Source organism: Streptomyces sp. NPDC058683, assembly GCF_042716195.1.
Taxonomy (GTDB): Bacteria; Actinomycetota; Actinomycetes; order Streptomycetales; family Streptomycetaceae; genus Streptomyces.
Genome location: NZ_JBHXSK010000025.1, coordinates 1 through 57,671 on the forward strand (window position 1 = coordinate 1; position 57,671 = coordinate 57,671).

47 protein-coding genes and 6 pseudogenes (1 of these 53 running past the window's edge) are annotated in these 57,671 nt (G+C 69.0%); 31 read left to right on the plus strand and 22 right to left on the minus strand.

Going from position 1 to position 57,671, the window contains the following annotated elements:
- On the plus strand, positions 1–1,003 hold a 1,003-nt coding region (locus ACFWXC_RS26780; protein ID WP_384482683.1), incomplete at its 5' end, for a SpoIIE family protein phosphatase.
- Positions 1,004–1,548: 545 nt separating this feature from the next.
- Here ACFWXC_RS26780 and ACFWXC_RS26785 read toward each other — a convergent pair.
- Entirely contained in the window at positions 1,549–2,811 is a 1,263-nt protein-coding gene (locus ACFWXC_RS26785; protein WP_384482685.1) for a PucR family transcriptional regulator, read from the minus strand.
- 327 nt (positions 2,812–3,138) lie between these two features.
- Between ACFWXC_RS26785 and ACFWXC_RS26790 the strand changes: the two genes are divergently transcribed.
- Positions 3,139–5,517 carry a SpoIIE family protein phosphatase gene (locus tag ACFWXC_RS26790; RefSeq protein WP_384482686.1) on the plus strand — a complete coding sequence of 793 codons (2,379 nt, stop codon included), beginning with the start codon at positions 3,139–3,141 and terminating at the stop codon, positions 5,515–5,517.
- A 506-nt stretch (positions 5,518–6,023) separates the two neighbouring features.
- A pseudogene (locus ACFWXC_RS26795) lies at positions 6,024–6,123 on the plus strand (IS5/IS1182 family transposase); the annotation flags it as partial.
- 225 nt (positions 6,124–6,348) lie between these two features.
- On the opposite strand, the gene ACFWXC_RS26800 reads toward ACFWXC_RS26795, so the two are convergent.
- On the minus strand, positions 6,349–7,248 hold the full coding sequence (locus ACFWXC_RS26800) for an AraC family transcriptional regulator (RefSeq protein ID WP_384482687.1): 900 nt from the start codon (positions 7,246–7,248) through the stop codon (positions 6,349–6,351).
- Between the two features lie 94 nt (positions 7,249–7,342).
- On the opposite strand from ACFWXC_RS26800, the gene ACFWXC_RS26805 reads away from it, so the two are divergent.
- The 4 genes and pseudogenes from ACFWXC_RS26805 to ACFWXC_RS26820 form a co-directional block, all read left to right on the plus strand.
- A complete protein-coding gene (locus tag ACFWXC_RS26805) occupies positions 7,343–7,963 on the plus strand; it encodes a non-oxidative hydroxyarylic acid decarboxylases subunit B (RefSeq protein WP_384482689.1) in 621 nt (206 codons plus the stop codon).
- 28 nt (positions 7,964–7,991) lie between these two features.
- Entirely contained in the window at positions 7,992–9,413 is a 1,422-nt protein-coding gene (locus ACFWXC_RS26810) for a non-oxidative hydroxyarylic acid decarboxylases subunit C (RefSeq protein WP_384482691.1), read from the plus strand.
- Positions 9,414–9,447: 34 nt separating this feature from the next.
- Positions 9,448–9,708 carry a non-oxidative hydroxyarylic acid decarboxylases subunit D gene (locus ACFWXC_RS26815; RefSeq protein WP_384482693.1) on the plus strand — a complete coding sequence of 87 codons (261 nt, stop codon included), beginning with the start codon at positions 9,448–9,450 and terminating at the stop codon, positions 9,706–9,708.
- A 200-nt stretch (positions 9,709–9,908) separates the two neighbouring features.
- Positions 9,909–10,184 (plus strand): annotated as a pseudogene (locus ACFWXC_RS26820) (transposase family protein); the annotation flags it as partial.
- Here the strand turns inward: ACFWXC_RS26820 and ACFWXC_RS26825 are convergent.
- From ACFWXC_RS26825 to ACFWXC_RS26835, 3 genes and pseudogenes are all read right to left on the minus strand, one after another.
- The gene (locus ACFWXC_RS26825) at positions 10,143–12,176 is read right to left on the minus strand and encodes a SpoIIE family protein phosphatase (RefSeq protein WP_384482694.1); all 2,034 of its coding nucleotides are present in this window, start codon (positions 12,174–12,176) and stop codon (positions 10,143–10,145) included. The pseudogene ACFWXC_RS26820 and the gene ACFWXC_RS26825 overlap by 42 nt on opposite strands.
- A 360-nt stretch (positions 12,177–12,536) precedes the next feature.
- Positions 12,537–13,981: pseudogene (locus ACFWXC_RS26830) on the minus strand (NF041680 family putative transposase).
- 126 nt (positions 13,982–14,107) lie between these two features.
- Positions 14,108–14,704, minus strand: coding sequence for an HDIG domain-containing metalloprotein (locus ACFWXC_RS26835; protein ID WP_384482696.1), 597 nt, complete (start codon positions 14,702–14,704; stop codon positions 14,108–14,110).
- Positions 14,705–14,916: 212 nt separating this feature from the next.
- Between ACFWXC_RS26835 and ACFWXC_RS26840 the strand changes: the two are divergent.
- Positions 14,917–15,262: pseudogene (locus tag ACFWXC_RS26840) on the plus strand (hypothetical protein); the annotation flags it as partial.
- Here the strand turns inward: ACFWXC_RS26840 and ACFWXC_RS26845 are convergent.
- The 6 genes and pseudogenes from ACFWXC_RS26845 to ACFWXC_RS26870 all read right to left on the minus strand — a co-directional run.
- Positions 15,218–15,664, minus strand: a complete 447-nt coding sequence (locus ACFWXC_RS26845; protein WP_384482892.1) for a transposase — start codon at positions 15,662–15,664, stop codon at positions 15,218–15,220. The pseudogene ACFWXC_RS26840 and the gene ACFWXC_RS26845 sit on opposite strands and share 45 nt — an antisense overlap.
- Positions 15,618–15,797, minus strand: a pseudogene (locus ACFWXC_RS26850) (transposase); the annotation flags it as partial. The gene ACFWXC_RS26845 and the pseudogene ACFWXC_RS26850, both read right to left, overlap by 47 nt.
- Before the next feature lie 288 nt (positions 15,798–16,085).
- A complete protein-coding gene (locus ACFWXC_RS26855; RefSeq protein WP_384482697.1) occupies positions 16,086–16,856 on the minus strand; it encodes a phosphotransferase enzyme family protein in 771 nt (256 codons plus the stop codon).
- Between the two features lie 5 nt (positions 16,857–16,861).
- Positions 16,862–17,002, minus strand: a complete 141-nt coding sequence (locus tag ACFWXC_RS26860) for a TetR family transcriptional regulator (protein WP_384482699.1) — start codon at positions 17,000–17,002, stop codon at positions 16,862–16,864.
- Positions 17,003–17,185: 183 nt separating this feature from the next.
- Entirely contained in the window at positions 17,186–17,827 is a 642-nt protein-coding gene (locus ACFWXC_RS26865; protein ID WP_384482895.1) for an FMN reductase, read from the minus strand.
- A gap of 368 nt (positions 17,828–18,195) precedes the next feature.
- Positions 18,196–18,663, minus strand: a pseudogene (locus ACFWXC_RS26870) (MFS transporter); the annotation flags it as partial.
- A gap of 79 nt (positions 18,664–18,742) precedes the next feature.
- Between ACFWXC_RS26870 and ACFWXC_RS26875 the strand changes: the two are divergent.
- The 3 genes from ACFWXC_RS26875 (at position 18,743) to ACFWXC_RS26885 (ending at position 21,403) form a co-directional block, all read left to right on the plus strand.
- Positions 18,743–19,504 (plus strand): DeoR/GlpR family DNA-binding transcription regulator, encoded by a 762-nt coding sequence (locus ACFWXC_RS26875; protein WP_384482701.1) that lies wholly within the window; start codon positions 18,743–18,745, stop codon positions 19,502–19,504.
- Between the two features lie 7 nt (positions 19,505–19,511).
- Positions 19,512–19,679: a hypothetical protein gene (locus ACFWXC_RS26880; RefSeq protein WP_384482703.1), complete on the plus strand. Its 168-nt coding sequence runs from the start codon at positions 19,512–19,514 to the stop codon at positions 19,677–19,679.
- 392 nt (positions 19,680–20,071) lie between these two features.
- Positions 20,072–21,403 carry an MFS transporter gene (locus ACFWXC_RS26885; RefSeq protein ID WP_384482704.1) on the plus strand — a complete coding sequence of 444 codons (1,332 nt, stop codon included), beginning with the start codon at positions 20,072–20,074 and terminating at the stop codon, positions 21,401–21,403.
- A 312-nt stretch (positions 21,404–21,715) separates the two neighbouring features.
- Here the strand turns inward: ACFWXC_RS26885 and ACFWXC_RS26890 are convergent, their stop codons facing one another.
- The 4 genes from ACFWXC_RS26890 to ACFWXC_RS26905 form a co-directional block, all read right to left on the minus strand.
- On the minus strand, positions 21,716–22,405 hold the full coding sequence (locus tag ACFWXC_RS26890; protein WP_384482706.1) for an HAD family hydrolase: 690 nt from the start codon (positions 22,403–22,405) through the stop codon (positions 21,716–21,718).
- 896 nt (positions 22,406–23,301) lie between these two features.
- A complete protein-coding gene (locus ACFWXC_RS26895) occupies positions 23,302–23,940 on the minus strand; it encodes a LysE family translocator (protein WP_384482708.1) in 639 nt (212 codons plus the stop codon).
- A gap of 478 nt (positions 23,941–24,418) precedes the next feature.
- A complete protein-coding gene (locus ACFWXC_RS26900) occupies positions 24,419–25,339 on the minus strand; it encodes a sugar phosphate isomerase/epimerase family protein (protein ID WP_384482710.1) in 921 nt (306 codons plus the stop codon).
- Positions 25,340–25,370: 31 nt separating this feature from the next.
- On the minus strand, positions 25,371–26,567 hold the full coding sequence (locus tag ACFWXC_RS26905; protein WP_384482712.1) for a Gfo/Idh/MocA family protein: 1,197 nt from the start codon (positions 26,565–26,567) through the stop codon (positions 25,371–25,373).
- A 161-nt stretch (positions 26,568–26,728) separates the two neighbouring features.
- On the opposite strand from ACFWXC_RS26905, the gene ACFWXC_RS26910 reads away from it, so the two are divergent.
- The 6 genes from ACFWXC_RS26910 to ACFWXC_RS26935 all read left to right on the plus strand — a co-directional run bounded on the left by ACFWXC_RS26910 (position 26,729) and on the right by ACFWXC_RS26935 (position 33,308).
- Entirely contained in the window at positions 26,729–27,967 is a 1,239-nt protein-coding gene (locus ACFWXC_RS26910) for an ROK family protein (protein WP_384482714.1), read from the plus strand.
- 145 nt (positions 27,968–28,112) lie between these two features.
- Positions 28,113–29,231: a Gfo/Idh/MocA family protein gene (locus ACFWXC_RS26915; protein ID WP_384482716.1), complete on the plus strand. Its 1,119-nt coding sequence runs from the start codon at positions 28,113–28,115 to the stop codon at positions 29,229–29,231.
- A gap of 77 nt (positions 29,232–29,308) precedes the next feature.
- A complete protein-coding gene (locus tag ACFWXC_RS26920) occupies positions 29,309–30,640 on the plus strand; it encodes an ABC transporter substrate-binding protein (RefSeq protein ID WP_384482717.1) in 1,332 nt (443 codons plus the stop codon).
- Between the two features lie 10 nt (positions 30,641–30,650).
- Positions 30,651–31,637 carry a carbohydrate ABC transporter permease gene (locus ACFWXC_RS26925; protein WP_384482719.1) on the plus strand — a complete coding sequence of 329 codons (987 nt, stop codon included), beginning with the start codon at positions 30,651–30,653 and terminating at the stop codon, positions 31,635–31,637.
- Positions 31,627–32,469, plus strand: coding sequence for a carbohydrate ABC transporter permease (locus ACFWXC_RS26930; protein WP_384482721.1), 843 nt, complete (start codon positions 31,627–31,629; stop codon positions 32,467–32,469). The genes ACFWXC_RS26925 and ACFWXC_RS26930 overlap by 11 nt, the downstream gene beginning before the upstream one ends.
- A 38-nt stretch (positions 32,470–32,507) precedes the next feature.
- On the plus strand, positions 32,508–33,308 hold the full coding sequence (locus tag ACFWXC_RS26935) for a sugar phosphate isomerase/epimerase family protein (protein ID WP_384482722.1): 801 nt from the start codon (positions 32,508–32,510) through the stop codon (positions 33,306–33,308).
- A gap of 719 nt (positions 33,309–34,027) precedes the next feature.
- Here the strand turns inward: ACFWXC_RS26935 and ACFWXC_RS26940 are convergent.
- Positions 34,028–35,044: an alpha/beta fold hydrolase gene (locus ACFWXC_RS26940; RefSeq protein ID WP_384482724.1), complete on the minus strand. Its 1,017-nt coding sequence runs from the start codon at positions 35,042–35,044 to the stop codon at positions 34,028–34,030.
- Between the two features lie 303 nt (positions 35,045–35,347).
- Positions 35,348–35,740: a DNA-binding protein gene (locus tag ACFWXC_RS26945; protein WP_384482726.1), complete on the minus strand. Its 393-nt coding sequence runs from the start codon at positions 35,738–35,740 to the stop codon at positions 35,348–35,350.
- Here ACFWXC_RS26945 and ACFWXC_RS26950 point away from each other — a divergent pair.
- The 14 genes from ACFWXC_RS26950 to ACFWXC_RS27015 all read left to right on the plus strand — a co-directional run bounded on the left by ACFWXC_RS26950 (position 35,732) and on the right by ACFWXC_RS27015 (position 49,544).
- Positions 35,732–36,181: a carboxylesterase family protein gene (locus ACFWXC_RS26950; RefSeq protein WP_384482728.1), complete on the plus strand. Its 450-nt coding sequence runs from the start codon at positions 35,732–35,734 to the stop codon at positions 36,179–36,181. The genes ACFWXC_RS26945 and ACFWXC_RS26950 overlap by 9 nt on opposite strands.
- 14 nt (positions 36,182–36,195) lie before the next feature.
- Positions 36,196–37,155, plus strand: a complete 960-nt coding sequence (locus ACFWXC_RS26955) for an ABC transporter substrate-binding protein (RefSeq protein WP_384482730.1) — start codon at positions 36,196–36,198, stop codon at positions 37,153–37,155.
- 327 nt (positions 37,156–37,482) lie between these two features.
- Positions 37,483–38,148 (plus strand): ABC transporter permease, encoded by a 666-nt coding sequence (locus tag ACFWXC_RS26960; RefSeq protein WP_384482732.1) that lies wholly within the window; start codon positions 37,483–37,485, stop codon positions 38,146–38,148.
- The gene (locus ACFWXC_RS26965) at positions 38,145–39,353 is read left to right on the plus strand and encodes a lactonase family protein (RefSeq protein WP_384482734.1); all 1,209 of its coding nucleotides are present in this window, start codon (positions 38,145–38,147) and stop codon (positions 39,351–39,353) included. Before ACFWXC_RS26960 ends, ACFWXC_RS26965 begins: the two co-directional genes overlap by 4 nt.
- A gap of 556 nt (positions 39,354–39,909) precedes the next feature.
- A complete protein-coding gene (locus tag ACFWXC_RS26970; protein WP_384482897.1) occupies positions 39,910–40,812 on the plus strand; it encodes a LysR family transcriptional regulator in 903 nt (300 codons plus the stop codon).
- A 255-nt stretch (positions 40,813–41,067) separates the two neighbouring features.
- Complete coding sequence (locus ACFWXC_RS26975; protein WP_384482736.1) at positions 41,068–42,228, plus strand: CaiB/BaiF CoA transferase family protein; 1,161 nt, start codon at positions 41,068–41,070, stop codon at positions 42,226–42,228.
- Between the two features lie 31 nt (positions 42,229–42,259).
- Positions 42,260–43,027: a crotonase/enoyl-CoA hydratase family protein gene (locus tag ACFWXC_RS26980; protein WP_384482738.1), complete on the plus strand. Its 768-nt coding sequence runs from the start codon at positions 42,260–42,262 to the stop codon at positions 43,025–43,027.
- A 68-nt stretch (positions 43,028–43,095) separates the two neighbouring features.
- Entirely contained in the window at positions 43,096–43,395 is a 300-nt protein-coding gene (locus tag ACFWXC_RS26985; protein ID WP_384482899.1) for a 3-hydroxyacyl-CoA dehydrogenase NAD-binding domain-containing protein, read from the plus strand.
- A 1-nt stretch (position 43,396) separates the two neighbouring features.
- Positions 43,397–44,611 (plus strand): acyl-CoA dehydrogenase family protein, encoded by a 1,215-nt coding sequence (locus ACFWXC_RS26990; RefSeq protein WP_384482739.1) that lies wholly within the window; start codon positions 43,397–43,399, stop codon positions 44,609–44,611.
- A gap of 5 nt (positions 44,612–44,616) precedes the next feature.
- On the plus strand, positions 44,617–45,846 hold the full coding sequence (locus ACFWXC_RS26995) for a CaiB/BaiF CoA transferase family protein (RefSeq protein ID WP_384482741.1): 1,230 nt from the start codon (positions 44,617–44,619) through the stop codon (positions 45,844–45,846).
- Between the two features lie 323 nt (positions 45,847–46,169).
- Positions 46,170–46,841 carry an enoyl-CoA hydratase-related protein gene (locus ACFWXC_RS27000; protein ID WP_384482743.1) on the plus strand — a complete coding sequence of 224 codons (672 nt, stop codon included), beginning with the start codon at positions 46,170–46,172 and terminating at the stop codon, positions 46,839–46,841.
- 492 nt (positions 46,842–47,333) lie between these two features.
- Positions 47,334–48,170 (plus strand): SDR family oxidoreductase, encoded by an 837-nt coding sequence (locus ACFWXC_RS27005; protein WP_384482745.1) that lies wholly within the window; start codon positions 47,334–47,336, stop codon positions 48,168–48,170.
- A gap of 67 nt (positions 48,171–48,237) precedes the next feature.
- Positions 48,238–48,993, plus strand: a complete 756-nt coding sequence (locus tag ACFWXC_RS27010; protein WP_384482747.1) for an SDR family NAD(P)-dependent oxidoreductase — start codon at positions 48,238–48,240, stop codon at positions 48,991–48,993.
- 20 nt (positions 48,994–49,013) lie between these two features.
- Positions 49,014–49,544 carry a cupin domain-containing protein gene (locus tag ACFWXC_RS27015; RefSeq protein ID WP_384482749.1) on the plus strand — a complete coding sequence of 177 codons (531 nt, stop codon included), beginning with the start codon at positions 49,014–49,016 and terminating at the stop codon, positions 49,542–49,544.
- Between the two features lie 4 nt (positions 49,545–49,548).
- On the opposite strand, the gene ACFWXC_RS27020 is transcribed toward ACFWXC_RS27015, so the two are convergent.
- From ACFWXC_RS27020 to ACFWXC_RS27040, 5 genes are all read right to left on the minus strand, one after another.
- On the minus strand, positions 49,549–50,190 hold the full coding sequence (locus tag ACFWXC_RS27020; protein WP_384482751.1) for a TetR/AcrR family transcriptional regulator: 642 nt from the start codon (positions 50,188–50,190) through the stop codon (positions 49,549–49,551).
- A 228-nt stretch (positions 50,191–50,418) separates the two neighbouring features.
- On the minus strand, positions 50,419–52,641 hold the full coding sequence (locus ACFWXC_RS27025) for a bifunctional serine/threonine-protein kinase/ABC transporter substrate-binding protein (protein WP_384482753.1): 2,223 nt from the start codon (positions 52,639–52,641) through the stop codon (positions 50,419–50,421).
- Between the two features lie 18 nt (positions 52,642–52,659).
- Positions 52,660–54,816, minus strand: coding sequence for a bifunctional serine/threonine-protein kinase/ABC transporter substrate-binding protein (locus ACFWXC_RS27030; RefSeq protein ID WP_384482754.1), 2,157 nt, complete (start codon positions 54,814–54,816; stop codon positions 52,660–52,662).
- Positions 54,816–55,703 carry a hypothetical protein gene (locus ACFWXC_RS27035; protein WP_384482756.1) on the minus strand — a complete coding sequence of 296 codons (888 nt, stop codon included), beginning with the start codon at positions 55,701–55,703 and terminating at the stop codon, positions 54,816–54,818. Before ACFWXC_RS27035 ends, ACFWXC_RS27030 begins: the two co-directional genes overlap by 1 nt.
- Positions 55,704–56,264: 561 nt before the next feature.
- On the minus strand, positions 56,265–57,671 hold the 3' portion of the coding sequence (locus tag ACFWXC_RS27040; protein WP_384482758.1) for a DUF4331 domain-containing protein. Its footprint extends 129 nt past the window's final position; 1,407 of the gene's 1,536 nt are visible here — the last part of the coding sequence; its start codon lies beyond the right edge, outside the window; it ends in the stop codon at positions 56,265–56,267.

Consider the following 57,671-nt stretch of genomic DNA (forward strand, 5'->3'; position numbering starts at 1 on the left):
CGGCCGGCTGCGCGGCGCGGTCCGCGGCCTTGCCTCGGCCGGCCTGCCGCCCGACGAACTCCTGGGCCGCCTGGACGATCTCACGACCCGGTGGGGCCACGGCCCTGACGCATGGCAGGGCCGTTTCAGGGGAGCGACCTGTCTCTACGCGATCTACGACCCGGTCTCCCGGCACTGCGCGATGTCCCGTGCCGGGCATCGGCCACCCGCCGTGATAGGCCCCGATGGCCGGGTGGACTTTCCCGACGTGCCTGCCGGGGCGCCCCTCGGCCTGGGCAGCGGCTCCTTCGCCAGTGCGGAGTGGGAGGTGCCCGAGGGCAGCAGGCTGGTGCTCTACGGCCACGGCCTGATCCAACGCCGAGGACAGGGCGCCGATGCCGGCTTCGCTCTGTTGCGGAGGGCTCTGAGCCGAACTGCCGCCCGTAACGGTGTCGTGGGCCCGGAGGAGACCTGCGCGGCCCTGTTCGACGCACTGCTCCCCGCCCGCCCCGATGGAACCGTCGCGCTGATGGTCGCCCGAACCCGCGGCATGCGACCTGATCAGGTCGCCGACTGGGATGTTCCCGCAAAGCCGGAGGCGCTGACGGACCTGCGCGCCGCTGTTACCCGCCAGCTGGCGCACTGGGGCCTGGAGGACCTTGCCTTCACGACTGAGCTGATCATCAGCGAACTCGTCAACAACGCCATCCGCTACACCATCGGCCCGATCCACCTTCGGCTGTTCTGTGACCATGCTCTTACGTGTGAAGTGTTCGACTCCAGCACTGCCATTCCCCATCTGCATCAGGCGTCCACCATGGACGAGGGCGGACGCGGTCTGTTTCTTGTCGCCCGGCTCGCCGAGCGCTGGGGGGCGCGGCACACGCAGGAGGGAAAAGTGATTTGGACCGAGCAGCCCCTGCCGCAGACACCGCCAGCCAGCATGGAAGTGCGGCCAGTCGCCGCGACGAGCCACCTCTCACAAGTCAGCCGGACCGGTTATTACGATCCCTGCCCGGCTTGAGGAGGAGGCACAGAGGGGGACAGCAAGCCGAACGGGGACTGGGACGGACTTATGGTCGGCTCCGCCCCCGTTCGCTTGCAACGCTTCGGGCCGATCAGCCCCGGCAATGCGAGGGGATCGTCTGGTGCCTGAAGCCGTGGTTCTCGCGGCCCCTGCCGGAAGCCGATCTGGTCGTCAATTACTGGGCCCGTCGAAACGGGCAGATTCCCGGAATGCTCAGAGTCGAGTGGGCTGAATTCGATACCGTATCTCCACACCGTTCGCAGGAACTCGTTGGCGAACTCCGTAGTCAGTTGCGCTCCGCCGCAGAGCCGCTGGCAGAATCCGAACGGGGCATGATCGGCCGTATCGCAGACTGGGCCCCGAGACAGTGGAGAACCCGCGGCGCTACGCCGATACTCCGAGCCGCCGCGCCCACGCCGCGCCGAGATCGTCGGCTTGGCGATGGCCGCGCGGAACGAGACCTTTGGTCGGACCGAAATCTCCTACGGCGTCGTGCCGCCCGGAATAGGCATGGTGTGCCTCATGGTCGGCTTCGCCACATTTCAGGCGGGGTGGGTGCGAAGAAGCGTCGAGCCGAGGTACTCGACGGCGAGCAGTGCGACTTCCAGATCGATGTGCTCGTGCTGGACGGAGTATCCGAGGATTTCCTCGGCTTTCCGAATGCGGTACTGCACGGTGTTCTTGTGCAGAATTTGAGCACTGGCGGTGGCGGTGTAGCTACAGCCGGTGCCCAGGAAGATCCGCACCGTCTCCCGAAGTCGTGCGCTGTTCTCGTCATCGACGGCCAAAGACCCCAGGACGCCCCACACCCACGCACGCATGTCGCCGACGTTCGTAGCCATCAGGGCGAGGGGACCGACATGAGAGAAGTTTGTGAACTGGGGGACTGGTTTGGCCACTGCTGCGAGTTCCTGCGTGCGCACTGCCTGGCGGTGTGTGGAGCGGAATCCCTCGATACCGTAGCCCACGCGTCCGGCGCACATGTGCACGGAAGGATCGCTGTGCTCGACCACGTCTGACAGCTGTTTCCAGGAGATGTCGCTGTGGGAGCCGAGCGGCAGCCAGGCCCAGGACAGGACTGCGTCTCGGGGGACGAACAGCGGCCTGGCGGGGCAGTCGAGCTCCCGGCCGATCTCATTGGTGATCTGGTCGAGTCGAGCAAGCCCCTCGCCCCTGCCGGTCAGCGTGGGCAACCAGGCCACCAGCCCCAGGTGGTTCTGCCGGAGCCGGTAACCAAGGGCTGGTTCGGCCTGGTTGAGATCGACGTCCTTCTCGGTGAGGATGTCTCGCACGCGTGCGGCGCGCGCGGCGGTCTGGCTGAGTAGCCAGTGATCGCGTTCCTGTTGGTAGACGACGATGGCATGCTCCGTTACCCGGTCGTTGTAGCCGAAGGCCACCTGCAGCATGCGCCGGGTGGTTGCGGTAGAGAGAGCGCTGTCGGCGTCCTGCCTGTTGAGTTCGTCCAGGCACCACTGAAGAAAGCGCCAGTGGCCGAACCTGTGGGCCCTGATCAGTGTGCTGAGGGGAATGTCCCTCTGGGCCAGTCTCCTGGCGTACTCACGAGCGGCCGAAGGCCCCTCGATCTTGTCCAGAGGAATGTCGTTCTCGAAAACGTGCAGCAACGTGGCGGAATTTTCCGCGATGGTCGCCCGCATGATTTTGATGAGGGTTGCGTCGCCCCTGATCTCCGGGATCTCGGCAAGAACATACTCCTCCGTGTCGCGGCTGAGTTCCTCGAGGTGTGACCCTAGGTTCTCCGCGACTACAGACAGTTGCTTTGCGGCCTCTGGATGCTCCGCAGCCATACCCCGATGCTACAGGGCCGTCCGCGATCCGCTTCTTCGAGAGGCGATGGGGCGCACTCCGGCGAGACTTGCGCGAATATCGCCGACGGATTAGTGCATCGGCATCAATTCCCATCCGAAGGTCGTACGGTGCGCCCAGTGTTTGCCGTGGGTTCGACACCTAGCCTCTGGTTACTGACGGGACCTTTCGGCGCGATCCGGGGGATCGACTCGCCTTCAAGTCTTTCTTCGAAAATGTCCTAGGGGTGATCCGAGTTGACCAATATTCTCCGATACAGGCTCACGGAGCCGCTTGGTCCTCGAGAGGTGCCCGACTCTGCGATTGCGATGATCGACGGCCAGGGGACGGTGGTGGGCTGGACGAGTACCGCGCAGCAGCTTGTCGGTTATGCGGCCGGGGAGGTGGTGGGCCGGCCTGTCTGGTTCGTGCTGCCCTTTCTCCAGAACGCCCTGCAAGGATGGGCGGCCAGCGAGCAGTACCACGCCCGCGGCGGCTGGTCCGGCACAGCGACGATCCGTCACCGCGGCGGCCACACACTCCATGTGACCCTGCGTGTCTCGCTGTTGTGGGGCCGCGACGGAGCAGTCCACTGGCTCGTCTCCGGTACCGACATCGCCGCGCTGTCCGCTGTGGAGATCGCCGGATCGGTGCGTGAGTCGCTTCTCGTCCGCACACCGATCGGCATCGCGGTGCGTGACTTGGAACTGAGTTGCGCCTGGGTGAACGATGTCAGCGAACTCCAGGACGGCATCCCTCGTGACAAGCGGCTCGGACGGCGTCTCCCGGACTCGCTGCCCGGCCTCGAGTCCGAGGCGCTCGAAGCGGTGATGCGGCAGGTGCTGAGCAGCGGCCAGACCGCGGTCCACGAGTACCGTGCGTGGCCGCCGGCGGATCAGCGCCGGGAGCACGCCTTCGCGGCCTCTTTCTTCTGCCTGAGCGACGCTGACGGCCGGCCGCTGGGAGTGTGCTCCATGAGCGTGGATGTCACCGGCAACCGGCGGGCCCGTGAGCGCCTAGCCATCCTCAGCGAGGCCAGCACCCGGATAGGCAGCACCCTGGACGTGATGCAGACCAGCCAGGAACTGGCGGACCTCGCCGTGCCCCTGCTGGCCGACTACGCCGTCGTCGACCTGGCGGAGTTCGTCCCGCTCGGCCAGGAACCCGTGGACCGCATCAGCCCGACGGGGCGGCGCAGCACGGCCTTTCGCCGCGCCGGCCTGGCTTCGATCCACCCGGGGATTCCCGAGTCGCCCTGGGCGCGTGGCGAGTCCGTCTTCGTCCCGCCGAGCTCACCTTGGATCAGTGTGCTGTCCACCGGGGCCTCTCACCTGCAGCCCGTCCTGGATGCCTCTCCTGGCACATGGGTCGACCATGACCCAGCGCGGGCGCAGTCCATCCGTGACAACGGGATGCACTCCATGATGCTTGTCCCCATCCGCGCGCGGCACACCATGCTGGGTGTGGCCGTGTTCGTCCGTACCGAGGAACCGATGCCGTTCCAGGAGGATGACCTGCTCCTTGCCGAGGAACTGGTCACCCGGGCCGCACTGTCCCTGGACAACGCTCGCCAGTACACCCGCGAGCAGACGGCGGCTCTCGCTCTTCAACGCAAGCTGCTTCCGCACGGCTTGAAGGACAGTGTGGCGATCGAGGCGGCCTCACGCTACCTGCCGGCCGACGTGGAGAACGGTGTGGGAGGCGACTGGTTCGATGTGATCCCGCTGTCCGGCGCCCGGGTGGCGCTTGTCGTCGGAGATGTGGTCGGGCATGGCATCAACGCCGCAGCGACCATGGGCAGACTCCGAACGGCCGTACGCACGCTGGCGGACATGGATCTGCCCCCCGACGAACTGCTGTACCGACTCGATGACATGGTCCAGCGCCAGACAGAGGAAGACGACGACATCGGGGACGACAGTCCCATGGTCATCGGCGCCACCTGTCTCTACATCGTCTACGACCCGGTCACCCAGCGGTGCACGATGGCACGGGCAGGGCACCCTCCGCCCGCTGTCGTCGACCCGAGGGGCGAGGTCACGTTCGTCGACCTCCCGACCGGAGCCCCACTCGGCGTTGGTTCGGTCCCCTTCGAGGCCGTGGAGACGGAAGTACCCGAGGGGACCCTGCTCGCCCTCTACACCGACGGCCTGATCGAGACGCGCGACCGCGACATCGACATCGGAATGCGCCAACTGGGCGCCACCCTGGCCGCCCAGCCCCGTCGGCCCCTGGACGACATCTGCTCCTCGGTGATCGAGGCACTGCCCACCCAGTCACCGTCCGACGACGTCACCCTGCTCTTGGTCCGGACCCGTGCTTTGAATCCGTGCCAGACCGTGTCCTTGGACCTGCCCCGGGACCCGGCCGTCGTCAGCAGTGCCCGTCGCCTGGTGACCCGGCAACTGACCCGGTGGGGGCTGGAAAGTCTGGCCACCGACACGGCGTTGATCGCCGGCGAACTGGTCACCAACGCGATCCGCCATGGCGCCGGGCCCATTGCCCTACGGTTGATCAAGCACCGCCTGCTGACCTGCGAAGTATCCGACGCCGGCAGGTCCTTCCCGAGGCTTTGTCACACCCGCAGCACCGACGAGTACGGCCGCGGCATCCTCCTCGTCTCCCAGCTGGCGCGCAGTTGGGGCTGCCGCTGGACAACGGGCGGCAAGGTCGTCTGGGCTGAACAGGATCTGCCCGGGCACGATTGAACAGATCTCGTATCCCACGCGGTGAACAGCGCCGGGATTCATCCCGATCGCGTCGTGTTCCGTCGCGGAGACGCCGCCGTGTCCCATCGTGCGCTGGGCCACGACAGCGCCCGCATGGAAGGACTGGCTCCGCATGACTTCGCCGACGAGGCACAGACCGGTGCACAGCAGGCCTAGGCCGCCCTACCCGTCGAGTACCTGACCGAACGGCACCAGGACGACACCGCGGTCATTCTCTGCACCTCGGAGACAACGACCGGTCAACCGAAGGGCGCCGAACTGACCAACGCCGAACTCACCCGCAATGTGAGATCGTGGCCGAGAGTTGCTCCAGCTCTCCACCGGCTACGTGATATTCACGGGAAGGCACTGACGGCTGTGGGACTGGACCCAGGCCGGAGTCCGGCCACGTCCGCACGAGGTCCTGGTGGGCGAGTGCGCACGGCAGGACTCCTGGACATGGATGACGCGGCGATCGATGGCTCTCACGTACGGGTACTCAAAACCTGATCGTCGACCGTCACGGCAGCCCACTCGCCGTCCCGCTGACTGGCGGAGACCGGCGTCACCCAACTCGTTCCCCTGCTGGACGCCCTACCGCACATCAACGCAATTCTTGCGACCGAATGGCCTTCCTCGGGCTGGCTGCGGCCCTGTGCTGCGGCACATGACTCCTCCGGCTCACCACGTAGAACACGGTCCTGGCTTACGAGTGCCCTCATGTGCGTCGGACGACCAGCACGGCAAGGTCGTCGTTACGACAAGTTGGCCGTGCGTTATGAAGCAACGGTGCTGGTCGCAGCCATCAACGAGTGGCTGTGACCAGGACTTTCACAACAGACCCTGGCCTCGTCCCGACGCCCGCGAGCGGTAGTCGCTGGGGGTCTCCCCGGTGTGGTGCCGGAAGAACTTCGAGAACGCCGTGTGATGGGGAAAGCCGAGCCGCTCGGCGATCGCCGAGGTCGGCAACTCGGTGTGGAAAAGGAGGCGTCTGGCCTCCAGGACGATCCGCTCGTCCAGATACCGCTTGGCGGTGACCCCCGTGGCCGCGAGGCAGGCGCGGGTCAGCGTCCGCGAGCTGTATCCGAGCGCCCGGGCATAGTCGGCGACGGTGCGGCTCTCGGTGAAGTCGCGCTCGACCGCGGTGTGGAACGCACGGAACGCCTCACTGGCCTCGCGCGCCCCCCGCTCGCGTACGTACAGGTGCGAGAGCCGCAGCACCAGCGCCGCCAGCAGGTGCCGGACGAGCTCAATCTGCGCGTCCAGCCGCAGCGCGCCCGTCTCCCCGTACGCCTCCTTGAGCAGCCCGAGCGTCCGGTCGATCGGTTCGGCCTCCCGCGCGGTCGGCAGCAGCGGGCCCCGCGAATAGGGCGGATCGACGCTGGCCGCGGCGATGGTCGCCGGGTCGAGGAGGCCCGGCTGGAAGAGGATCAGGGTGCCCTGCGCATGCTCGAGACTCTCGTCGAAGCGGTACACCTGTTCGGGCCGGATCCACAGCCAGGCGCTGGGCGGCACCGGCAGCGGCTCTCCGTCCACGGTGAGCCGGACGGTCCCCTCCTCGACCGTCAGCAGATGGTGGAAGTCGGCCCGCGCGGGCGTCCGCGGATCCAACCCGTGCTCGGCGGCTCGCCGAGGCAGTCGGGCCAGCGGCAGCACCTCCAGGCCGGGCAGCGCCCCGGCTGCCGGACGGAACGGAACTTCGGCAATCCTCTGCTGTCCGATTTTGAACACCTCCTGTCCAGATCGTAACCCGAATGACCTGCGAACACGCCCTAGCGTGGAGAGCGAGGCAAGAATCGACTGACTGGTGAAGGAGGGCAGCGGCATGCGGCTGATCGTGGGGATGACCGGGGCGACCGGGGCACCGTTCGGGGTGCGGCTGCTGCAGGCGCTCAAGCAGCTTCCCGAGGTGGAGACCCATCTGGTGCTGTCCCGCTGGGCGCGCACCACCATCGAGCTGGAGACCGGCTTCTCGGCCCGCGAGGTGGCCGCGCTCGCCGATGTGGTGCACAACCCGGAGGACCAGGGCGCCACGATCTCCTCGGGCTCCTTCCGCACCGAGGGCATGGTGATCGTGCCCTGCTCGATGAAGACCCTGGCCGGCATCCGCGCGGGATTCGCGGACGGGTTGGTGGGGCGCGCTGCGGACGTCGTTCTCAAGGAGCGGCGCAAGTTGGTGCTGGTGCCCCGGGAGACCCCGCTGAGCGAGATCCATCTGGAGAACATGCTGGCGCTGTCCCGGATGGGTGTGCAGATGGTGCCGCCGATGCCCGCCTTCTACAACCACCCGCAGTCCGTGGACGACATCGTGGACCACGTCACCGCCCGCGTGCTGGACCAGTTCGACCTGCCGTGCCCGGCCGCCAAACGCTGGGAGGGGATGCGCTCAGCGCGCGCGACCACGCCCGCTGCGGCTCCCACACCCCACGGTGTTCGCGCTTCCTGACACCTGACACCACCATTGGAGGAGAGACATGGCCTACGACGACCTTCGCAGCTTCCTTGACGCTTTGGACAAGGAAGGCCAACTGCTGCGCATCACCGAGGAGGTGATGCCGGAGCCGGACGTCGCCGCCGCCGCGAACGCCGCCAGCCGCATGGGGGAGGCGGCACCGGCGCTGTACTTCGACAACATTGCCGGCTTCGACAACGCCCGGATCGCGATGAACGTCCACGGCTCATGGGCCAACCACGCCCTGGCCCTGGGCTTGCCCAAAGCGACCGGCACCAAGGATCAGGTGGACGAGTTCATCGCTCGCTGGGCAAAGTTCCCGGTCAAGCCCGAGTGGCGGGACAACCCGCTGTGGGCGCAGAACTCCGTCGAGGGGGAGGACGTCAACATCTTCGACGTCCTCCCGCTGGTCCGGCTCAACGACGGCGACGGCGGCTTCTACATCGACAAGGCCGGCATCGTCTCCAGGGACCCCGACGACCCGGAGAACTCCGGGAAGCAGAATGTCGGCATCTACCGCATCGAGGTCCAGGGCCGGCGCAAGCTCGCCATTCAGCCCGGACCGGTGCACGACATCGGCCTGCACCTGCGCAAGGCCGAGGAGCGTGGGGAGGACCTGCCGATCGCGATCACCCTCGGCAACGACCCGGTGATCTCGATCGTGGCCTCCACACCGATGGGGTACGACGAGAACGAGTACGAGATGGCCGGTGCGCTGCGCGGCGCCCCCGCGCCCATCGCCAAGGCGCCGCTGACCGGCCTGCCGGTGCCGTGGGGATCCGAAGTGGTCATCGAGGGCGTCATCGAAGGTCGCAAGCGCGAGATCGAGGGCCCGTTCGGCGAGTTCACCGGGCACTACTCCGGTGGCCGCAACATGCCGGTGATCCGGATCGACAAGATCTCCTACCGCACCGACCCGGTCTTCGAGCACCTCTACCTCGGCATGCCGTGGACCGAGATCGACTACCTGATGGCCCCCAACACCTGCGTGCCGCTGTACGAGCAGCTGAAGAAGGACTTCCCCGAGGTCCAGGCCGTGAATGCGATGTACACCCACGGACTGGTCATCATCGTCTCCACCAAGAAGCGCTACGGCGGCTTCGCCAAGGCGGTCGGCATGCGGGTGCTGACGACGCCTCACGGACTCGGCTACGCCGCCACCGTGATCGTGGTGGACGAGGACGTCGACCCGTTCAACCTCCCCCAGGTGATGTGGGCGCTGTCCACCAAGATGAACCCGAGCGACGACCTCGTCGTCGTGCCGCACCTGTCGCTGATGGAGCTCGCTCCCCAGTCGGACAACCCCGGCACCGGCGCCAAGCTCATCATCGACGCCACCACCCCGGCCAGGCCGGACAACCGCGGCAACTACGGCAACCAGGTACACGACCTGCCCGAGATGGGCGAGTGGCTCACCAAGTTGCAGCAGCTTGTCAAGCAGTGACCAACCCCCTGACCTGAAAGGAGACCCCACCGCCATGGCCGCCAAGACCACGAAGAACAGCGCGCCCACCGAGTGCCCGCGCTGCGGTCACACCACCCTGGACCTGCTCTACACCTCCCCCGTCGAAGGTGTCTGGGACGTCTACCACTGTGAGCAGTGCCGGTACTGCTGGCGCACCTCCGAGCCGGCCCGTCGCACCCAGCGCGACGCCTACCCGGACAGCTTCAAGATGACCGTCGAGGTCATCCACAACGCGGTGGAACTGCCCATCATCCCGCCGCTGCGCCACTCCTGACCCCGTTCCCCCTGCCCACCACGAACCCGGCGGTTCGGATCCGCCGGGCACCGCCCTCCCGGAAACCGGCATGACCATCACATCGCCACCCGACCCCCTCATGTGGGAAGCACGCGTCCAAGCAGGCCGCCCTGCTCTCTCACACCGAACAGACCATGCTGCCCACCGTCCTCGCCGACCCTGCCTGCCTCGACGCGGGCATCCGGATCTGCGAACGTCAGAGCGTTCCAATCCTCGCCGACCGCGCCTATACGGGAGCCGGCCCGTGGGTGACGGCACCCCTCAGACGCCCACCGGGCCGTGGCCTCACGCCCACCCAACAAGCCGTCAGCCGCGCACTGTCCGCCGCACGGGCGCCGGTCGAGCGCGGCGTCGGGTGCCTGAAGTCCTGGCGGATCTTTCGAAGAGCCCGGTGCAGCCCGAATCGAATGCCGTCAATCTGCGCGGTCGTCCTCACCCTGGAGCGGCAACTCTGAAAAGGCTGACTGATCCACTTTGCGCTCTCCGCGTCGGATGACCAGAACGGCCACGTCGTCGACGTGGTCCACCGCGACAGCTGCCTCGAGGACTCGGTCGGCGGTCGCTTCGGCGTCCAGTCCGTCGTGGAGGGCTGCGCCGGCCAGTGTTCCGGCTCGCTCCAGTCCGGCTTCCAACGTGAGGCTCGGTCCTTCGACCACGCCGTCGGTGACCATGATCAGCGCGCTGTCCTCGTCCAGGGTGAAGGTCTCCTCTGCGTAGTCCATGGTGGGTACGACTCCCAGGACCGGCCCGCTCGGCAGCTTGACGATGTCGTGGCTGCCGTCCTTGTGCGCGTACAGCAACGGCACGTGGCCGGCGCTGGCGCCGGTGACCTGTCCGTCGTCCGGGTCGATGTGCAGCATGGTGCAGCTGGCGAAGCGTGCGGGATCCATCGTGGTCAGCAGTTCGTTGGTGCGCGTCAGCAGGCTGCCCGGACCCCGTTCCTGGGCGGCGATCGCGCGCATGGACAAGCGCACCTGACCCATGAAGGCGGCGGCGTCCACGTCGTGCCCTTGGGCGTCGCCGATCTCCATCGCGACCTTGCCGTCGGGCATCACGAAGGCGTCGTACCAGTCGCCGCCGATGTCCAGACCGTCCTGGCTCGGCCGGTAGCGGGCGGCAACCTCCAGGCCCGCGAGGTGCTCGGGCAGCGTGGGGAGCATGGTCGTCTGCAGCGCGGTGGCGAGCTCGACGCGTGCCTGTTGCAACCTGATGCGCCGCAGTGCCTGGCCTGCCAGGTCGGCCAGCGTACCCATGAGGGTCATCTCGTCCAAGGACGGGCGGTATCCAATGCCGTAGGTGACCAACCACGCCCCGAGCGGTTGATTGCCGGCCTCGCTGAGGGGGGTGATCGAGACGGCGTAGTCGGAGCCGAGCTGGCCGAGCCGGGGGAATTCGGTCCCGTGTGGCCAGCGGTGGATGTAATCCTTCCCGTCGAGGATGAGTTGCGGCTTGCCGGTGCGGATCGCCTCGGGCAGGGCGCTCGGATGATCCAGCGGCAGGCCGTGCAGGACGTCGACCTCCCACATGGCTATCCCGGCGTCGGTGGAGACGCGCAGGCGGCCTTCGTCGACGAGTGCGAGCAGGGCGCCGGTGGCGCCGAAGGTCGCGGCGAGCCGGGTCAGGGCGATCTGCTTCAGCTCCTGCTCGGTGGCTGCGGTGATCAAGGCGGAGGAGAAGTCGGCGATGTCTTTGGCGCGTTGTCGCTCGGCAGTCAGTGCGGCCTGTGCCTTCTCCTTGCGCTTCTCCTGCTTGGTGTCGTCGCGGACCATTCCGAAGATCCGCTCGGGGCCGCCGTATCCCAACTGGATCCGGCGGGTCTGAACGGCCAGTTGGTGCCAGCCCTCGTGCTGAGGGAGGTACCGCAACCTCACCCAGGAGGACTGGGCGGGGGTCGAGCGCAGGAGCTGCTGCAGGGCCTCCCGGTCGTCAGGGTGCACTGCCGAGATCACTGTGGACAGCGATGTAGTGGGATCCGGAAAGAGCGCGGCCAGGGTGGGTGCGCCACCGAGCCACTCCAGTTGGTGCTCGTGGGATGAATACATCCACAGGCCGACGTCGGCGGCCTCGGTGGCGAGCCGAAATGGGATCAGCAGGCTCGTCAGGTCGTTCCGCGTATCCAGTGCGTGCACCCAGACCAGATGCTCGTCACGGGCGGGATCCTTCACCTGCTGCGCCTCGATCAAGGAGGCAACAGGTACTCCGCCTCGCCCGGGGAACTCCAGCACCCGCATCGCGACCGCCTTGCCTCTGGCGGCGTGGGCCACGAGGCTCTCGGCCGACATCCGCTGACTTGCGGGCCACAGATCACCGAAGTCACGTCCCCGGCACTCCTCCGCCGGCTTGCCCAGCGCGGTGGCCATCGCAGCGTTGAGGCTGCGGATGACACCGTCCAGCGTCAGAAGAGCCGCCGGGTCGGCCCCTCGAAGGAGTTCGTCCGAGGCCGCCATCTGCCGCTCCTTGACAATCGTCGAACAACGGATCGGGCGGATTCGTCTCGAAGAGGTCCGCCATCTGGCTCCGGACCGTCCGGGACCAGTGCCTTCCAGCGTGCGCAGGCGACGAGGCGGCGACCATGTCCGGACCGTACGTATCCATCGCGAGAGCTTGTTGCCAACGCACAACCATCCATCGGAGGGTGCGGACCACGACGTCGATGAGCGCGTCACTCACCATCAAAGGACCAGCTGGTGCTGTGTACGCGGCGGTACAGGCATGTCGACCAGGACACGTAAGGGGAGGCCATGAACCACGCGGATCGGCGTTCAAAGACTCGCTCACAGTAGGGCGGCGGAGTCTTAGCTTGTTCTTTATGGTCTGGCCTGGTCACGTTCGGCGATGGTCTCGGGCCGCTTGACCGTCTTGCCCACGTCGTAGCGGGTGGCGGGTGCCGGTTCTTCGAGCCGGGTGGTCGGCCCGGCCCTGGCCTTGATGGTTTGGGTGCACGGGCCGGGCAGGCGAGGTGCGGGCGGAGGTTCCTGAACCCCCGGCGGACCCGTGCGGGGGTGAGTCGGGCGGGCTCGGCTGGTTTCTCCCAAGGGCGGCGGAGGTCCGCGGCCAGCGGCCGGGCGAGGCGGAGTTGGGTGTGGGCGGCGACGACGAGCCATGTCCACCGGTCCGCCGCCTCGGGTGTGCGGAGCTTCGAGCGGGTCCAGCCCAGCGTCTGCTTGATCATCCGGAAGGTGTGCTCCAGGTCGAATCTGCGCAGGAACGCCTGCCAGCGCAGGTCGAGGTCTTCGCCTGCCGGGCCCGTGGCCGATGTCCACAGCCAGACGGGGAGCGGATCGTGGCCGCCGGGCAGGCGGTTGACCTCCAGGCGGATCAACGTACCTCCGATGACGGGGAGTTCGCCGGTGTGGTCGATCCACGCGGAGCGGGTGGTCAGACGAGGATGGATGCGGTCCCAGGCCATCGCGCGAGCGGTGCCGTAGCGTTCGGTGACCTGCACGGTCGCGGCATCGGGCTCGCCCCAGGTATCGGGCTTGGCGAAGCGGAAGTCCTTGCCGTGCTTTGGTGGGCGTCCGTCTTGGGGCGGTGAGATCCACGGCACTGGGACCGGCTTGCGCATGACGCGGTCCGTGCGCATCCGTCCGAGGATCTCCACTGGTAGTCCTTGGAGCAGATAGGCCATGCGCGGAGCGTCGTAGCCGGCGTCGAAGATGATCAGGATGTTGTGGTCGCCGTGCCGCCACCGACCCATGTCGATGAGGTCGGTGACCACGCGGCGGACCTGGGCCGTGGTGACCTCGGCGACATCGTCGGCCGGCCCCAGCCGCAGCGCGTCCAGGATCTGGCACCACGAGGTCCGGCCCGATTCGAGCGCGGCGACGAACGAGTAGGACCAGCCGGGCACGAACTGGTCCGACGAGCGTCCGCTGCGGCCGTAGACATGACAGAACAAGCGGTCCGGACTGGTCGGCGCGTCCTGCCGGAGCCAGTGGGTGACGTCCACTGCCAGGACCAGGCGTTCGTCGGCGGCCTTGGGCTGCGGCAGCCCGGCCAGCACCTGCCGCAGTTGCGGCACATCGACATTCCCGCTGTTCAGTGCGTCGTACATCGCGCCGTGCCCGCTCCTGTGCTCGGCCGTCAGTGTGAGGTCCACCGGTGTGGTCACCGGCCCGTCCGCGCACAGCAATGCGTCGGTCAGCTCGAACAGCGTGTGCCCGCGCACGGTCAGGCAGTCGAAGAAGTCGTCCCGGAAGTGTGATGCCACCGCGAACGCTTCACGCCGGACATCGTGATGCAGCAGGCTCATTCCTTCACGGCCTTCGTACTGGTCGAGTGCCTCTTTGGTCGGAGCACAGGATCAGACGGAGGCCGTGTTCACGCCCCCGGAATCCCCGTACGAGCGATCATGTTCGGGGCATCGTTCGACTCGACCTCAGGCTTGGCGGTGACCGAACTCATCTCTGATGGCCGTGAGGTCGGGTTCGCCGAACTGGACCTGCAGTCGGCGGAATGTGCGGACTTTGGCGCTTCCAAATCTCTGCAGGTACACGGTGTAGGAGCTGGCAGTGAGAAATTTCGGGGGTGTGGTCTTGCTGTGAAATTTGTCCGCGTACATCACCAGTTGCTCTTCCACGGTCACGGCCAAGTAGTCGGCTACAGGCAGATCCAGCCGCTGTTCACGGATGTCGTGCCCGGTGAGACCGACTCCTGTGTGGCAGGAGCAGAAGCGGCGGAGGCGCTCTGGGAAGCCCTCCTGGCGGAGGATCTCGTGGCCGAGGATTCCGTGGCGGATGTAGTTGCTGTGATCGAGACGTCCGGCATGGTCGTAGAGCCGGTAGACACCGATGTCGTGGAGCAGTGCGCCTGCACGCACAAGGGCAGTATCAAGCTGGAGGACAGTGCGAGCCATGAGTTGCTCTGCGATGCGGCAGATGATCTCGCAGTGCGTGTACACGAGGTCGAGAGCCTCACGCGTCGGTGCGTACTTCTCGTGCAGGGCACGCGTCTCTTGGACCGTCGGCAGGGTCACCGCGGCAGCGTAACAACCTTTCGCACAGCCGAATGAGCCGTTCATCCCACGAGTGAGGGCAACCTAAGCAGCTCACGCTGAAGGTTAAAGAGCAAGCTTAGAAGCTGTTGTCTTTCCGGACTTGAGGGCTGTGCTTCCGCTGGTCGGGCGTAGGGTCGGAGATCTCGTGGGAGCAGTGGCCTGTCGTGCCGTCGTTCCCCGGGAGGTCGTGGATGCCGTCGGTGGTTGGGCTGTCGGAACAGCGTGAGCTGGGTGCTCGCCGTCGTATGGACGAGCTGCGTGAGGAGGCCGATCGCATCCAGGCCGAGTTTGGCCGTGGCGGAGCTGGAATTGCAGGAGTGGGTGATCGCCCGCAGGCGGGTCGATACGGTGCTGGCTCCGGACAACAGCACCACCGCCGACACGGAAATCACCCCGGATGTGCGGGATGCGGACGCGCCGCAGGCGTCCCGGGATGTGGTGAAGCCGAAGTCGCAGGTGCCCATGTGGCGTGAGGGGCTGCCCTGGTCGGTGCTATCGGTGGACTACCAGCGCATCCTGCAGGCGCTCGCGGACCAGCTCCAGCCGGTGGTGCGCGTCGGCCACCTGCTCAAGCAGGACCCGGGCGGCGGCGCGGTCGCCGGTGTCCGCGGCGGTGACCGTCACCCCCAGCAGCAGGCCGAGCGTGTCGACCACGACGTGCCGCTTGCGGCCGTTGATCAGCTTGCCGCCGTCGAAGCCGCGGCTGTCGGACCCGACGACGGCGTCCGCCTTGACCGGCTGCGAGTCGATCACGCCAGCCGTCGGCTCCGCATTCCGCCCCTCCCTTTCGCGACCTTGGCGCGCAGCCGGTTGTGGAACTTCTTGACCATGCCTGGTTACGCCAGCGGCGGAAGAACGCGTACGCCCGGTCCCACGGCGGGAAGTCGGCGGACATGGCCCGCCACTTGGTGCCGTTGTCGACCATGTAGCGAATGGCATCGAGTATCGCCCGGTGGCAGTAGGCCTCCGGCTGGCCTCCCCGAGCGCGCATCCAGCCCGGCACCGGCAGCAACGGCCGGATGACGGCCCACTCCGTATCCGTCATGTCCGTCGGATAACGCGGCTGCCGCATCCCGTGGTCGGCGGCGTTTCCGAACCGGTGAGTCAGACAGTCACACTCCAGGGGGACCGAACGGGACTTGCCCGGCCATCGACACGGAACACTGCGGCACCAGGGCCTCCTGAACAGCTCGTTGATTCGACACCAACGAGCTGTTCTGGAGGTCCTGCCTCTATGCACCGAGAGCCCGCGACCACCCAACCGGGACTCCCGTTTGACAGCGGCCAGCAGGAATTCCCCAGGGGCGGCCGGGTATGGCCGCAGACGGCCAGAAGTGCAGGTCGGTGACGAGTGAACTGGCTACTCGAACAGATGCCGGTATGACCTGCTCCAGGCGATCCTGTTGTCGAGTTCAGCCAGAAGCCCGTCGGCCACCCAGGTGGCTTGGGGCTCATAACCCTGTTCGGCCAGCTGATGCACGAGGTCGGCGTTGTCCTGTTGTCTGCCAATAACGGCGCTGACGATCCCGGCGGTCGAGTCAAGGCCGTACGCGTTACAGAAAATCTCCAGCCGCCGACGGCGGTCGGGAGGCGCCGGGTAGCGCAGCCAGTGCAAGCACTCGGCGTCGTCGCGGAACGGGGCGACGTACTCCAGCGCGTAGGCCACGTCGTGCAGCCGCGGTGCCGGGCGGGCGAAGTCCCAGTCGATGATTCCCACCGGTTGGTCGCCCTGCCACACGACGTTCCAGGGGCCGAAGTCCCCATGGCAGACGACCTCGTGGTCAGCGGGACTGCCCGCGCCTGCGGACCAGGTCGCGCCCGGCGGGGGCGAGAAGCCAGCACAGGCGTCGTGGTAGTCATGCAGCAGCCGGGCGAAGTTCCTCAGGCCCTGGTCATCCACGACCTTGGCCCAGCCCGCAGCCCCGGAGTCACCCTCGATGAAGGTCAGAACTTCACGCCCTTCACCGTCGATTCCCAGGGGGCGGGGCGCATAGGCGAAGCCGACCTCCTCCAGGTGCCGCAGTAGCGCGTGGACGCTGGGTGTCCACAGCTGGACGGGCCTGCGGACAGTGTCACCGATCCGCACCACTCGACGATGGGCACCGTCCTGCATCACTTCCTCACTGGCCATCCGGTTCACGCTACCCAGCCGCCCGAGCTCGCGGCACCTCGACGCGCGACCGCGTCCATGGTGACGTGCTCGACTCCGTTCTGGGCCACCAGCCGGGCCGCGGCCTCCAGCAGGCGTGCGCGGTTGCGTACAGCGTCGGCACGCATCGGCCGGCCTGTCTGCGCGGACTGCCCGGTCGGCACGCCCACTTGCAGCGACGGAAGTTGCGCAGGCGCAGACGCTCGCCGGGGGAGCGGCACGGCTGGAGTCATGGCCTGTCCTCGACGTAGCGGTTCGGTGCAAGAAGACGGTCGCCCATCAGCCGCGATCCCTGTTCCCCATGATGCGTATCAGGAGGATCGCAGCGCGGACAGCTGCTGTGCGAACGGGACGACGGCGGTGTCGTCGGTCGCCGGCACCGCAGACTTCGCGCGCTGGCGCATCAGCCCGGCCAACTCGCCGCCCGCGCGCACGATCCGGCGGGGCAGCGTGTCGGTGAGGGGATCACCGTTACCGCCCCAGTCCTCGGAAGCCGCGTACACCGACGTGGGTACGACGACCGCGCGCAGGTAGGCGAAGAGCGGACGCAGCGCGTGCTCCAGGGCGAGCGAGTGCCGCGTCGTTCCGCCAGTTGCCGCGGCCAGTACGGCCTGGCCCGTGAGGGCGTCGTTGTCGATGACGTCGAAGAACGACTTGAAGAGTCCGCTGTAGGACGCCGAGAAGACCGGGGTGACGGCGATCGGGCCATCCGCGGAGGTGACAGTCTCGATGGCTTCGGCGAGGGCGGCGGAGGGGAAGCCGGTGACGAGGTTGTTGGCGATGTCGACTGCGAGGTCGCGCAGTTCGACGATGTGGATCTCCACCTCGCGTCCCGCGTCGGCGAGTTGCGTGCGGACCGATTCGGTCAGCCGGTCGGCCAGCAGCCGCGTGGAGGAGGGGACGCTCAGACCGGCCGACACGACGGCGAGGTGCAGCGGCTCGACGGTGTCCATGTTCACTTGGCCGCCTCCTCGGGCATCGTGGCGCGGCGGGTGAGCAGGGATGCGTGAGTGGGAGCGTCCGCAACGTCACTGGGGCGCCCGGAGTCGAACTCCTTGCGCAGTGTGGGGAGGACTTCCTCGCCGAGCAGGTCGAGCTGTTCGAGGACGGTCTTCAGCGGGAGTCCGGCCATGTCGATGTTGAACATCTGGCGCTGGTAGTGGCCGAAGTGGTCGCGGAAGGTCAGCGTTTTGCCGATGACCTCCTGCGGGCTGCCCACGGTGAGCGAGGTCTGCGCCATGAACTGCTCCATCGACGGACCGCCGCCTTTAGACGGGGGAGTGCAGCCGCCCTCGACACGCTCGTCGCTCATCAGATGGACGCCGCCGACGAAGAGCGAGGCGATGACGCCGCCGACGGAGAACATGGCGTGGAAGGCCGACATGACGGGCCGGTTGTACGCCTTCTTCATGTGCACGGCGTGGGCGTTCATGCTCACGTTCAGACAGCCGTCGGCGAAGCCGAAGACCAGCAGGGCGCCTGCCGGCGTCCCGGGATCAAGGGTCAGGCCGGGTAGCACCAGGGCCGCGCCGCACAGAACGCCGGTAGCGGGGATCACCACGCGGGCCCCGAGGCGGTCGGCCAGCCGCCTGGCCACCTGCATACCGATGAAGGCCCCGAGTCCAAGCAGCGCGAGCAGGCCCCCCAGCGTCGCGTGGCCGATGCCCACGCGCTCCTCGATGGTGGGGATGTGTACCACCCAGGTGCCCATCAGGGTGCCGCAGAGGATGAAGTGGACGAAGGTCGCCACACGGGCGGCTCGAAGCGAACGTTCCATGGTGACCACCATGTAACGACCATTATTTATGTGTGAAACTAGACCTAGTGAACGCGTTGAATGTTCATTTCGCGTGGTGTTCAATCGCGGTATGACCAACACAGACCGGCACGGACTGATCGCCCAGGCCGTCAGAGAGTCGGGCAGCACCACGGTCCAGGAACTCGCCGAGCTGACCGGCGCCTCGGAGATGACCATCCGGCGCGACCTCGACACGCTGGCCGCGCAAGGCGTTCTCGAACGCATCCGGGGCGGAGCGCGCACCCTGCTGCTCAGGGGCGAGGAGCCGCCCTTCGCGCTGCGCGCCCGCGACGCCGTAGACGCCAAGCGCCGGATCGCGGCCGAGGTGTCCGCACTCATCACCGACGGCGAGACCGTCCTCCTGGACAGCGGCACCACCTGCCTGGAGGTCGCCCGCCTCCTGCGTCAACGGCCGGTCACGGTGATGCCCCTGTCACTGCAGGCCATCCACCTACTCGGCGAGACGCCGGGCCCGACCACGCTGATGGTGCCCGGCGGACGGCCCCGCGCCGCCGAGGGGGCCCTCACCGGCCCTCTCACGCTCGCCTCCCTGTCGGCACTGCGCTTCGACACCGCGGTCATCGGCTGTTGCGGCCTGAGCGCAGCCGAGGGCCTGACCGCCTACGACCTCGATGACGCGGCGGTGAAGAAGGCAAGCATCGCCTCCGCACGCCGCATCCTCGCCGCTGCCGACGGCAGCAAGCTCGGCCACACCGCCCACGCCTACGTCGGCCCTTCCGTGCTCCTGCACACCCTCGTCACCGACTCCACGGCGCCCGCCGAAGAAGTCGCCGCGCTCGAAGGCACGGGTACCGTCGTCAAGACGGTCTGACGAGGGGTTGGTCGCGGAACCGCGCGTAACCGCCGTCGCGATCGAGACCCACGGCGAGTACACCACCACTCCTGAGCGGCTCGACCGGCCCATGAAGCTCATCGACCGCCCGGCGCCGACCATCAACCTCGACACCGGCAACAGCTACCTCAGCGGCAACGCCCCCCATGCGTGACTGGAGTCCATCGTCGACCGGGCCACCCGCCTGCACGCCAAGGACGTCTCACACGAGGGCGTCATCGACTGGGTGGTGCTACCGGGAGACAGCACCGGCCGGTGGACCGACTGGCCGTATCTGCACAATGCGCCGACCGACCGGCAGGATCACCGCGAAGGGTCGGTTCCGGTCGTGGAAGACCTGCTGGTCGGCCGGCCTCAACTCGGTCGCGGTAGCGCGGGGTTCGCTGGTGACAGGGCTGCGGTTGCAGCGAGGCAAGGCGCCGCTGGAGCCCTGGACACAGATGCCGTGGCCGCGTTCAAGGCGGCGGGCCGTCGCCCGCATCCGTCGGAAACATTCTTGGGTGAGGCGGGTACCGGAATGCCCGCAGGGAGGACATCAGCCGGCACATGAGCCAACATGACGACATCGGACAGCAGCCGGGTTCCGTCGAAGACGTGGTCCCGGGGGCCATGGTGGGCGAGCAGGCGGCACAGGACTCCGCACTCCGACTGGTGCTGGCCTCGCCCCTGTACCGCGGCGCGACCATCGCCCTGTTCCTGGCGGGGCTGGGGCAGTCTGCGGCCGCACCGCAGATCGCCCTGTTCCTGACCAAGGAGCTCGGCGGCTCGCTGACCACCGCCGGCCTGTTCTACCTCACCAGCCTGACCGCACCGGTGGCCGGCTACCTGGTCGGCGCGCGGTCGGACCGCACCGGGGGACGGCTGGGGTTGTTTCGCGCGTGCGCTGTCGCGGGCTTCCTGGGCTGGGCAGGCATCGCCTGCGCGACGCAGCTGTGGATGCCCTTCGTCATCAGCGCCGTCATCCTCGGCTTCGCCGGTGGCGCCGCCTCCCAGATCTTCGCCGCCATCCACGACGAGCTGAGCGTCCGTCCCGGCGTGGCCGGCGACGGGGTGGTCTCCGTCGTGCGGATGGCGCTGACGGCCGGCTGGATCGTCGGACCGTCCGCCGGAGCCATCCTCGCAGCCCGCTTTGGACTCAGGCCCATGCTGTTCGCCACCGCACTGTGCGCCCTGGTGCAGCTCGTCCCGCTGGGCGTGCTCCGGACGCCGTCGAAACCGGCGCCCGCGGGCCCGTCGCCGAAGACGGTGCGGCCGGATGCCCCCCTTCGGACGAAGGTGCGGACGATGCGACCGCTGCTGCTGTTCACGGCGCTGTATGTGTTCGTGTACGCCGGCGAGCCAGTCAAATACGCATATCTGCCGATCTATATGACCGAGCGCCTGCACTTCCCCTCCGGGTTCGAAGGCGCGATCATCGGCATCCAGCCGCTGGTGGAACTGGTGCTGATGCCGTTCGCTGTCCTGGCCGCCCGAAGAATCGGGATGATGCGGCTCATGGTCGTCGCGGCCGGCTTCGGCGTCGCCGCCAACATCTGCTTCGCCACCACCGGCAGTGCGCCCGGACTCTTCGCCGGGCAGATCCTCATGGGCGGGGTGTGGGGAGTCTTCGCGGCGCTCGGGATCATCATGGCCCAGCGCCTGCTCCCCAGCGCCGTGGCCACCGCCTCCGCGATCTTCATGAGCTCTACCGCGCTCAGCTCCGCGTTGGGAGGATCCGTTGGAGGACTGGGAGTCGCGGTGGTCGGTCTGCCCCACGTCTTCCTCATACCGGCCGCTTTCGCGCTCATCGCCGTCATCGGGCTCTCTCTGATGGACCGGTCCACCAGGAAGTCGCAGGCATCTTCCTCGGATCCGCCTAGTGATCAAAACCGGGCGTGATCGTTGCGGGACAGCCATTAACACGGCTTGAAATCCTCCTATGTTTGTAAGCACTTCTTTGGGTACCAGTGCACCAGCGTTTCGGGGCTCCACTGACGTACAAAGTTGATCTGCCTCCACCGGAATGACCAGACAGTTCAGGCCCGGGTCAGGAGGGCCCGTGCATCGCATCTTGCGGCGTGGTCGGATAGGGGATGACTTCGTTCCGGACTGGTAAGCGGGTACGTTTGCGCGGTATCGAGCCCGAGGACTGGACGGCGTTCGGTCGCCGGGCCCTCAACATCGCGCCGAAAGTCGCCCCGGTCGGGCACGTCAGAGGAGCTGGAGCACCTCGGCCAGCGCGCCGGGACGCTGGTCAACGGGCAAGGGATCGACCAGGTGGACCCGGCACCCCAGCGTGGCAGCGCCGACGTCCGCAACAGGCTCGTCTCCCACCATGAGTGCATCGCCGGGCGCCACTCCGAGCTTGTCGCACGCCATCTGGAAGATCCGGGGATCGGGCTTCCTCACCCCGCACTCGAAGGAGAGGAAGTAGGCGTCCACGAGGTCATCAACACCGTGGTCGCGGAAGACAGGGCGCATGTCCCAGCCGATGTTGCTGACGACAGCGACCGGGATGCCTCGCCCGCGCAGGGCGCGGAGGGTTTCCTCGGTGTCGGGATAAGGCAGCCATGCCCTGGACACTTGGGAACGTTCATACAGGGCCTCGGCCAGGTCAGCCGCAGGCAGCCTCGCTTCCCGGGTAAGGGCTGTGAAGGCAGCCCGGTGTCGTTCGGCGGTCAGATCGCGCTCCCGCCACAGTGCCTCCAGATGAGGCGGCACTGTGCGCGGAGGAACCCCTCCGGGCTGAGCCCCGAACTCTTCCAGCCGGCTGACGCACGCGTCGAGTTCAACCTCGGGCACGTCCAGACCGGCCTTCGTGGCCACGGCGCGCAGCCACTGCGCGGCCGATTCGATCCGGAAGAGGGTCCCGGAGAAGTCGAACAGCACACCCTTGACCATGCAGCCGATCCTGGCGGCGCAGACGAGCCGGCCGCAAGCCCAAGACGATCAAGATTCACCGGGCGGTCCGCGACCTGAGTCGAGCCGGGTCGGCAACCCTCCACGCACCTGTCGGGGGCGCGCTGGCGGAGGTCCACCGAGGCTTCAGAACCACCGTCAACACCCCCCACCCCGGCCAGCGGAACCACCCGATCGAAGTGGGGCCAAATCACCTTGCTACAGGGGCGTGAATCTCACCGCCACACGCCCCCTGCGACCCGCCACTGGGGCCAAAACAACTCCGTGCACTGGAGCCAAAACAAGTGCTTACAGACACCTCCTACTTGGTCCTCGACGCGGGGCTGATTCGGGGCACCGCATCCTGGGCTTCGCAATCCGGAGTCCGGTAGAAGCGCCTCAGCGGAGCCGGAAGAAGCCGCCGTAGCCACCCTGAGTGGGCGGCGGAGCAGGGAGCGGAGACGACGGCATCGAAATGGGGTGGCGGGGTTCGGTGCAGTCGTCCGTGCCCGGGATCGTGCGGCGCGTGTGGGAACCAGCCGTTGCCGAAACAGCCCCGCATCGGCGGGGACGACACTTGCTGACCTGAGCATTAGTGGCCGGTTTGCTGGTTCTTTGCCCGGGGCGTCCGCGCCTGGAGCGTCAAGTGCTGTTCCACGGCAGGACTGTAGCGGCTGTCTCTTCTTTGAGGGGTTGTCAGTGGGGTGTGGTTGGGTCTTCGGCTACTGGGTGTGGGGAGGGGGGAGGTCCTGGGGTGAGGGGAAGGCCGTTGGGTGGGGTGGATGATGGCCCTGCGGACGGACAAACTCGCCATCGCCTACCAGGCCGCACTCCGCGTCGCGTCCATTTTGATCTGGGTCCGGTGCTGAGCAGGTCGCTGGACCCTGACCTTCGGATCGTCAGTTGGTGAGTGCCAGCCTGATACCGAAGACGCCGATGACGGTGCCGGTGATCCGGTCGAGCAGGCGGCGGGCCTGGGGCTTGCGGAGCCAGCCTTGCAGGACGCGAGCGAAGCCGATGAGGACGGCAGACCAGAGCAGACCGATCACGATGTGCACTGTGGTGAGCAGGAGGCCCATGGTGAAGTGGTCGGCGCCTGGGGGGATGAACTGAGGCAGGACGGCGACGTAGAAGGCGCCCATCTTCGGGTTCAGGAGGTTGGTGAGCGTCCCCTGCCGCCAGCCGCCGCTGACCGAGTCCGCGCCGGCGGCCAGAAAAGTATCGTCCGCGTCTGCCGTGGGCAGCCCCCGGAAGCTGTCCCGGAGCATGCGAGCCCCCATCCAGATCAGGTAGGCGGCGCCGATCCAGCGCAACGCGGTGTAGGCGAGGTGGGAGGCCGTGAGAAGCGCGGTCACTCCGAGGGAGGTGAACGCACCCCACACCAGGGTGCCGGTCTGGATTCCGAGGACGACGCCCCAGGCTCTCCTGCGCCGGCCAAGGGCCGACGTGCGCAAGATCAGCGCCGTATCGAGTCCGGGAGTCAGAGTGAGAAGCCCTACAACGAGGGCGAAGGACCACAGGGCGGAGCTTATTGCCATGGAATGCCAGCCTACCCCGCCAGATCGCCTGCTCTGTTAGCAGGAACGGTGGATCTTGAGCCGGTCAGCTTCCACTCCAAAGAGACAGGCCCTAGTCGGCCCGGCGCCCGTTCCGCCATGCTGTGGGCGGTTGAGGCGACGACGGCCGGGTATCGGGTCGCCAGGTTGGTGGGCGCCGTGCGCAGCCAGGTGCCCAGAGCGGCTGCGGACGACGCGGTGAACATGTCCCGCCGAGGCAACTGGGAATCGGGGAACCAGGCGTCGTCGGAGCCCAGTTCCTCGGTAGCGATCATCCGGTCTGCGCAATTGCAGGGAGGTACGCGGACACCGATGCGCCGGGCGACCGGTGCCGTCGCTCGTGACTCGCGGTTCCGGTTCGTCGGGAAGAGAACGCTCATGGGCGCGGAGCAGGGAAGGCGGACACGGCCTGGTCCCACGGGTTCGTTCCGGTGGCCAGGACTCGTCGTTCCTCGGTCGCCTACTCGCCGATGAGCGGTCGTAGTGTCCGGTGGGCGATGCGCAGGCCCTGCTTCACCTTGTCCTCGGTTCCGGACCAGACGGGGTCCTCGTGTTCCACGGAGACGGTGCCGGCGTAGCCGAGTTCGTGGAAGCGGTCGACTACGCGGCGCCAGTCCACCTCGCCCAGGCCGGGTACCCGGTAGCGCCACCAGCCCATCTCCCAGGGGTTGCCACCCTTGTGCACGGTGCCGAAGAAGCCGAACTGGTCGCGCTTGCCGGGGAAGAGTTCGACGTCCTTGGCTTGGGTGTGGACGATCCGATCGATGTACGGCTCGATCGTGGTGAGGGGGTCGATGCCGATCCAGGTCAGGTGCGAGGGGTCCCAGTTGAGGTAGAAGCCGAGCCCGAACATCCACTCCCACAGCTCGGGGGAGTAGGCGAGGTTGCCCGGATACCCGTCGGGGTGCCACCCCTCCATCACACAGTTCTCGATCACGATCTTGATCCCGTGATCCGCCGCGTAGGTGACCAGCTCGGGCAGGACCTTCTCGCCCTCGCGCAGGTTCTCCACGACGGAGCGCCCCGGATCGCGTCCGATGAAGGTGCCGACCGACTCCACGCCCAGCCGTGCCGCCACGTCGATCACGTGCCGGAGATGGGATCTGATCGCCTCCCGGGTGGCGGGGTCGGGGTGCAGGTTGTTCTCGTAGTAGGCCAGGGAGCTGATCTCCAGTCCGGTGCGGTGCAGGAGTTCGCGGGTCGCGTCCTCGTCGGCCGCCGAGAAGGTCGCCACGGGGAGGTGGGAAGCCTCGAAGTCGCGGCCGCCGGTGTTCGGCCAAGCCGCGACTTCGAGGGTCTGGTAGCCCTCGGTGGCGGCCCAGTTGGCGATCTCCTCAAGCGACAGGGAGGGGAGGCAGGCTGTCAGGAATCCGAGCTTCACGGCGCGGGTCCTTCGGTGAGAGGGATGGGTGTCAGCCGGGGACGGTGGTCCACACACGTTGGTCCGCCGAGGCCAGGACCGCGTCGACGAGGCGGGCGGACCGTACACCGTCGAGCACGGTGGGCAGGCCGTCCGGGGCCTCGCCGCGCAGGGCGGCGTAGGTGTCCTTGACGAAGTTCTCGAAGCACTCCAGGTAGCCCTGGGCGTGTCCGGCGGGTACGAGCGAGAGCCGGGCCGCCTCACGGGAGTTGGACATCGGATCGCGGACCAGCGTTTCGGTACGGTTCCCGTAGCCGAGCCACAGGGACTCGGGCAGTTCCTGGTCGAAGACGGCGCTGGCGTCCGCGCCGTCGAGTTCGAACCACAGCCGGTTCTTCCGGCCGGCCGAGACCTGCGAGACGGTCGCGGACACCAGGACCCCGTCCGTGGTCCGCCCGAGCACTGCGACCGCGTCCTCCGTGGTGACCGGGACGCGTACGGAGCCGGCGAGCGGCTTGCCGGAGAACGTAGGGCCTGCGGCGTCGGGCCGTTCAGCCACCGTCGTGGCGGTCTCGGCCAGTACCTCGGCGATACGGACCCCGGCCACCCACTCCACCAGGTCGAACCAGTGCGAGCCGATGTCGGCGAAGGCCCTCGACGGGCCGCCGACCGTGGGGTCCACCCGCCAGCTGGTGCTTCCGGGCGGGAGCAGCCAGTCCTGGAGGTACGAACCGTGCAGGAGTTGCCAGGGGCCGAAGCCGCCGGCGGCGACCCGGGCGCGCAGCTCGCGGACCATGGGGTGATAGCGGTAGACGAACGGCACAGTGGCGATCCGTCCCGAGGCCATGGCGGTGTCGGCGAGCAGTTGGGCCTCGGCCGCCGAGGTGGCGATCGGCTTCTCGCAGATGACGTGCTTGCCGGCGAGCAGTGCGTCGCGGGCCTGGGAGACGTGGAGGTGGTTGGGCGTGCAGATGTGGACCACGTCGATGCGGTCGTCGCTCAGAACGGTGTCGACGTCCGGATAGGCGACGTCGATCTGCCAGTCACGCGCCGCCGCCCGGCTGCGCTCGGGTGAGGAGGCCAGGATGCCGACGACGTCGGCGCCTGCTGCGCGTGCGCTGCGGACATGGACTCCTGCGATCATTCCGGCGCCGAGGACGGCGACCCGTGGGCGCGGAATGCGTGGACGTCGTACAGGGGTTTCGGTGACGCGTGGGGTGTGCGTGTGCCCAGTCGTCGGGGCAGCCATGCAAGATCCTTTCGGCATGTGCCGTACGGGAGCTCGCTGTTCCGGTCTCATCCACGGGCAACAGTAAGAGCCGGACTTCTGTCAGGAAAGCCCTTTGAATATTGTCGTTTCTGGAATATTAATCGTCTGTTGATGTCGTCGACCTCATTAAGGGAGCAACCGTGGCAGCACGACTGGGCGCCCCGGGCACCGGCTCGCGCCGTCACCCCGACGCGGTTCGCAGTCAGATCGCCCGGCTGGTCGCGGCCGGCGAGGCGTCCCACCGCCTGGACCTTTCCCGGCTCACCGGACTCTCACGGTCCTCGATCCACACGCACGTACAGGATCTGGTGGACGCGGGCCTGTTGCACGGGGAGGACGCCGGCGGCGGGGGAAGAGGCAGGCCGGCACTGCGGCTCAGCCTCGCAGGTGACGCGGGCGTCGTGCTCATCGCCGACCTCACCACCTTCTCGACGCGCTGTGTGGTGGCCGACCTGACTCAGCGGGTACTCGCCGACACGGCCGTTGCCTGGGCGCTGGCCGAGGGCCCGGAGCTCACCGTGGCCCTTCTGGTGGAGCGCTTTGCCGACCTGCTCGAACAGGCGAAGGTCCCGGCGGACCGGCCCCGTGTCCTGGTCGTGGGACTGCCGGGCCCGGTGGACGTGGCACGCGGCATGGCCGTCCGTCCGCCGATCATGCCGGGCTGGGACGGCTTCCCGGTGGCCGAGCGGCTCGGGAGCGCGCTCGGCTGCCCCGTCCTCGTGGACAACGACGTCAACCTCATGGCGCTCGGTGAGGCGCGGACGGTGCCGCCCGAGCAGTTGCCCGTGCTGTTCGTGACCGTCGGCGCCGGCATCGGCGCCGGGTTCGTGCTGGCCGACGGGACGCTGCACCGGGGCGCCGACGGCGCGGCCGGGGACATCGGGCACATCCGTGTCCCCGGCGGCGAGGAGGTGGTGTGCCGGTGCGGAAAGGCCGGCTGTGTCGAGGCGGTGGCGTCCACCGCAGCGCTCGCACGGCGCCTCGCGGCGACCGGTGAACCGACCCTCGACGTGGCGGAAGACGGTGCCGCGATGCGGGACTTCGTGGCACGCCTGCGCGACGGCCTGCCGGACGCGTTGCACGCGGTGCGGGCCGCCGGGGTCACGCTGGGCGAGGTGATCGCCCTGTGCATCCACATGCTGAACCCGCGGCACGTCGTGGTCGGTGGCGAGGTCGTCGAGGCCAGCGACGACCTGCTCTCCGCAGTACGGGGCGTGGTGTACCGGCAGGCCCTGCCGCTCGCCACCCGCGAACTGTCCATCACCCGCAGCGAGTTGGGGCGGGACGCGGCGATGGTCGGAGCGATGGTGCTGGGCATCGAGCAACTGCTCTCGCCGACCGGGATCGGGCGTTTCCTGGGGCCGCGCAACACCCTCTGAGCTGGGCGGAGCGAAGGGCGGTCCGCCCAACGAACCGGCGGCCTTTACCGCCTTCCACCGCCGCCACTAGCTTCCATCGTGTCTCGCACGTCCGGTCTCATCCACCGGCGGACTCGCTCCGCTCGACCGCGACCTGGGAGACACGGTGAATCGATCAACCCCTCGTGCACGCATCGGCGTCGTCGGCGCCGGCATGGTCTTCGACGCCTACGCCCGGGGCCTTGCCTGGTACGGCGACCTGCCCATCATCAGGATCGCCGACATCGACGTCGGCAGAGCCCGCGCCAAGGCCGAGCTCCACGGCATCCCCGCGTACGGCACACCCGACGAGCTCTACGCGGACCCGGACGTCGACGTCGTCGTCAACATCACACCCCCCGTGGCCCATTGGGAGGTCACGCGGGACGCGCTCGCCGCCGGCAAGCACGTGTACAGCGAGAAGCCGCTCGCCGCGACGGTCGCCCTGGCCCGCGAGAACCTGGCGCAGGCACAGGCTGCCGGTCGCGTCCTCGCCGGCGCCCCCGACACGTTCCTCGGCACGGCAGGCCAGACAGCACGCGCCGCTGTCGACCAGGGCCTGATCGGCACGCCCTTCGCTGCAACCTCTTTCGTCCGCTCGTCCAAGGTCGAGGCCAAGCACCCCAACCCCGGGTTCTTCTTCCAGCCCGGCGGCGGCCCGACCCTCGACTGGGGCCCCTACCACGTGGCCGCCCTGGTCAACCTGCTCGGACCCATCGCCGAGGTCGTCGGCACCAGCACGATCCCGAGCCCCCGGATCGCCGTGACCGCCCCGGACCGCGTCGTCGACGAGGTCGAGGTCACCGTCCCGACGACCACCGCGTCCATCCTCCGCACGGTCTCCGGCGCGATCGTCTCCACCCTCTACAGCTTCGACATCTGGGACATGACCCTGCCCCACATCGAGGTGTACGGCACCGAGGGCACCCTGAACATCCCGGACCCGAACCGTCATGACGCCCCGGTCCTCATCAAGCGCCGTACGGACGCGGACTGGTCCGAACTCCCCCCGGTCATCCCGCCCACCCGCGCCCCGGAAGCCGGCCCCTTCCGCGGCCACGGCGTCAACGATCTCGTCGACTCCCTGCGCGGCGCACCGCTGCGCGTCCCGGGCGAGTTCGCGCTGCACGTGCTCGAAGTGCTTGAGGCGATCGAGCAGTCGACGTTCGCCGGCGGAGTCCGGGCCATCGCCAGTCGAGCCGGGCGGCCCGCGGCCGCGGCCCTCCCGCAGTCCGTCTCGGCCTGAACCCCTCCGGCCCCGCACGCCGGCACCGATCCCGAGCACCACCCCGATCGATCACGCATGACCTGAGAGGAATCACCATGCAGCGCAGAACCCGTGCAGTCGCGCTCGCGGCTGCGGCGACGCTGGCAGGCGCCGGTGTCACGGCGTGCGGCGGCGGCTCCAGCTCCGCCTCCGGCGACAAGACCATCACCTACTGGGCGACCAACCAGAGCACCAGCCTCGACGCGGACAAGAAGATCCTCCAGCCGGAGATCGACAAGTTCACCCAGCAGACCGGCGTCAAGGTCAAGCTCGAAGTCATCCCCTCGGCCGACCTCCTCAACCGCATCCTCGCCGCGACGACCAGCGGCAAGGGACCGGACGTACTGAACATCGGCAACACCTGGTCCGCGTCACTCCAGGCGACCGGAGCCTTCGTCGCGTGGGACAAGGAACTTCTGGCCAAGGTCGGCGGCGAGTCCCGCTTCCTGCCGGCGGCGTTGAAGTCCACGGGCGCCACCGGCCAGGACCCGGCGAGCATGCCGCTCTACACCAGTTCGTACGAACTCTTCTACAACAAAAAGCTGTTCAAGGCCGCGAACATCAGCTCGCCGCCGAAGACCTGGAGCGAGTTCGTCGCCGACGCGCGCAAGCTCACCAAGGACACCAACAGCGACGGCAAGACCGACCAGTGGGGTCTGGGCCTGCAGGGCGCCTCGTCCTCGTTCGCCGCGCACTTCGCGTTCATTCTCGGCACCCAGCACGGAGCCAAGGTCTTCGACGGCCACACCCCGAAGTTCGACGACACGGGGATGGTCGACGGGATCGACCAGTGGCTGTCCTGGATCGGCAAGGACGGCATCGTCAACCCGTCCGACGCCGAGATGACCGACAAGGTCGCTCTCCTGCAGAACTTCGCGTCCGGTAAGGCCGGGATGATCCTCGCCCAGTCGTCGACCGGTCTGACCCTGGGCCAGTACAAGATGACGACGGCCGACTACGGCGTCGTCCCGGTGCCGGCGCAGGACTCGCCGGCGGCGGGCGCCAAGGACATCGGCTCGTTCGTCGGCGGCATCAACGTGGCGGTCTTCAAGAACACCGGGAACCTCGACGGCTCCACCCAGTTCGTGAAGTTCCTGACCAGCGCCAAGGAGCAGGTGATCCTCAACAAGACCTACGGGACGCTGCCCTCGGTCACGGACGCCAAGGACCCGGCGTTCGACACCCCGACGCTGGCCGTGGCCCGCGCGACCCTCGACTCCCGCGCCGTACCGCTTCCGCAGATCGCCGAAGAAGCCCAGTTCGAGACCCTGGTCGGCCAGGCGATGAGCTCCTTCGCGGCGCAGACCGCGACCGGAAAGCAGCCCGGCAAGGCCACGATCAAGAGCGAGATGACCGCGGCCGACCAGAAGCTCGAAGCGGGCAGCTAGGAGCAGGACGATGGCAGTCATCAGTCCTTCCGGGACACGAGAGAGCCCCGGGGCCCCGGACACACCGAAGCGACCCGCGCGAGGAGGCCGCTTCCGGGGGCAGGGCCGACGGTGGATCCCGTACGCCTTCCTCCTCCCCGCCCTGGCCCTCGAACTGCTCATCCACTTCGTGCCCATCGTGCTCGGCGTGGCGATGAGCGGCCTGCGGGTGACGCAGTACCAGATCAGCCACTGGTGGGAGGCGCCCTTCACCGGCCTCGGAAACTTCAGGATCGTCCTGGACTTCGACGGCCCCACCGGTAAGTCCCTGGCCCAGTCGTTCCTGGTCACCCTCGGCTTCACGGCCGTCGTCCTGTCCGGGGCCTGGCTCGTCGGCATGGCCGCGGCGCTCGCGCTGCAACGAAGCTTCCGCGGCCGGGGGGTGCTGCGGACGCTGTTCCTCGTGCCCTACGCACTGCCCGCGTACACCGCGGTCATCACCTGGCGTTTCATCTTCCAGCGCGACAACGGCATGCTCAACCACCTGCTCAGCCAGCTCGGGTTGATCGACTCCAACCCGTTCTGGCTGATCGGCCAGAACGCCTTCTGGGCCGAGTGCGTCGTCGCGATCTGGCGCATGTGGCCCTTTGCCTTCCTGATCCTCATGGCCGGCATGCAGGCGATCCCGAGCGAGGTCTACGAGGCGTCGAGCATCGACGGAGCCGGGCCGTGGCGGCAGCTCCAGATGATCACCCTGCCGCTGCTTTCGTCTGTCAACAAGGTGCTGGTCCTCGTGATGTTCCTGCACACCTTCAACGACTTCAGCACCCCGTTCGTCCTGTTCGGCGGCTCGGCCCCGCCGGCCGGGGACCTGATCTCCGTGCACATCTATCAGAGCTCGTTCGCCACCTGGAACTTCGGCCTCGGCTCGGCCATGAGCGTGCTGCTCCTGCTGTTCCTGGCGCTGGTCAGCGCCTGCTATCTCGCCTTCACCCGAAGGACCGGCCATGAATCATGACACCCCGGGCTACCGGATCTTCCGCTACGTCACGCTGACGCTGCTGTCGGTGTTCGTCCTGGCACCCCTGTACGTCATGCTCGCCTCGTCGCTGAAGACTCTCCCCGACGTGCAGGGCGAGTTCACCTGGATCCCGTCGTCGCCGACGATCCAGTCCTTCATCGACATCTGGCACACCGTGCCGCTCGCCCAGTACTTCGTCAACTCGCTGATCGTGGCCGTGTCCGCCACGGTGCTGTCGGTGCTGGTAGCGGTCTTCGCCTCCTACGCGCTGAGCCGCTGGAAGTTCCCCGGCAGCGGAAGCTTCAAGTCGGCGGTGCTCGCCACCCAGATGTTCCCCGGCATCCTCTTCCTGCTGCCGCTGTACCTGCTGTTCGTCTACGCCGACCAGAACCTCGGCACCGACCTCGTGGGCACCCGCACCGGGCTCATCGTCACCTACCTGACCTTCTCGCTGCCGTTCGCGGTGTGGATGCTGGTCGGGTACTTCGACACCGTTCCGCGCGACCTCGACGAAGCGGCGAAGGTGGACGGTGCCGGGCCACTGCGCACCCTGCTGCAGATCATCGTGCCCGCCGCGACACCGGGAATCGTCGCCGTGTGCATCTACGCCTTCATGACGGCCTGGGGCGAAGTGCTGTTCGCCTCCGTCCTCACCGACGAGCAGAGCCGCACGCTGGCCGTTGGTCTGCAGGCGTACTCCACCGAAGCGAACGTCTACTGGAACCAGGTGATGGCCGCCTCGCTGGTCGTGTCCCTCCCGGTCGTCGCCGGATTCCTCCTGCTCCAGCGCTTCCTCATCACCGGATTCACCGCCGGCGCCGTGAAGTGACCCAGTGCCCCAGTGACCCCGACAGATTGGAACTCGGAATGCCGGACATCGGCTTGCAGCTCTACACCTTGATGAACGTCCTGGAGGACCGCCCCGCCACACTCGCCAGGATCGCCGGCCTCGGCGTGACCGCGGTGGAACCCTTCCGCCTGGGCCGCAGCGAACTGACCCGTACCGCGCGACTCGCCGAGGCACGCTCGCTGAAGGCCGACATCGACGCCGCCGGCCTCACCGTCTCCTCCACCCACGCCCGCCTGCCCGACGCGGAGGATCCCGGCTGGTTCTTCGAGGAGATGGCCGAGGCCGGCGCACCCGTCGCCATCGCCTCCACCCCCGAAGCACTCCCCGGATTCACCCGCGACGCCCTGGTCTCGGCCGACGGAGTGCGCCGGTACGCCGACCGCCTCAACGCCCTCGCCAAGGCAGCGGCAGCCCATGACCTGCGGGTCGGCTACCACAACCATTACTGGGAGTGGACCCCGCTCGACGACGGCCGCTACGGCTACGACGTGCTGTGGGACGCCCTCGATCCGACGGTCGTCGCCGAGGTCGACCTCTACTGGGCACAGACCGCGGGCCAGGTCCCCGCCGACGTGGTCGCCAGGCTCGGCGAACGCGTCGAACTCGTCCACGTGAAAGACGGCCCGGCAGTACGCGGCGAACCCCAAGTCGCCGCCGGACAGGGCACGGTGGCCCTGGCGGACGCGCTCGACGCCGGCCGGGACTCGATCCGCGTGCACATCATCGAAGCGGATGGCATCGCTGAAGGGGCGGACATCTTCGACCTGGTCGAGGAGAGCGTGGCCTGGCTCAAGGCGCGTCAGGGCGGCCAGGGGTGAGCTTCGCAGCGTCTTGACTGCAAGTTGCGGGCCGTCGGTGGTCACGCCCAAAGGCCATACGGAGTGACCACCGACGCGGTCCCAGGTATCGGTCGTCATGCTGTGTTCGCATACCACGCAGCTGGGCCCTGGTCAGCCGGGCGGCCCGGGACGGAGTGGGCACGGCGACGGGGAACGCGCGGGCGACGGATGAGCACATCCGATGGTGTTCATAAACGGTCTTCCACGGCCCGAACCGCTCCACGGCGAGGCTCTGATTGCCGTTTGCTTCTCAGGTGATCGTCACGAAGACTGCCGGCGGCTCGTCGTCTTCGCTGCGGGCCGCCTCTTACAGAAGAGTCAGTGAGGCTTTTCAGCGCGGCCACGATCGGGTGACGGCGTCGGCGTCCGCAGCGCACAAGACTCCCCGCTGAGGGAGGTGTTCGACTGGTTCGGTCGGAAGAACACCGCCGAGGGCCGGTTCGCCATCCGCCTCGCCGAGTTAAGCGACGACGCATAGGGCGAGCAGGTATGACCAAGTGTCGGCTACGGAGTACTCGCTGTTCTCCAGCTCGGTCTGGGTGACGCGGGCGATGTATGCGGCTTCGCCTTCGGTGTTGGCCCGCCCCTGCACGCAATGCCATCGTCGCGAGGGGTGAGGTCAGGGATTCCGCGGCGCGTGGACGCCGCGAGGCGCGCAGGGCGGCCCGGGGCGAGGCCCCCCGGTCACCGCGTGGGTGCTATGGGGCCGGGGTGATGCCGGTGCGGCTCAGCCAGTCGACCAGGCGCGCGTTTACCAGGTCGGGGCGTTCGAGGTGGAGCCAGTGGCCGGCCGGGACGCGCGCCTCCGTGAGGTCGGAGCAGTATGCGCGCATGGGCTCGGCGAGGCGCGTCGTCACGACGTCGGCCGTGGCGTCGTAGTCGGCGCCCAGGAAGAGGACGGGAAGGTCCAGCCGGCCGCTGTTGACCGCCTGCCGGGCGTACACGGCGTTGGCCTCGTGGTTGAGGTAGTAGGCGGTGGGTCCCGCGAAGCCGTTGCGCGTCAGCGACTCGGTGAGGACATCGGCGTCCTCCTCGGTGAGGACGGCCGTGTCCAGCGGGAGGTCGGGGGCGCGGTCGGCCCCGCCGAACCAGCCGCCGTCCCGCCGTAGCGTGGCCCGCGGGGAGACCCGCGTGCCCAGCGCGATCGGGTCGCCGCGCCGGTACAGCGCCCTGACGCTGCTGCCCGGGTCGGCGTCCAGCACCGCCGTGGCCTGCTGGGGATGCTCCTCGTAGTAGGCCATGTAGTCGAACTGCGCCATGGGATAGGTGTCTTCGGGGTACAGGTCGCGGTTGACCAGCGGCAGCATGGCCGCCAGGCCCCGTTCCAGGGTGCGGTAGGGAATGGCCAGGCTGGCCACCGCCGCGGTGCGGTCGGGGTGGTGGCCGGCGAGGTTCCAGACGGTTGGGCTTCCCCAGTCGTGGCCGATCCAGACCGCCCGGTCGCGCCCGAGGTGGTCGAGCAGTTCGAGCATGTCGTGGACGACGTTCTCCTGGCGGTAGGCGTCCGGGGAGCCGTACACGGTGGAGTGGCCGTAGCCCCGGAGGTCGGGTGCCACGACCCGGTAGCCCAGCGCGGCGAAGTGTGTCAGCTGCTTCCGCCACGTGGCGGCGAGCGCGGGCCAGCCGTGCACGAAGACCAGCAGCGGCCCCCCGGCCGGGCCGGCCGCGAGGTAGGACGTGGTGTGCGACGGGCTGGTGAGGGTGTGCGCGGTCATGGCGGGACGGGACATTTCGATGTGCCTCCGGCGGTGAGGACGCGCGAGGTCAGCGCGCCGCGGACTGGTCGGGTGCGGTGGACCGGTCGGATGCGGCCGGTCCGTGCGGTTCGCCGCCGGCCGCCGGTGTGTCGGCGGAACGTCGAGAGGGTGTCATGCCGAAGGCGGCCGGCGCGCGGAGGATCGCCGAGCCCGAGATGATCCACCACCCGGACGCGTAGACGGCGCGGACGTCGGAAACACCAGAGCCTGATGACGAGTAGATGCAGATCTGAAAGGGGCCCTCGTCGACGAGGGCCTGGGTCAGATCTTGATCACGGTGGCCTGTCCGCCGCACAGCGCGGCCAGGTCCTCGGGGTCCGCGGTGAGGATGGTGACGGGGCCGGGGCCGGGGCCGGGGCCGGGGGCGGCGAGGGCGGTGGCGGTGAGCATGGAGTCGACGGCGGACTGGTGGCCGTGCAGGCCGGCGGCGGCGAGGAGAGCGACGGCGTGGCGGGCGATGGGCTCGGTGACCGGCTCGACGACGAGGCGGGACAGCGTCCACTGCAGGGCCGGGCGGTTGGTCCGGGGGTGGACGACCTCGACCAGGGTGGCCGCGGACGTGATCACGCGCAAGTCGCCGGCGCGGGCCAGGGCGAGCCATCCCGTGACGGACCGGTCGGCGGGCGGAGAGTTGTTCGAGTTGGCGTGCGTCACGACGAGGCCGCGTGGGCGAGCAGCCGGGCCGTGCGCGACAACTCCCGCATCTCGACGTACCTGTGGGCCACGGACTGGAGCCGGCACGCCACCCGCCCCGTCCGGACGTACTTCTGGACGCATCGCGCCCCGGCCCAGGGACCCGGCCCCCGCCGCGCCTCCCATGGCTCCGAGATCGACTACGTCTTCGGCAACCCCGCTCCCGGCACCGGACCGTGGACCGACGAGGACCACGAGAACGCGGAGACCGTCTCCTCGTACTGGACGCACTTCGCGGCCACCGGAGACCCCAACGGTCCGGGCCTGCCGCACTGGCCCGCCTTCTCGCCGGACGTGTCCGCCGTCATGGAGATCGGCGCGCACTACCGACTCATCCCCGTCGCGAAACCGGCCGCCAACGACTTCTGGAACTGCTCCTTCCGTACCCAACAGGCCTGGTGAACAAAGGAGTTCCCATGAGACAACGCACCGGCGTCCGGACCCTCGCACTGACCTCCTCCGCGCTCCTCGGCGCTGCCCTTCTCACCGGTTGCGCCGACAACTCGACCTCGGTCGGCGCGGACGGCAAGACCACCGTGTCGGTGGGCCTGAGCGGCAACATCTTCGACCCGTCCATCCGGGTGGCCGAGGAGAACGGGTACTTCGACCAGCACGACATCAAGGTCAAGTACGTGACCCTGACCGCGGCGACGGGCACCTCGGCCCTGGAGTCCGGCTCCGTGCAGTTCCTCAACGACAGCCCGACGAATGTCCTCACCGCCCACTCGAAGGAACTCGGAGAGGTCTCGGTGGGTACCAACGGCGGTGGCAACCTGCTCGGCCTGGTCGTCAGTGACGCGTTCGCCAAGAAGCACGAGTTGACGGCCGACACTCCGGCGGACCAGGTCGCCCAGGCCCTGGCCGACTCGACGGCCGGCGCCAGCTCCGCCAACACCAAGGCCGAGGCGGGGCTGTACCTCAAGGCCCACGGAGTCGACCCGGCCAAGCTGAAGTGGGTCTCGCTGCCCAGCCCGGCAGCCGACAAGGCCGCCCTCGTCAAAGGTGAGATCGACTGGTTCGTCAGGTCCGAGCCGATCCCGCTCCAGGTGCAGAAGGCCGGCGACGGTGTCGTGGTGGCCGATCCGCTGAAGGTTCCCCAATGGGCCTACGAGGACGCCGGATACGGCCAGGTGGTGGCCCTGAAGAAGAGCTGGGCGAACGCGAACGCCGACGTCGTGAAGGGTTCGCCATCGCGGTCCAGCAGGCGACCGTCTACATCGCCGCCCACCCGAAGGAGCAGACCGTGCCGAAGGTGGCACAGAAGACTTTGCCGAGCGTGCCCGACGACGTACTGCGGAGCAGCATCGCCCAGGTCGCATGGCCCACGAGTGACAAGCAGTCCGAGGCCGGGTGGGACAAGACGCTGGCGTTCGTGAAGAGCATCGGGGCCGTACCGGACGCGAGGTCTCGTCCGACGACTGGACCAACAAGTACCTGCCGTGACACGGCCGGTCCCCACCGGAGGGAACACACCATGGCGACCGCTGCGGACAACGCGGTGACCGAATCCGCCCCTGACACCGCGTCCAGGCCGAAGGGGCCGAAGAACGACCGCTTGCGGTCCGCCGTCACCGTGTCGCCGTCATCGTGGTGGCCCTCGTGCTGTGGCAGGTGACGAGCGGTCCCGTCGTCCCCGAGTACGCGGTCAGCAAACCCACCGACGTGGCCCACGCGCTGTCCCGGATGCTCGACTCCGCGTCCGGTTGACGGACATCAAGGTGACGGCCGTGGAGGTGCTGGCCGGCTTCGGGCTGGGCGTCGCGGCCGGCAGGGTGATGGGCCTCCTGCTGGGCTCCTTCCCGCACGCGGGCCGGGTCCTCGCACCGCTCGTGGCCGCCCTCAACGGCATTCCGAAGATCGCCCTGGCGGCGCTGTTCCTGCTGTTCTTCGGCATCGGTGCCTGGTCGAAGATCACCATCGCCATGACCGGGGTCGCGTTCGTCGTCTTCTACAACGTCTACCTGGGCCTGCGGCTGCGGGAACGCGAACTCGTCGAGGTCGTCGAGGTGATGGGAGGCCGTCGGCACCACGTCCTCGGCTACGTCACGATCCCCACCCTCGCCGCCCCGTTCTTCGCCGCGCTCAAGACGGGCGGGCCACTGGCCATCCTCGGCGTCATCGGCGGCGAGTTCATCGCCTCCTCCGAAGGCGTCGGCCATCAGCTGTTCACCTCGGCCCAGAACCTGGACGCGGCAAGCGAGTTCGCCGGACTGATCATCCTCGTAGCCATGACACTCATCCTCAACGGCGCGCTCACCGCGCTCGACACCTACGCCCTCAAACGCCTCGGCCTCGCAGCCCGCCGGACACCGCGCCGGGACCGGGGCGGAGCACCTCCGAAGAACGAGAAGGGACTTGTCGCTCGATGAACGCATCCCCTCACCTCCCTGCTGGGCACCGGCCCCAAGGGCTCACCCGCAGAACCCTGCTCGGCGTCGTCACGGCGACCGCCGCCACAGCCTTACCGCTGTTGGCCGCCGTTCCGGCCAAGGCGATATCGAGCCGCGGAGGCGACCTCGTCTACGTCGGCACCTGGGGACAGGGACAGGTCCACGCGATCCGTTTCGACCCGGCCGACGGAACCATGACGCCCATCGGATCCGTCGCGCAGGTCACCTCCAACTGGGTGACCACACACCCGACCTGCCCGGTCCTGTACGTCGCCGGCAGCGAACAGGGCGGATACATCCGCGTCTTCCGCATCGACGACTCCTCGGCGGCCCTTGAACAGATCGGGGAGATCGAGACGGAGAGCGTGCCGGCCGGCAGCGGCGGACTGTCGTACATCGGCGTGGACGCCCGCTCCAGGACCCTGCTGGTCGCGGACTTCGCGGCCGGCACGGCGGCCACCGTGCCGATCGAACGGGACGGCGGCCTCGCTGCGGTGGCCTCCCGAGTGCAGGACACCGGCTCCGGCCCCAACCCGCGACAACTCGGGCCGCATCCGCATCATGTGGTCATCGACCCGAGCCGCCGGTTCGCTCTGGTCGCGGACTTCGGTGCCGACCGGGTCTTCGTCTACCGCTACGACCAGGCCACCCGCGCGCTGTCCGCCGCCACACCTGAGGGCCCCGGCGCCTACGCGACGGCGCCGGGGTCAGGGCCACGGCGCCTCGCCTTCCATCCGCGTGGCCACACGGTCTACCTGCTCGACGAACTGACCGCCGACATCCAGGCCCTGCGCTGGGACCCGGCGCGCGGTGAGCTGACCCGGTTGCAGAGTCTGACGACCAACGCGCCGGACCACACCGGCACCACCAGCGCCGCCGAACTGGCCATCAGCCGCGACGGTCGCTTCGTCTACACCTCCAACCGGGGTGAGAACACGCTGGTGGTCTTCGCCACGGACTCCAGGACCGGCCTGCTCGCCGAGGTGCAGCGCATCTCCTGTGCGGGCGTCACACCCTGGAGCTTCGCTCTCCACCCTGGCGGGCGGTGGCTGTTCGTCGCCAACGAGGCGAGCAGCACCGTGAACCTCTTCCGTGTCGCCCCGGGGTCCGGGCGGCTCACGGACACCGGCACGTCCGTGGCCGTACCGAAACCGGACTCCATCGGCTTCCGCCTGTCCGTCTGAACAGCCCGTCTCGAGGTAAGGCCACCAGTCGGCCGCGTTTCCGTTTGGCGAGCGCTCCCGGCACCCAGTGGCGCGGGCAGAGCCCTTCAGGAGGAAAGCCCGCGAGGCGCGGAACAGGAAGGTGTGAACTTCACCCAGCGCATCAGGACAAGAGCCGTGCAACGGGAGACTGTTCCGCACGGTTCTGTGGGAGCCCGGGGGTGCGATCACCCCGGGCGACCCGACCACCACCCGCTACCCCTGCCGCGCCACCACGCACCGCAGCCGGTCCGGTCATCGAGACACCACGGTCCGCCTCGCGGTCCCTCCACGACATGCCGCCGGCGCCGGTGCGAAGGACCCGCACTTTTACGACTGGGCCTGGGGCCGCATCGGCAGCGGGCGGCCGTCGCCATCTGCTGATCCGCCGTAACCGGACCAGCCGTGAACTCGCCTTCCCCTGTGCTGGTCAACTGTGCCGGTCCATCTGGCCCCAGCGCGCACCGCACGGACCGCCGCCTCGAACGTGCCATTCCGGAAACGGACCGGCGATCGGGGTTAACGTGACCGAGTGGAGATGTTCCATTTGCGATATTTCGTGGCGGTCGCCGAGGAGCTGAACTTCTCCGCGGCGGCCCGCCGACTGCACATGGCCACCTCGCCACTGAGCCAGCGGATCAGGGACCTGGAGCGGGAGCTCGACCAGCGGCTGTTCGAGCGCGACACGCATCGCGTCTCGCTCACGCCCGCGGGTGAGGCGCTGCTGCCGATCGCCCGGAACGTACTGGATGAGGTCAACTCCATTCCGTGGCGGCTGCGCGAGGTGACCCGGACCGAGCGCAGCACCATGTTCGTGGGCATCCCTCCCGGGGTGCACCCCGTGCTCAGGTCGCTCGTCGACACGCTCGCCGAGCGCGTCAGTGAGACGTGCGAGCTCCTGCGCTGGCCCGGCAGCTCCAGGGCCCTGGTCGTCGGTGTGCACGACGGCAGACTCCCGTTCGCGCTGGTCCATCTACCGATCAGCGATCCGGCACTGGATCAGCTGTCCGTCCTGTCGGAGCGGCTGGGGGCGTTGGTGCCGGCCGATCGGTTCGCCGGGCGGGACTCCGTGGCGCTGACCGAACTGGCTGACCTTCGTTTCGTCGTCCCGCCCAAGGAAATCGGCCTCGCCTATTTCGATCAGCTCGACCGGGAAATGGCCGAGCTGGGTATCAAGAAACGCATCACCTTGACCGACACCGGGTACGGTGGAGTCGCTGAAATTGTCTCCAGCGGAATTGCTTTCTACTTCACGATGATCGACCCGGAAAGCCCCATGCACGGCTATGCGAAGGCGAACACGAAGGTTCTGCCGTTCACAGATTTCGAGCCGCGGCTGGAGACCGTCCTGATCTGGCGCCGCGACCGGGCTCGCGGCGGCGACCTCGATGAACTCGTCGAAGCGGCCCGCGAGGTCTTCGGCGCCCCGCTTCACCTCTGAACCTTCACCTCTGAACCGCGCAGGCACCGTTTCCGCGCTCGGCGCCCAGTATCGACCCTCGAAGGCCAAGGGCCTGCGCCGGTTTTCGCGGTCGAGGCGATCTCGGGCCGGCCGCCCGCATCACGTCCCGGTGGCCACCCGTATCGGTGTGACCGCTGCGGTCACACCGATATTAGCAACTCGATAATTCCGTGATCCGTTATTCGCGGATAGCGTTCCTTTTCGTAGCCGACCAAGGCGCGAAAGGACGCGAAAATGACGGACACAGAGAACTCCGGGCCGCTCGCCGGCGTGCGGGTCATCGACCTCGCGACCGTGGTGATGGGTCCGTACGCCGCCCGGATCCTCGGAGATCTGGGCGCCGATGTCATCAAGATCGAATCCCCCACGGACTCCCTTCGGGTGGGTGAGTACCGCAACACCCCGGGCATGACCCCGCTGCATCTCAACGTCAACCGCAACAAGCGCAGCGTGACCCTCGACCTGAAGGACGACCGCGAGCACGCCCAGGCCCTGCGGCTCATCCGCACCGCCGATGTGCTGATCACCAATATGCGACCCCGCGCGCTCGCCCGACTGGGCCTGACCTACGAAGACCTCGCCGCCGCCAACCCCGGCCTCGTCTACGCGCAGGCAGCGGGCTTCCGCAGCGACTCGGACCGGGCCGACATCGCCGCCTACGACGAGACCGTGCAGGCCGCCTCCGGGCTCGTCGACATCGTCAACCGCACGCTGGGCACGCCGCTCTACCTGCCGACCATCCTCGCCGACAAGATCTGCGGCCTGACCATCGCCTGCAGCGTGCTCGCCGCCCTGGTGCACCGGAACAGGACCGGCCACGGTCAGCGGATCGAGATCCCGATGACCGACACGATGATCGCCTTCAACCTGGTCGAGCATCTTGCCGGGCACACGTTCGAGCCGGCGTCGGGGCCCACGGGCTACCTGCGGTCGCTGGCGGAGCACCACACACCGCGACGCACCAAGGACGGCGTGGCCGCCCTGATCCCGTCCAACCCGCAGAACTACCGCGACCTCTTCGCCGCCGCCGGCCGTCCCGACCTGGTCGCGGACCCACGGGTCAACGGCCCCGTCGTCGACCCGCTGGACGCCGACGACCTGTCCGTCCTGGTCGACGAGTGCGCCCCGGCACTGACGACGGCCGAGTGGGCCGAGACCTGCGCGAAGCACAGCATCGCGACGGGACCGGTGCTGGAGCTGGACCACGCGCACGAGGATCCCTACGTCCGTGAGGGTCACCTGATCGAGACGGTCGTGCACCGGACCGAGGGACCGGTCCGCACGACCGGGATCCCGGTGAGGTTCTCCGCCACCCCCGCCTCGATCCGCCGCCTGGCTCCCGTGCCGGGCCAGGACACCGCGGAGGTCCTCGCCGAGCTGGCAGCAGCCCGCTGAGCGGCAACGAAGCATCAGGAGAAACACAGTCATGAGCACCAAGGAAGTGCGTGTCCAGCGGGTCGGTGCCACCTTGCTGATCACGATCGACCGCCCCCACGCGCGTAACGCGGTGAACGCCGCGGTCGCGGCGGGACTCGCCGCGGCACTGGACGAACTGGAGGCCGACCCCGCGCTGCGGGCCGGTGTCCTGACCGGAGCGAAGGGCACCTTCAGCGCCGGCATGGACCTCAAGGCCGCCCTGATCGGAGAGTCGCCCGCGATCCCGGGCCGCGGGTTCGGCGGCCTGACCGAAGCCGAACCGACGAAACCGCTGATCGCCGCCGTGGAGGGCCCCGCCATGGGCGGCGGGTTCGAACTGGCCCTGGCCTGCGACCTGATCGTCGCCGCCGCGGACGCGCGGTTCGGCCTGCCGGAGGTCAAACGCGGTCTCATCGCCGGCGGCGGTGGCGTCATCCGGCTGCCCAAGCGCATCCCGTACCACCTGGCGATGGAGTTCCTGCTGACGGGTGAGCCGGTGAGCGGTGCCCGTGCCGGAGAGCTGGGCCTGGTGAACCGGGTCACCCCGCCCGGCGAGGCAGTGGCCGCCGCCCTCGAACTCGCCGACAGGGTCGCGGCCAACGCCCCGCTCGCGCTGGCCACGGTGAAGAGCGTGGTGAAGGCCGCCGAAGGTGTGCCGGAGCCGGACGCGTTCGACGTACAGCGCAAGGCGATGGGGACGCTGATGGCCTCGGCCGACGCACACGAGGGCATGACCGCCTTCGCCGAGCGCCGCGCCCCGAAGTGGACGGGGAAGTGACATGAGGATCGAAGACGTACGCCGTCACGCCACCACCCCGCTGACCCGCCCGGCTCTCCTGGACGGCACTGTTCGCCGCACACGGTCTGACCGTCCGGGTCAGCGATCCCCGCCCCGACCTGCCGGAGGCGGTCGCCGAGGCGCTCGCCGCGTTCGGTCCGCACCTGGCCGGTCAGGGCCTGGACACCGAAGGCCTCGCCGACCGTGTCCACCTCACGACCGACGTCACGGAAGCCGTCCGGGACGTGGACATCGTCCAGGAGAACGGGCCCGGGCGCGTCGAGTTCAAGCTCGCCGTCCTGTCCGCTCTGGAAGACAACCGCCGGAACGAGAACCAGCTCAAGAACCTGAACAAGAAGGAGAACTGAGATGACCACCACCACCGCACCCGTTGCGCAGCTGGACGACCAGCTCACCGCCGACTTCTACCTGTACGAGTCGCTGCTGTCGGACGAGGAGCGCAAGATACTGCTCAAGGCCCGTACGTTCATGCGTGATGAGGTCAAGCCGCTGGTCAACGACGCCTGGAGCAAGGCCGAACTGCCGCAGGAACTGATCGAGAAGTTCCGTGGCAGCGGACTGGTCGCCCTGGCCTACGAGGGCTACGGCGAGCACCAGCCGGCCGTCAGCCACCTGCTCAGCGGGATGCTCGCCATGGAGCTGGGCCGCGTCGACGCCTCGTGCGCCACCTTCTTCGGAGTCCACAACGGGCTGGGCTTCTACTCCATCTACTACGGCGGCGACCAGGAACAGCGCGACCGGTTCCTGCCCGCCATGGCCACGATGGAGAAGATCGGCGCGTTCGCCCTGACCGAACCCGACGGCGGATCCGACGTCTCCGGCGGCATGCGCACCACCGCCAGGCGCGAGGGCGACACCTGGATCCTCAACGGCGCCAAGAAGTGGATCGGCAACGCCACCTTCGCCGACTACGTGGTGGTCTTCGCGCGGGACGTGGAGGACAACAAGGTCAAGGCCTTCGTCGTCGAGAAGGGCACCCCGGGCTTCGAGCCGGTGAAGATCGAGGGCAAGATCGCGCTGCGGATCGTCCAGAACGCCGAGATAACCCTGACCGACGTCCACGTGCCGGAGGCGAACCGGCTGCAGAACATGAAGGGCTTCCGGGACGTCGGTGAGGTCCTGCGCCAGACGCGCAGCGGCGTCGCCTGGCAGGCCCTGGGCGTCATGATCGGCGCCTACGAACTCGCCCTCGACTACGCCAAGGAACGCGTCGCCTTCGGCCGTCCGATCGCCAAGTTCCAGCTGGTCCAGGACCTGCTGGTGAAGAGTCTCGGCAACATCACCTCCTGCTGGGGCATGCTGGTGCAACTCGCCCGGCTGCAGGACCAGGGCATCTTCCGCGACGAACACTCCGCGCTCGCCAAGGAGTTCGTCGCGGCCCGGATGCGGGAGGTCGTCGCCTGGAGCCGCGAACTCTTCGGCGGCAACGGCATCGTCGTCGAGTACGACGTCGCCCGGTTCTTCTCCGACGCCGAGGCTCTCTACTCCTACGAGGGCACCCACCAGATGCAGACGCTCATCGTCGGCAAGTCCATCACCGGCCACAGCGCCTTCGTGGGGTGACGACCGTGACCACCGAATCCGTCTTCACCGGCCTGAAGGTCCTCGACGCGTCGACCTTCATCGCGGCGCCCGCCGCGGCGACCATGCTCTCCGACTTCGGAGCGGACGTCATCAAGATCGAGCCGCCGGGGACGGGCGACCCCCAGCGACGGCTGAGCTTCGTGCCGCCCAGCCCCCGGGCCGAGGCCAACTACGGCTGGCACCTCGCCAACCGCAACAAGCGCGGCATGGTGCTCGACCTGAAGTCCCCGGCCACCACCCAGGTCCTCAAGCGGCTCGTCGAGTGGGCCGACGTGGTCATCACCAACTTCCCGCACGGCACGCGCGAGAAACTGCACCTCGGCTACGAGGAGATCGCGGGCTGGAACCCGCGAGTCGTCTACGCGGACATCACCGGCTTCGGTGATGCCGGCCCCGACGCCCGGCAGCCGGGCTTCGACCTGACCGCCTTCTGGTCACGCAGCGGGCTGCTGGCCTCCACCCGGGACGCGGGCGCCCCACCGACGGTGCCGGTCTGGGGGAGCGGCGACTACACGACAGCGGTCGCCATCTACGCGGCGATCGTCACCGCCCTCTACCACCGCGAGCGGACGGGACAAGGGGCCAATGTCGGAACGTCGCTGCTCGCCACGGGCGTCTGGGCCACCGGGACCCTGGTGGCCGGCGCCCTCGCCGGCGGCACGCCGTTCGAACTGCACGACCGCAAGACCCCGGTGAACGCGCTGACCAACCCCTACCGGACCGCGGACGGCCGGTGGATCATGCTGGCGACCTCAGCCGTGCACTGGCCGGCACTGGCGCGGGCCATCGGACGCCCCGAGCTGATCGAGGATCCCCGCTTCAAGGATGTCGAGAGCGCCGTGAAGAACGCCGCCGCGCTCAGCGAGCTGCTCGACGCGGAGTTCCGCTCCCGGCCCTTTGCCGACTGGGAGGACGCCCTGGCCCGGGAGCGCGTCACCTACGGCCTCGTCCAGACGCCGGAAGAGGCCGCGCGGGACCCGCAGCTGCGCGCGAACGACATCGTCGTCCCGCTGGAGGGCGTCAGCGGGCTGGAGTACACCGTCAGCAACCCGGTCAGCCTCCGAGGGGTGCCGAAGGTCCCGGCCAAGCGGGCCCCGGAGCTGGGTGAGCACAACGACGAGATCCTCGCCGAGCTGGGATTCGCTGCCGCCGATGTCGCTCTGCTGCGGGCCGAGGGAGCGATCCCCGGCAGTCCGGAGGCGGAAGCCGCATGACGAGCACGGCGCCCGCGTCGGCCGGCGTCATGCGCCACCAGCGCTGCGACGGCCTGTCGGCGAACACCGGCAACCGCCCTCGTCCTGGCCTGCTCATCGGATTTTGGCGGGTTCGCCATCGCCGTCCACGTCGGCGCACGCTTCGGACCGGGCGCCGCGGCGGACTGATGACCAGGCAAGGTGACCGCGGGCATGGGTTTGACCGCTGAGGTCACACGGGTGGAAGCGATTCGGTAATTCCGTCCCGCGCGGGTAGCGCGCAGGGTGGAGTCATCGAGTCCGGCTTCGCCGTGAGGTCGGCACCACCCCCCTGGGAGCAGCGCATGCCTACCCTCGACCGTCAGGAAAACGTCTTCGTACTCGATCTCGGAGACGGTGAGAATCGCTTCCACCCCGACTGGCTCACCGCCGTCGACACCGCTCTGGACGAGGTTGACAAGGCCGAAGGGCCACGGGCCCTGGTGACCGCCGCGACCGGCAAGTTCTACTCCAACGGCCTGGACCTGGAGTGGCTGAGCGCCCACCCCGACCAGCACGAGAGCTACACCGCCTCTGTCCACAAGCTCTTCGCCCGCGTGCTGTCTCTGCCGGTGATCACCGTGGCCGCCCTGCAGGGGCACACTTTCGCCGCCGGTGCGATGCTCTCCCTCGCGCACGACTTCCGTGTCATGCGCGCGGACCGCGGCTTCTGGTGTCTGCCCGAGGCCGACATCAAGATCCCCTTCACGCCCGGCATGTGCGCCCTGATCCGATCCCGCCTGGCGCCGCAGACCGCGCACGAGGCCATGGTCACTGCGCGCCGCTACGGCGGGTCGGATGCCGCCGCCGTGGGCATCGTCGACCAGGCGGTCGCCGAGGATGCCGTGCGCTCCACGGCCGTGGCGATCGCCGAGGCACAGCTGAGCAAGGCCGGCGACACCCTCGGCACCATCAAGGAACGCATGTACGCCTCGGTCCTGGCCACCCTGCCCCGCACGGACAGCCTGGCTGACTAGCCTCGCCCTTTCACGCGTGCACCCGTCCGCCTCTTGGCCAAATGAGCGGAGAGTGGCGCTGCCCTGTGACGCCGGAGTAGTGGAAACCTCGCGCTCACTCGACGCGACAGGCGGGCCGCCGGCCCGCCTCAGCCTTCGCATCCCTCACCGGTCAGGCGCAAAGTCGCCGTCGGCGGACCCATGACGACTCATGAACGCCGTCCTTGAGGCGGTCGAGGTCTTGGTGGTCATACGGCGTCGAAGTCGAGGACCGCGTCGAACGCTCCGCCGGTGCGGATCCAGCCGTCAGCCGGGGCCTGAGCTGGGGCGCCGCCGACCTGGGCAAACGCTCTGACGTCTGCGCCTCGTTGCCGCTGCCGTGGTCGCTGCTCGGTGAAGCTGTCGGTCTTGCGTCCATGTCATCTCCGGAGTACGTTTCCAAACGGGTCGACTCGAATAGAAATAGCTGGATCGCGAACCTCGCTGGCCAGGCCAGCGCAACAGGAGCCGCACATGAACACCGAGGTCAGCGTTGTCATCGGGAACGGGGGGATGGGGCGCGCCGTCGCGCGGAGGATCGGCGCCGGTCACCGACTGCTGATCGCCGACCACAGGGAAGACGCTCTGGAGCCGGTCGCCGAGCAACTGCGCGACGACGGGTTCGAGGTGATCACGCAGAGTGTGGACGTCACCTCACGCACGTCGGTGGCAGGACTCGCGCACACCGCGGCGGAGCTCGGCAGGGTCACCCGTCTCGTCCACACCGCCGGCGTCTCTCCGGCCCAGGCGCCCGTCCCGGCCATCCTCGCCGTGGACGTCCTCGGCCCGGCGCTGGTGCTGGACGAGTTCAAGGACGTGATCGCCCCCGGCGGCGCGGGCGTCGTCATCGCCAGCAACGCCGGGCACTTCTATCCGGGGCCGCTGTCGCCCGAGGACATCCACGCGCTGGCCGAATTCTCGGCCGAGGACCTCGCCGGCCACGCGCTGTTGCGCCCGGAACGCTATGCCGACGGCAGCATCGCGTACCAATTCGCCAAGCGCGCCGCGCAGTTGCGGGTCAAGGCGGTGGCCGCGGGTGCCTGGGGCGACCGCGGGGCCCGGCTCAACTCGATCAGTCCGGGCGTCATCTCCACGCCGATGGGCCGCGCGGAACTCGAGGGCGGCGACCAGGGGCTGGTGCGGGGCCTGATCCAAGCCTCGGCGATCAAGCGCCCCGGGGCCGCCGAGGAGATCGCCGCGGCAGCGGAGTTCCTGCTCGGCGCGACCTTCGTCACCGGAACCGACCTGCTGGTGGACGGCGGTGCCGTGGCCGCGATCACCACCGGTCGTTTCGATCCGACCGCCTTCTGACCTCCCCTTCCCGCGGCCGCCTCCCGGCGGCCGAAGAACAACCGCACAGAACAGAAGAGACGTCACCATGAACGACAGCGCACAGCGCTTCGCCAACCGCACCGTCCTCGTCACCGGCGCCGGCGCCGGCATCGGGCGCGCCACCGCACTGCGCCTCGTCGCCGAGGGCGCCCGGGTGATCGCCGCCGACATCTCGGCCGAGAACCTGGATTCCCTCGCCGGTGAGGCACGCGGCGACGGGACGATCGTCGCCGTACCCGGCGACCTCACCGACCAGACCGTCGTAGACACGGTGGTGGCCGCGGGCGAGGGCCGGATCGACGGCCTGGCCAACATCGCCGGGATCACGGACGGCTGGCTGCCGGCCACCGAGATGGACGACCGGACGTGGCAGCGGGTCTTCGACCTCAACGTCACCGTTCCCATGCGCCTGACCCGTGCCGTGCTGCCGCAGATGCTGGAGCGCGGCGAGGGCGCGCTGGTCTACGTCTCCTCCGAGGCGAGCTTCCGCTCCTCGCTCTCCGGCGCCGCCTACACCAGCTCCAAGCACGCCCTCAACGGCTTCGTGAAGTCCGTCGCCTTCTACTACGGCCGACGCGGCATCCGTGCCAACGCCGTTGCGCCCGGCGGGGTCAACACGGGGATGGACACTGCCTTCCGCTCCTCCTACGCCCAGGAGATGACCGCACCGGCCATCGCCGCCGGAACCCCCTCGGTCGCCCCCGAGGTCGTCGTCCACCCGCTGCTCTGGCTGCTCTCCGAGGACGCCCCCAACATCAACGGCGTCATCCTGCCCAGCGACGGCGGCTGGACCACCATCTAGACCCGACAGGAGATCCTGCGATGACGGACACTGCGGTGGACAAGACAGACGTGCCGGAGGTTCGGCTCGTCGTCACGGGCCACGACGCCGACAACCGTGGCATCATCGCCCGCGACACCCGGGTCGGACCCACGCCGGGCCTGGCCGCGGACAGTTGGGAGGCCCGCGAACTGTGGAGCGTCAAGTCGCTGCCTTCGCTCCCGGACGACGGTCTGGCGGCGATCGAATCGCACGCCTCCGGCCCCGGCAGTGTCCGGCTCATCCAGTGTGTGATCCACCCGGAGGGGGCCCCGCTCCCGCCCGGTGACCCGGACGTGACCTCGCGCACGGTCCTGCGGACCGATGACACCGCGATGCACTTCACCGCGTCGGTGGACCTGGTGGTCGTCCTCGACGGGGAGGTGGAGGTCGTCCTCGACGGTGCCCGCACCGTGCTCAGGCAGGGCGACTTCCTCGTCCAGAACGGCACCCGCCACGAGTGGCACAACTACGGGGACAGGCCCGCGCGGCTGGGCGTGGTCTTCCTCGCGACCGAACACCGGGGCTACTGACCGGCTATGAACGGGTGGCCGGGTCCGCCCGCAGGCCGCGCAGCAGCACATCGAGGAGCGAGTCCACCGACTCGATGCTCAGATCGCTGCGACGGGCGGTCACCCAGTACATGAGGGAGCCGAGGATCGCGTCCGCGACCGCACCGAAGTCCGCGTCGGGGCGCACCTCTCCGGCCTCGGCCGCCACGCGCAGGCGGTCGATGAACCCGTTCCGCTGCACCTGGGTGAAGCGTTCGTAGAGCCGCTCCGCGGTGGCCGGGTCCTCGCTCGCCGCGGAGGTGACGGCCCGGATCCGGTCGGCCCGGACCGGGTCGACGAAGTCCCGGGCGAGGGCGTGCGCCCAGGTGCGGATGTCCTTGTCCACCGATCCGGTGCGCGCCGGCGGGGCGAGGTGGAAGGGCTGCGCCTCCTCCATCACCGCGTCCGCCACGACCATTCCCTTTGAGGGCCACCAGCGGTAGATGGTGTCCTTGCCCACTCCCGCGCGCGCCGCGATCGCACCGATCGACAACTTCTCGTAGCCCTGGTCGCCGACGAGTTCACGGGTCGCGGAGAGGATGGCGAGCCGCGATGCCTCGCTGCGCTTGCGACCCGGGGTGGGACGGGCATCCTCGCTGGTCGACGGGCGCTTGCTGGGCTGGCTCACCCGGCGAGTATAGGTCGCGGACCGGTCCATGGAACGGTCGCGTCCTGCCGCCGGGGCGCATCGGGCACACTTTTTGATGCGGGTCGGCTCGAATCGAAAGGGTGCTGCGTCGTCCGGCAACCGCGCTCGCCCTCGCACGACGGCGACTGGCACGTGCGCACCTGGAGTCGCGGCGGTCGACCGCGCTGCCCGAGCTGTCCGCGGGGCAGCCGTTCCCGGCGCTGCCGCTCATCGCACCTGGTCGTACCGCCCCAGGAACCGGAAGTCCCCGTCCCTGGCCTGGTAGAGGAAGCTCGCCTTCTCCGGTTCCAGCATGTGCGTGGCGTCCTGGGTGAAGCGGATCGGCTTGGCCACGCCGTCGTAGGCAGTGCGGAAGAGGCGTTCGGCGACCTGGCCCGGCTCGATTCCCGCGCCGCCCCCGAGCGCGTCGAGGGCGCGGGCGATCAGGCCGACGGCGTCGTACGCCTCGGCGGCCCAGCGGGCGGGTGCCTGGCCGTAGCGTTTCCGGTAGGCGGTGGTGAACGCATTGGACGCCTTGGTCCCGGCCGACTGCGGTTCGGTGTACGGGGCTTCGCATATCCAGCCCTCGGCCGCATCGCCCGCCGCGGTGAGGAAGGCCGGGCGCATGACCGGCTCGAATCCCATGCGGGGACCCGTGAATCCAGCCGCTGCCAGGGCGCGGGCGCAGGCTGCGGCCCGGCTCGGGGAGACACCGGCGTGGATGACGGCCTGCGGGTCGGTGGCCAGGGCCGCGGTGACGGCCGGGCGGAAGTCGTCGGTGCCGGCTGCCACGGTGTGGATGGTGACCGTGCCCTCGCTGGGCGGATCCTCGCCGATGTACCGGCTGATGTCCCAGGCCGTCTGCCCTCCGGCCTGGTCCTCGATGACGGCTGTGCGGCGCGTGGAATGCACCCGGGTCAGGTAGAGGACGACCGGTAGGGCGCGCTGGGAACCCGATGCTGTGGTCGCGCACAGGACGCGCCGCAGGGAGAGGTCGTAGGACAGTCCGGCCTCGTCGGCGTCGACCGACACGAGCACGAAGGATGTCGACGCGGCCGCGTAGAGCGGACCCGCGGCGCGTGCGGCGGCGGTCGTGGTGGGGCCGATGACCGCGCGGACGGCGGAGCGGGCGACCAGGCTGCGGGCCGCGTCCTTCGCCCGTGCGGTCTCGCCTCGGTCGTCGTACGTGGTCAGGGCGAGGCGGAAGGAGGCGTCGGTGCGTGCGTTGTGGGTGGCGACGGCGAGGGCGGCCCCGCGTTCCTGCGCTGTTCCGGCGTCCTTGTGAAGCCCTGTCAGGTCGGCCTGGAAGCCGATGGTGTGCGTCGGTACGTCGCGGGGTGTGCCGGCCGCCGGGGTGTTCCGTCGGTTCAGCAGTACGGCGGCGCCGGTGCCCGAGGCGGCGAGCGCCAGACCGCCGATCGCGAGAATGCGGCGACGAGGCAGCTTCCGTACCGACTCCGGGGGAGAGGGATCCGGGGCGGTGCGGGCCGGCGGGCGCGGCGGCGGGTTGAGGGCGCGGGCCGAACGGTCGGCCACCAGCCGCAGCACCTCGGGAGGCAGCCAGTCACCCTGCCCATGGGGTCCGGCACCCTGGCTCGTGCCGTGCCGCTGTGCTCCGCCCGGCGCCCGGCCGGTCATCGCCTCGAACGCGTCACGGAGTTCGGCGGCCGTGGGCCGGCGCCGGGGATCCTTGGCGAGGGAGTTGGTGATGGCCTCGTGCAGCGGTGATGACACGAGACGGCCGAGGCCGGTGAGATCGGGATCCTCGTGGACGGTGCGGTACAGGACCGAGGCCGCGTCGCCGGTGCCGAACGGCCGTCGGCCCGTGGCCGCGTACGCCAGCACGCAGCCGAGGGAGAAGACATCGCTGGGCGGGCCCACCTCACCCTCCTGGGGCCGGGCCTGTTCGGGGGAGAGGTAGCCGGGGGTGCCGATGATCACGTCGGGAGCGGTCAGCGTGGTGGTGCCGGCGCCCTGAGCGATGCCGAAGTCGATCAGCCGGGGCCCGTCGTGGGCGAGCAGGATGTTGCCGGGTTTGACATCGCGGTGGACCAGGCCCGCCGCGTGCACCTCGGCCAGCGCCTGCGTCAGACGAGCACCGAGTACGACGACGGTGGGTGCGGGGAGCGGACCGTGTCCGTCGACCGTCTCGGCCAGCGACGGACCGGGCACGAAGGCGGTGGCCAGCCACGGCTCGCGCGCCTCGGTGTCGGCGGCCGTCACCGGTACCACCCAGCGGGCGGTGAGCCCGGTGGCCAGCCGTACCTCGCGGCGGAAGCGGTCCCGGAAGGCGGGATCCGCGGCGTACTCGGCGCGGATCATCTTCACGGCGACGACCGCCCCGTCGGCGGCGCGGGCCAGATAGACCGTGCCCATGCCGCCGGTTCCGAGCCGGGCGAGCAGCCGGTGCCCGCCGAGTGTCTCGGGGTCCTCGGCCCGCAGCGCCCGCATCGCCCGCTCCCGCCGCCGTCAGGACGAGGGCAGCGCGCCGACGTAGGCGAACCGGCCGCCGTCGACCCGGTAGTGGTAGGCCTGCTGCGTGCTGAGCTCCTTGCTCGTGTTGAACGCGTACGTCGTACTCAGCCCCTTGAACCGGGCCTTGGTGAGGGCCTTGGTGACCTGGGCGCGGCTGGGGCGTCGGACGCCCTCCCGGGCCAGGGCGGTGAGCCGGTCGGCGACGAGGCGGGTGGTGTCGTACGCCTCCGGCGCCCAGACTCCCGGTGCGCTGCCGTACCGCTTGCGGTAGGCGGTGGCGAAGGCACGTACGGGTGTGGCGTCCGGGCTGATGTACGGGGTCAGGGTCTGCCAGCCGTCGGCCGCGTCCCCCGCCGCGGTGATGAAGGCCGCGGTGGCTGCGGGCGCGTCCAGGAACCGCGGCCCCGCGAAGCCCCGTTCGGCCAGGGCGCGGGCGACCTTGGCGGCACGCTCGGGGGTGCCGGTGCAGAAGAAGCCGTCGATGTCGTGGGCGAGCATGTCGGCGATCACCACGGACGCGTCCGGCGCGGCGGCGGGCACGACCCTGGCGTACAGGCCCACGTTGCGGGCGCGGGCCGTGTCGCGGACGATCTGCTCGGACTCCATGCCGGTGATCCGCCCCGCGCGGTCGATCAGCAGGCCCGGGCGGCGGGAACCCTGGGCGGCGAGGGCGAAGACGGTGTTGTAGACGGCGAAGGCGGCCATGGGCGAGGTCCGGAAATACGCCTTCGGCTCGGCCAGCAGGGCCGACTGCGCGGCGGTGATCGAGAGTTCGGACACGGTCAGTACCGGCAGCCCGGCCGCCTCGTAGATCTCCAGGGTCGCCTCGGCCGACGTGTAGCCGGTGGGGCCGAGGACGGCGAGCACATCGTCCTCGCCGGTCAGCTGCCGGGCCACCCGCTCCGCTTGGGTCGCCTCACCCCGGTCGTCCAGCACCCGGAGGGCGAGGGTGAACGGCCTGTTCGCGCGGGAGTTGAACTGCGTCACGGCCAGCCGGGCGGCGCGCTCCTGTGCGGTCCCGGCCTCCTTCTGCGGTCCGCTCAGGTCCGCGTGGACGCCCAGGACCCAGCGTGGGCCGGTGGACTGCGCCGCCGGATCCTTCTTGTCGTCGCCGCGCAGCGCCGCCCAGAGGGCAGCGCCGCCGCCTGCCGCGAGCAGCGCCGCGCCGCCCGCGGCCAGGGCCAGGACCCGGCGGCGCCCCGGCGCCCCGGCACCGGTGTCCGGCCCGGCGTCCGCGGAGATCTCGGTCGGCTCGATGCCGGGCAGGGCCAGCATCTCGGCGGACCGGCCGGCGACCATGGCGACCACCGCGTCCGGCAGCCAGTCGATGGAGTCGGCCGGGGCGTCCTCCACCAGTTCCGTGTCCACCTCGGCCGCCGTGGGCCTGGCCTCGGGCTCCTTGTCCAGGCACCGCTCAAGCAGCGTACGCAGTTCGGCGTCGTCGACGCCGTCCAGTTCCGGCGCGTCATGGACGGTCCGGTACAGCAATGCGTCCGCGGTGCCGGTGCCGAACGGCAGGCGGCCGGTGGCCGCGTACGCCAGCACGCAGCCGAGGGAGAACACATCGCTCGCCGGGCCGACCTCCAGGGCCCGCGCCTGCTCGGGGGAGAGGAAACCGGGCGTGCCCACCACCACGCTGTCCGAGGTCAGTTCCGTCTCCTCGGCGGCCGTGGGCCGCGCGATGCCGAAGTCGATCAACCGGGGTCCGTCCAGGGCGAGCAGGATGTTGCCCGGTTTGACGTCCCGGTGCACCAGACCGGTGTCGTGCACCGAGGCCAGCGCCCGCGCCAGCACCTTGCCCAGCACCCGCACCGCACGCGTCGGCAGCGGCCCGCAGGCCACGACCGCCTCGGCCAGCGACGGACCCGGCACGAAGGCCGTGGCCAGCCACGGTGCCTCGGCATCGGTGTCGGCGCCCACCACCGGCACCACCCACGGGCTGTCCACCCGCCGTGCGGAGACCACTTCCCGGCGGAACCGGGCCCGGAACTCCGCCTGGTCGGCGTACTCCGGCTGGATCACCTTCACCGCGGCCAGGTCCCCGGCCTCGGTACGGGCCAGGTAGACCACGCCCATGCCGCCGGCGCCCAGCCGTCCCAGCAGCCGGTGGCCGCCGAGGCGGGACGGATCGGAGGGAAGCAGCCGCTCCATCACGCACCCCCCTCCGTGGTCGACTTCGTCCCCGGCGTCGATGCGCCCGCGCCGGCCGAGGCATCCGGATCCGGCGAGGCGGATCCCACCGTTTCGGGGCTCCCGATCTCGTACTTCACGCTCAGTAGCATCCTGGGCAGGGCCCTCTGGACAAGGGTCCACAGTTCGTCCGGCTCGCGTCCCCGGCCCCCGCACACGGAGGTGCTGACCACCACAGGGCCCAGCGTGGCCTGGTCATATCTGTACGGATACGGGCCGCCGCGGGAGTCACTCACGCACAGGCCCGTCTCCTCCAGCGACTCGTCGCTGTAGTCGTTGTGTCCCTCGCCCCGCGCATACACGGTCGAGCTCAGTTGCGTGAGCCGCTCGCCCGGCCGCAGCAGCTCCTCCTGGCAGCCGAGGGACTCCTCCACCATTCCGGCCTGTTCCCAGGCCGCGTCCAGCGCCGTACGGTGCACGGTGATCGTGGCCGACAGCCGCACCAGCCCCTTGCCGCCCCCGGCGGGCACTTCGAAGTGCCGGGTCAGCGTGGCCAGTACGCCCGCGGGCAGCTTCTCCGTCTGCCAGGCGCAGCTGTCGCCCAGCACCGCCCAGCGGCTCGGGTCGCTCTCGTACGGTGTCGTCCGCACCACCTGCCGCCCGAACAGCTCCGGGCCGGCGATCACTTTCCCGATCAGCGCCCGTGCCTGGGCCGCGGTCCTCGGCTGCTTCGCGGGGTCCGTTGCGAAGGTCGGCGAAGTGGTCGGTGCGGTGGCCCCGCCTGTGCTCGCGTGCGCGGCCGCCCCGGTCTCGGTATCGCCGCCGCTTTCGCCCTCCGTGCAGCCGGCCAGCAGTAACCCGGACATCACCAGGGCACCGCAGATGCTCAGGCCTCTCACGTACGCCACGATCCCGCCCCTTGTTCGGTGCTCGTCCGGTGCTCGCCGTACCCCGCGCCGCGGGGGGAACTGCCGAGTCGACGCGTGCCCCGCCCCTGTACCGATGCCACTTGGGCATCCGGCGGTTCCCGGACTTTCCGTTTCCGGTTTCGTGGACGACGACGACTTGCGGAGCCGATGGGATCGTAACCGGTTCACGATCGCTCGCGAGTCAACATCCAATGACTGCAAGGGAGTTGGGGATGATCGGCGCAGCACCCACGCCGGGGGCGGGTGGGAGCTGGCGCGGTCTGTTCCTCCGCCGTGACGTGGTGAGTCTCTGTCCAAGCGGTACGCCGCTCGACGTCACGTGTCACGTGGACGGCCCTTGGCGCGACCGGGACGAGGAGCCCGGCGTCCCGGAACCAACCGCTGACCAGGGCAGGATGCCGGCAGAAGAGGGCGGGAGTCCGTCTCGCCGACTCCCGCCCTCTCCCGTTGTCTCTCACTGCTCGCGACACGCGTTCGACGCGCTCCGGCCCGGCGCATGCACAGCTCGGCAGGTGCGGGCCGCCGTTCGTGTCGTTCCGCTCAGTTCGGCCGCTGCGTGCGCCGACGCCACCACGCCAGACCCGCGCCGATCAGCAGGATCCCCGCCGCGCCCGAGGCCGCCGACGCGGCGATCAGGCCGGTGTTGCGCGTGCCGTCGGCGGCGCCGGCCGGCTGCAGGGAGTCACCCAGTTGGTTGCGGACGTCATTGCCGCCGCTCGTGCCCTTGGCGAGCGGGCCTCGCGAACCCGCGACGGGCTGGGCCAGGTAGGGGAAGGAGTCGCCGAACCGCTGGTCGTTGGCGTCGACCGCGTCACCCAAGTCGTTCTTGGCACCGACCAGTTCACCCTCGACGACCTGCAGCGAGATGTCCACGACGTCATCGGTGAGCCGGCGCCCGTTCGGGAAGCCCGCCGTGTCGCCGTCGAGCACACCGAGCCGTTTCGGCTCGGCGGCCGGCTTGATCGAGGTGTTCAGGCGCAGCATCTCCGCCGGTCGCACGTTCGGCGGCTGGTTGAGGCCCTTGACGCCCTTGAGGAAGACATCGACGAGATCGTTGCGCGGTTCCGCGGGCGCCTTGATCCCGTAGACGGCCTCCATGAGCTTCGGCAGTTCCGGATTGGTCACGTTCTTCAGGAACTGGCCGTCGTTCCACGGCGAGTCCGCGTTGAACCTGTCCTTGTCCTTCAGTGGGTTGACGACCTCGTTGACCAGCGGGTTGCCCAGCCGCGAGACCTGCTCGTAGGAGCCCTGGGCGTTCCTTCGCTGGGTGGTCGACCAGATGCCGACGACCGGCTGGTGCTTCGACTCGGTGATCATGTCGGTGGGCAGTTGCAGGGCGACCGAGTTGACGTTGTAGCCCTTGAGGGTGTCGTTGCCGACCTCGGAGAGGTTGCCGCCGTAGAGCAGGTCGAAGACGCGCAGGTCCAGGAAGAACGGGTCGTCCGCCTGGCCGGCGAACGTCTGGGCTCCGCCCGCGAGTTTGCGGACGGCCTGCCGGCGCAGCGTGTCGTAGTCCGGCATCGACGCCTTGCCGACATTCGACGGAGCCACCGGTATGTCGTCGGCGAGCTTCTTCTTCGACACGACCTGCTGGTTGTGCAGCCTGAACAGCTCGATGTCGTAGGTCTGCGTGACGTTCAGGTCCGGGTCGTCCAGGCCGGTGACCGGGCCCGTGTTGTACAGGAACGTCTTCTTGTTCTTCGTGTGGGTCTTGAAGGTGTAGCGCAGCAGCAGTTCGCCCTGCGCGTCACCGTTGTTGTCGATGTGGATGTCGTACTGGGCGTCGTCCGCGAACGTGTAGAAGTTCGGGCCGCCCGCCGGGTCCTCGAACGGGATCCAGTTCGCGATGATCGTCGTCGTCTTCGGACTGTCCGGACTCACGAAGGCGTACACGTCCGTGTTGTCGTACCGGGATTGTCCCGAGATCAGCGGGGCCTCCCGGTGACT

Coding starts and splice junctions, on each gene's coding strand:
- ACFWXC_RS26805 (WP_384482689.1), top strand. CDS start 7,343: ATGCGGCTGATCGTGGGGATGACCGGGGCGACCGGGGCACCGTTCGGG.
- ACFWXC_RS26920 (WP_384482717.1), top strand. CDS start 29,309: ATGCAGCGCAGAACCCGTGCAGTCGCGCTCGCGGCTGCGGCGACGCTG.
- ACFWXC_RS27010 (WP_384482747.1), top strand. CDS start 48,238: ATGAACGACAGCGCACAGCGCTTCGCCAACCGCACCGTCCTCGTCACC.
- ACFWXC_RS26980 (WP_384482738.1), top strand. CDS start 42,260: ATGAGCACCAAGGAAGTGCGTGTCCAGCGGGTCGGTGCCACCTTGCTG.
- ACFWXC_RS27005 (WP_384482745.1), top strand. CDS start 47,334: ATGAACACCGAGGTCAGCGTTGTCATCGGGAACGGGGGGATGGGGCGC.
- ACFWXC_RS26975 (WP_384482736.1), top strand. CDS start 41,068: ATGACGGACACAGAGAACTCCGGGCCGCTCGCCGGCGTGCGGGTCATC.
- ACFWXC_RS27030 (WP_384482754.1), bottom strand. CDS start 54,816: ATGGAGCGGCTGCTTCCCTCCGATCCGTCCCGCCTCGGCGGCCACCGG.
- ACFWXC_RS26955 (WP_384482730.1), top strand. CDS start 36,196: ATGAGACAACGCACCGGCGTCCGGACCCTCGCACTGACCTCCTCCGCG.
- ACFWXC_RS26785 (WP_384482685.1), bottom strand. CDS start 2,811: ATGGCTGCGGAGCATCCAGAGGCCGCAAAGCAACTGTCTGTAGTCGCG.
- ACFWXC_RS26925 (WP_384482719.1), top strand. CDS start 30,651: ATGGCAGTCATCAGTCCTTCCGGGACACGAGAGAGCCCCGGGGCCCCG.
- ACFWXC_RS26930 (WP_384482721.1), top strand. CDS start 31,627: ATGAATCATGACACCCCGGGCTACCGGATCTTCCGCTACGTCACGCTG.
- ACFWXC_RS26940 (WP_384482724.1), bottom strand. CDS start 35,044: ATGACCGCGCACACCCTCACCAGCCCGTCGCACACCACGTCCTACCTC.
- ACFWXC_RS26810 (WP_384482691.1), top strand. CDS start 7,992: ATGGCCTACGACGACCTTCGCAGCTTCCTTGACGCTTTGGACAAGGAA.
- ACFWXC_RS26855 (WP_384482697.1), bottom strand. CDS start 16,856: ATGGCCAGTGAGGAAGTGATGCAGGACGGTGCCCATCGTCGAGTGGTG.
- ACFWXC_RS27015 (WP_384482749.1), top strand. CDS start 49,014: ATGACGGACACTGCGGTGGACAAGACAGACGTGCCGGAGGTTCGGCTC.
- ACFWXC_RS27000 (WP_384482743.1), top strand. CDS start 46,170: ATGCCTACCCTCGACCGTCAGGAAAACGTCTTCGTACTCGATCTCGGA.
- ACFWXC_RS26815 (WP_384482693.1), top strand. CDS start 9,448: ATGGCCGCCAAGACCACGAAGAACAGCGCGCCCACCGAGTGCCCGCGC.
- ACFWXC_RS26935 (WP_384482722.1), top strand. CDS start 32,508: ATGCCGGACATCGGCTTGCAGCTCTACACCTTGATGAACGTCCTGGAG.
- ACFWXC_RS26905 (WP_384482712.1), bottom strand. CDS start 26,567: ATGGCTGCCCCGACGACTGGGCACACGCACACCCCACGCGTCACCGAA.
- ACFWXC_RS26875 (WP_384482701.1), top strand. CDS start 18,743: ATGACCAACACAGACCGGCACGGACTGATCGCCCAGGCCGTCAGAGAG.
- ACFWXC_RS26890 (WP_384482706.1), bottom strand. CDS start 22,405: ATGGTCAAGGGTGTGCTGTTCGACTTCTCCGGGACCCTCTTCCGGATC.
- ACFWXC_RS27025 (WP_384482753.1), bottom strand. CDS start 52,641: ATGCGGGCGCTGCGGGCCGAGGACCCCGAGACACTCGGCGGGCACCGG.
- ACFWXC_RS26970 (WP_384482897.1), top strand. CDS start 39,910: ATGTTCCATTTGCGATATTTCGTGGCGGTCGCCGAGGAGCTGAACTTC.
- ACFWXC_RS26895 (WP_384482708.1), bottom strand. CDS start 23,940: ATGGCAATAAGCTCCGCCCTGTGGTCCTTCGCCCTCGTTGTAGGGCTT.
- ACFWXC_RS26845 (WP_384482892.1), bottom strand. CDS start 15,664: ATGCCATTCGCTACATGGTCGACAACGGCACCAAGTGGCGGGCCATGT.
- ACFWXC_RS26885 (WP_384482704.1), top strand. CDS start 20,072: ATGAGCCAACATGACGACATCGGACAGCAGCCGGGTTCCGTCGAAGAC.
- ACFWXC_RS26965 (WP_384482734.1), top strand. CDS start 38,145: ATGAACGCATCCCCTCACCTCCCTGCTGGGCACCGGCCCCAAGGGCTC.
- ACFWXC_RS26860 (WP_384482699.1), bottom strand. CDS start 17,002: ATGCGTGCCGACGCTGTACGCAACCGCGCACGCCTGCTGGAGGCCGCG.
- ACFWXC_RS26790 (WP_384482686.1), top strand. CDS start 3,139: ATGATCGACGGCCAGGGGACGGTGGTGGGCTGGACGAGTACCGCGCAG.
- ACFWXC_RS26865 (WP_384482895.1), bottom strand. CDS start 17,827: ATGGACACCGTCGAGCCGCTGCACCTCGCCGTCGTGTCGGCCGGTCTG.
- ACFWXC_RS26990 (WP_384482739.1), top strand. CDS start 43,397: ATGACCACCACCACCGCACCCGTTGCGCAGCTGGACGACCAGCTCACC.
- ACFWXC_RS26825 (WP_384482694.1), bottom strand. CDS start 12,176: ATGGCGGCCTCGGACGAACTCCTTCGAGGGGCCGACCCGGCGGCTCTT.